General features: G+C 52.4%; 55 protein-coding genes and 1 riboswitch (2 of these 56 running past the window's edge). Of the genes, 34 read left to right on the top strand and 21 right to left on the bottom strand.

Annotation, left to right across the window (positions count from 1 at the left end):
* From yeiB to mglC, 5 genes are all read left to right on the top strand, one after another.
* Positions 1-1,104, top strand: the 3' portion of a protein-coding gene (gene yeiB / locus ABVN36_RS18130; RefSeq protein ID WP_001518079.1) for a DUF418 domain-containing protein YeiB. It extends 39 nt beyond the left edge of the window; the window shows 1,104 of its 1,143 coding nt (coding positions 40-1,143); the start codon falls outside the window, past its left edge; its stop codon occupies positions 1,102-1,104.
* Positions 1,105-1,253: 149 nt separating this feature from the next.
* On the top strand, positions 1,254-2,276 hold the full coding sequence (gene galS / locus ABVN36_RS18125) for an HTH-type transcriptional regulator GalS (RefSeq protein WP_000628631.1): 1,023 nt from the start codon (positions 1,254-1,256) through the stop codon (positions 2,274-2,276).
* Between the two features lie 498 nt (positions 2,277-2,774).
* Positions 2,775-3,773: a galactose/glucose ABC transporter substrate-binding protein MglB gene (gene mglB / locus ABVN36_RS18120; RefSeq protein WP_001036943.1), complete on the top strand. Its 999-nt coding sequence runs from the start codon at positions 2,775-2,777 to the stop codon at positions 3,771-3,773.
* 133 nt (positions 3,774-3,906) lie between these two features.
* The gene (gene mglA, locus ABVN36_RS18115) at positions 3,907-5,427 is read left to right on the top strand and encodes a galactose/methyl galactoside ABC transporter ATP-binding protein MglA (protein ID WP_000535913.1); all 1,521 of its coding nucleotides are present in this window, start codon (positions 3,907-3,909) and stop codon (positions 5,425-5,427) included.
* Between the two features lie 15 nt (positions 5,428-5,442).
* Positions 5,443-6,453 carry a galactose/methyl galactoside ABC transporter permease MglC gene (gene mglC / locus ABVN36_RS18110; protein ID WP_001275101.1) on the top strand — a complete coding sequence of 337 codons (1,011 nt, stop codon included), beginning with the start codon at positions 5,443-5,445 and terminating at the stop codon, positions 6,451-6,453.
* A 74-nt stretch (positions 6,454-6,527) separates the two neighbouring features.
* On the opposite strand, the gene preA is transcribed toward mglC, so the two are convergent.
* The 8 genes from preA to ABVN36_RS18070 all read right to left on the bottom strand — a co-directional run bounded on the left by preA (position 6,528) and on the right by ABVN36_RS18070 (position 13,509).
* On the bottom strand, positions 6,528-7,763 hold the full coding sequence (gene preA / locus ABVN36_RS18105) for an NAD-dependent dihydropyrimidine dehydrogenase subunit PreA (RefSeq protein WP_023138364.1): 1,236 nt from the start codon (positions 7,761-7,763) through the stop codon (positions 6,528-6,530).
* A complete protein-coding gene (locus ABVN36_RS18100; RefSeq protein WP_023138365.1) occupies positions 7,757-8,998 on the bottom strand; it encodes an NAD(P)-dependent oxidoreductase in 1,242 nt (413 codons plus the stop codon). The genes preA and ABVN36_RS18100 overlap by 7 nt, the downstream gene beginning before the upstream one ends.
* 204 nt (positions 8,999-9,202) lie before the next feature.
* On the bottom strand, positions 9,203-9,448 hold the full coding sequence (locus ABVN36_RS18095; protein ID WP_000605187.1) for a DUF2542 family protein: 246 nt from the start codon (positions 9,446-9,448) through the stop codon (positions 9,203-9,205).
* Positions 9,445-10,164 carry an outer membrane permeability protein SanA gene (gene sanA / locus ABVN36_RS18090; protein WP_000920081.1) on the bottom strand — a complete coding sequence of 240 codons (720 nt, stop codon included), beginning with the start codon at positions 10,162-10,164 and terminating at the stop codon, positions 9,445-9,447. Before sanA ends, ABVN36_RS18095 begins: the two co-directional genes overlap by 4 nt.
* A gap of 176 nt (positions 10,165-10,340) precedes the next feature.
* Positions 10,341-11,225 (bottom strand): cytidine deaminase, encoded by an 885-nt coding sequence (gene cdd, locus ABVN36_RS18085; protein WP_000553526.1) that lies wholly within the window; start codon positions 11,223-11,225, stop codon positions 10,341-10,343.
* A 153-nt stretch (positions 11,226-11,378) separates the two neighbouring features.
* Positions 11,379-12,074 (bottom strand): CidB/LrgB family autolysis modulator, encoded by a 696-nt coding sequence (locus ABVN36_RS18080; protein ID WP_000989296.1) that lies wholly within the window; start codon positions 12,072-12,074, stop codon positions 11,379-11,381.
* Entirely contained in the window at positions 12,071-12,469 is a 399-nt protein-coding gene (locus ABVN36_RS18075) for a CidA/LrgA family protein (RefSeq protein WP_000045719.1), read from the bottom strand. Before ABVN36_RS18075 ends, ABVN36_RS18080 begins: the two co-directional genes overlap by 4 nt.
* 131 nt (positions 12,470-12,600) lie before the next feature.
* Positions 12,601-13,509 (bottom strand): LysR substrate-binding domain-containing protein, encoded by a 909-nt coding sequence (locus ABVN36_RS18070; RefSeq protein ID WP_000024658.1) that lies wholly within the window; start codon positions 13,507-13,509, stop codon positions 12,601-12,603.
* 125 nt (positions 13,510-13,634) lie between these two features.
* On the opposite strand from ABVN36_RS18070, the gene ABVN36_RS18065 reads away from it, so the two are divergent.
* The 6 genes from ABVN36_RS18065 (at position 13,635) to dusC (ending at position 19,667) form a co-directional block, all read left to right on the top strand.
* Positions 13,635-14,993, top strand: a complete 1,359-nt coding sequence (locus tag ABVN36_RS18065) for an aromatic acid/H+ symport family MFS transporter (RefSeq protein WP_000194218.1) — start codon at positions 13,635-13,637, stop codon at positions 14,991-14,993.
* Between the two features lie 11 nt (positions 14,994-15,004).
* Positions 15,005-16,042, top strand: a complete 1,038-nt coding sequence (gene gtdA / locus ABVN36_RS18060) for a gentisate 1,2-dioxygenase (RefSeq protein WP_001289857.1) — start codon at positions 15,005-15,007, stop codon at positions 16,040-16,042.
* Positions 16,043-16,057: 15 nt separating this feature from the next.
* A complete protein-coding gene (locus tag ABVN36_RS18055; protein ID WP_000170621.1) occupies positions 16,058-16,759 on the top strand; it encodes a fumarylacetoacetate hydrolase family protein in 702 nt (233 codons plus the stop codon).
* Between the two features lie 8 nt (positions 16,760-16,767).
* Positions 16,768-17,412: a maleylacetoacetate isomerase gene (gene maiA, locus ABVN36_RS18050; RefSeq protein WP_023138366.1), complete on the top strand. Its 645-nt coding sequence runs from the start codon at positions 16,768-16,770 to the stop codon at positions 17,410-17,412.
* A gap of 14 nt (positions 17,413-17,426) precedes the next feature.
* Positions 17,427-18,620 carry a 3-hydroxybenzoate 6-monooxygenase gene (locus ABVN36_RS18045; RefSeq protein ID WP_000150103.1) on the top strand — a complete coding sequence of 398 codons (1,194 nt, stop codon included), beginning with the start codon at positions 17,427-17,429 and terminating at the stop codon, positions 18,618-18,620.
* Between the two features lie 108 nt (positions 18,621-18,728).
* Complete coding sequence (gene dusC, locus ABVN36_RS18040) at positions 18,729-19,667, top strand: tRNA dihydrouridine(16) synthase DusC (protein ID WP_023138367.1); 939 nt, start codon at positions 18,729-18,731, stop codon at positions 19,665-19,667.
* 57 nt (positions 19,668-19,724) lie between these two features.
* Here dusC and yohP read toward each other — a convergent pair whose 3' ends face one another.
* Positions 19,725-19,808, bottom strand: a complete 84-nt coding sequence (gene yohP, locus ABVN36_RS18035) for a small membrane protein YohP (protein ID WP_000698460.1) — start codon at positions 19,806-19,808, stop codon at positions 19,725-19,727.
* A gap of 317 nt (positions 19,809-20,125) precedes the next feature.
* On the opposite strand from yohP, the gene mdtQ reads away from it, so the two are divergent.
* Positions 20,126-21,562 carry a multidrug resistance outer membrane protein MdtQ gene (gene mdtQ, locus ABVN36_RS18030; protein WP_001081457.1) on the top strand — a complete coding sequence of 479 codons (1,437 nt, stop codon included), beginning with the start codon at positions 20,126-20,128 and terminating at the stop codon, positions 21,560-21,562.
* Positions 21,563-21,627: 65 nt separating this feature from the next.
* On the top strand, positions 21,628-22,389 hold the full coding sequence (locus ABVN36_RS18025) for an SDR family oxidoreductase (protein WP_000169608.1): 762 nt from the start codon (positions 21,628-21,630) through the stop codon (positions 22,387-22,389).
* A gap of 48 nt (positions 22,390-22,437) precedes the next feature.
* Here the strand turns inward: ABVN36_RS18025 and ABVN36_RS18020 are convergent, their stop codons facing one another.
* A complete protein-coding gene (locus ABVN36_RS18020) occupies positions 22,438-23,007 on the bottom strand; it encodes a DedA family protein (protein WP_001523476.1) in 570 nt (189 codons plus the stop codon).
* Positions 23,008-23,165: 158 nt separating this feature from the next.
* Between ABVN36_RS18020 and ABVN36_RS18015 the strand changes: the two genes are divergently transcribed.
* Entirely contained in the window at positions 23,166-23,753 is a 588-nt protein-coding gene (locus tag ABVN36_RS18015) for a Yip1 family protein (protein WP_001017057.1), read from the top strand.
* A 165-nt stretch (positions 23,754-23,918) separates the two neighbouring features.
* A complete protein-coding gene (gene pbpG / locus ABVN36_RS18010; RefSeq protein ID WP_000911555.1) occupies positions 23,919-24,866 on the top strand; it encodes a D-alanyl-D-alanine endopeptidase in 948 nt (315 codons plus the stop codon).
* A 57-nt stretch (positions 24,867-24,923) separates the two neighbouring features.
* Here pbpG and dld read toward each other — a convergent pair whose 3' ends face one another.
* Positions 24,924-26,654: a D-lactate dehydrogenase gene (gene dld, locus ABVN36_RS18005; RefSeq protein ID WP_000095234.1), complete on the bottom strand. Its 1,731-nt coding sequence runs from the start codon at positions 26,652-26,654 to the stop codon at positions 24,924-24,926.
* A 266-nt stretch (positions 26,655-26,920) separates the two neighbouring features.
* On the opposite strand from dld, the gene bglX reads away from it, so the two are divergent.
* The 5 genes from bglX to ABVN36_RS17980 all read left to right on the top strand — a co-directional run bounded on the left by bglX (position 26,921) and on the right by ABVN36_RS17980 (position 33,144).
* The gene (gene bglX, locus ABVN36_RS18000; RefSeq protein WP_000871555.1) at positions 26,921-29,218 is read left to right on the top strand and encodes a beta-glucosidase BglX; all 2,298 of its coding nucleotides are present in this window, start codon (positions 26,921-26,923) and stop codon (positions 29,216-29,218) included.
* Between the two features lie 180 nt (positions 29,219-29,398).
* Positions 29,399-30,316 carry an ABC transporter substrate-binding protein gene (locus ABVN36_RS17995; RefSeq protein WP_000155876.1) on the top strand — a complete coding sequence of 306 codons (918 nt, stop codon included), beginning with the start codon at positions 29,399-29,401 and terminating at the stop codon, positions 30,314-30,316.
* A 3-nt stretch (positions 30,317-30,319) separates the two neighbouring features.
* Positions 30,320-31,489, top strand: a complete 1,170-nt coding sequence (locus ABVN36_RS17990; RefSeq protein ID WP_001278117.1) for an ABC transporter permease — start codon at positions 30,320-30,322, stop codon at positions 31,487-31,489.
* Complete coding sequence (locus tag ABVN36_RS17985) at positions 31,482-32,429, top strand: ABC transporter ATP-binding protein (RefSeq protein WP_000569166.1); 948 nt, start codon at positions 31,482-31,484, stop codon at positions 32,427-32,429. Before ABVN36_RS17990 ends, ABVN36_RS17985 begins: the two co-directional genes overlap by 8 nt.
* Positions 32,413-33,144, top strand: a complete 732-nt coding sequence (locus tag ABVN36_RS17980) for an ABC transporter permease (RefSeq protein ID WP_000824854.1) — start codon at positions 32,413-32,415, stop codon at positions 33,142-33,144. The genes ABVN36_RS17985 and ABVN36_RS17980 overlap by 17 nt, the downstream gene beginning before the upstream one ends.
* On the opposite strand, the gene ABVN36_RS17975 is transcribed toward ABVN36_RS17980, so the two are convergent.
* Both ABVN36_RS17975 and mlrA read right to left on the bottom strand, forming a co-directional pair.
* Positions 33,125-33,232 (bottom strand): protein YohO, encoded by a 108-nt coding sequence (locus tag ABVN36_RS17975; RefSeq protein ID WP_001261696.1) that lies wholly within the window; start codon positions 33,230-33,232, stop codon positions 33,125-33,127. The genes ABVN36_RS17980 and ABVN36_RS17975 overlap by 20 nt on opposite strands.
* Before the next feature lie 59 nt (positions 33,233-33,291).
* A complete protein-coding gene (mlrA, locus tag ABVN36_RS17970) occupies positions 33,292-34,023 on the bottom strand; it encodes an HTH-type transcriptional regulator MlrA (protein WP_001240418.1) in 732 nt (243 codons plus the stop codon).
* A gap of 222 nt (positions 34,024-34,245) precedes the next feature.
* On the opposite strand from mlrA, the gene ABVN36_RS17965 reads away from it, so the two are divergent.
* Genes ABVN36_RS17965 through ABVN36_RS17955 form a run of 3 tightly spaced genes read left to right on the top strand, consistent with a single transcriptional unit; the run spans position 34,246 to position 37,161 of the window.
* Positions 34,246-35,931 carry a sensor histidine kinase gene (locus ABVN36_RS17965; protein WP_000272850.1) on the top strand — a complete coding sequence of 562 codons (1,686 nt, stop codon included), beginning with the start codon at positions 34,246-34,248 and terminating at the stop codon, positions 35,929-35,931.
* On the top strand, positions 35,928-36,647 hold the full coding sequence (gene btsR / locus ABVN36_RS17960) for a two-component system response regulator BtsR (protein ID WP_000598637.1): 720 nt from the start codon (positions 35,928-35,930) through the stop codon (positions 36,645-36,647). The genes ABVN36_RS17965 and btsR overlap by 4 nt, the downstream gene beginning before the upstream one ends.
* A gap of 46 nt (positions 36,648-36,693) precedes the next feature.
* Positions 36,694-37,161 carry a DUF1456 family protein gene (locus ABVN36_RS17955; RefSeq protein ID WP_000950413.1) on the top strand — a complete coding sequence of 156 codons (468 nt, stop codon included), beginning with the start codon at positions 36,694-36,696 and terminating at the stop codon, positions 37,159-37,161.
* A 56-nt stretch (positions 37,162-37,217) separates the two neighbouring features.
* Here the strand turns inward: ABVN36_RS17955 and ABVN36_RS17950 are convergent, their stop codons facing one another.
* The 3 genes from ABVN36_RS17950 to metG form a co-directional block, all read right to left on the bottom strand.
* Complete coding sequence (locus ABVN36_RS17950) at positions 37,218-37,748, bottom strand: YehR family lipoprotein (protein ID WP_023138368.1); 531 nt, start codon at positions 37,746-37,748, stop codon at positions 37,218-37,220.
* Positions 37,749-37,919: 171 nt separating this feature from the next.
* The gene (locus tag ABVN36_RS17945) at positions 37,920-38,378 is read right to left on the bottom strand and encodes a YehR family lipoprotein (RefSeq protein WP_000703137.1); all 459 of its coding nucleotides are present in this window, start codon (positions 38,376-38,378) and stop codon (positions 37,920-37,922) included.
* 240 nt (positions 38,379-38,618) lie between these two features.
* Positions 38,619-40,652: a methionine--tRNA ligase gene (gene metG, locus ABVN36_RS17940; RefSeq protein WP_023138369.1), complete on the bottom strand. Its 2,034-nt coding sequence runs from the start codon at positions 40,650-40,652 to the stop codon at positions 38,619-38,621.
* A 164-nt stretch (positions 40,653-40,816) separates the two neighbouring features.
* On the opposite strand from metG, the gene apbC reads away from it, so the two are divergent.
* From apbC to ABVN36_RS17910, 6 genes are all read left to right on the top strand, one after another.
* On the top strand, positions 40,817-41,926 hold the full coding sequence (gene apbC / locus ABVN36_RS17935; RefSeq protein ID WP_023138370.1) for an iron-sulfur cluster carrier protein ApbC: 1,110 nt from the start codon (positions 40,817-40,819) through the stop codon (positions 41,924-41,926).
* 277 nt (positions 41,927-42,203) lie between these two features.
* Positions 42,204-42,485, top strand: coding sequence for a YehE family protein (locus ABVN36_RS17930; RefSeq protein ID WP_000760404.1), 282 nt, complete (start codon positions 42,204-42,206; stop codon positions 42,483-42,485).
* 278 nt (positions 42,486-42,763) lie between these two features.
* Positions 42,764-43,294 carry a fimbrial protein YehD gene (gene yehD, locus ABVN36_RS17925; protein WP_000830693.1) on the top strand — a complete coding sequence of 177 codons (531 nt, stop codon included), beginning with the start codon at positions 42,764-42,766 and terminating at the stop codon, positions 43,292-43,294.
* A 55-nt stretch (positions 43,295-43,349) separates the two neighbouring features.
* The gene (stcB, locus tag ABVN36_RS17920) at positions 43,350-44,033 is read left to right on the top strand and encodes a fimbrial biogenesis chaperone StcB (protein WP_000698775.1); all 684 of its coding nucleotides are present in this window, start codon (positions 43,350-43,352) and stop codon (positions 44,031-44,033) included.
* A gap of 13 nt (positions 44,034-44,046) precedes the next feature.
* The gene (locus ABVN36_RS17915) at positions 44,047-46,536 is read left to right on the top strand and encodes a fimbrial biogenesis outer membrane usher protein (RefSeq protein WP_023138371.1); all 2,490 of its coding nucleotides are present in this window, start codon (positions 44,047-44,049) and stop codon (positions 46,534-46,536) included.
* Positions 46,537-46,551: 15 nt separating this feature from the next.
* Complete coding sequence (locus tag ABVN36_RS17910) at positions 46,552-47,559, top strand: putative fimbrial-like adhesin protein (RefSeq protein ID WP_000765278.1); 1,008 nt, start codon at positions 46,552-46,554, stop codon at positions 47,557-47,559.
* A gap of 261 nt (positions 47,560-47,820) precedes the next feature.
* Here the strand turns inward: ABVN36_RS17910 and rcnB are convergent, their stop codons facing one another.
* Positions 47,821-48,135, bottom strand: a complete 315-nt coding sequence (gene rcnB, locus ABVN36_RS17905) for a Ni(II)/Co(II) efflux transporter accessory subunit RcnB (protein WP_000837534.1) — start codon at positions 48,133-48,135, stop codon at positions 47,821-47,823.
* A 281-nt stretch (positions 48,136-48,416) separates the two neighbouring features.
* Positions 48,417-48,513: riboswitch (TPP riboswitch) on the top strand.
* A 31-nt stretch (positions 48,514-48,544) separates the two neighbouring features.
* Between rcnB and thiM the strand changes: the two genes are divergently transcribed.
* The 3 genes from thiM to ABVN36_RS17890 are packed head-to-tail and all read left to right on the top strand — an operon-like array spanning position 48,545 to position 50,911.
* Complete coding sequence (gene thiM / locus ABVN36_RS17900) at positions 48,545-49,342, top strand: hydroxyethylthiazole kinase (RefSeq protein ID WP_023138372.1); 798 nt, start codon at positions 48,545-48,547, stop codon at positions 49,340-49,342.
* Positions 49,329-50,129, top strand: coding sequence for a bifunctional hydroxymethylpyrimidine kinase/phosphomethylpyrimidine kinase (thiD, locus tag ABVN36_RS17895; protein WP_001188955.1), 801 nt, complete (start codon positions 49,329-49,331; stop codon positions 50,127-50,129). The genes thiM and thiD overlap by 14 nt, the downstream gene beginning before the upstream one ends.
* Before the next feature lie 35 nt (positions 50,130-50,164).
* Entirely contained in the window at positions 50,165-50,911 is a 747-nt protein-coding gene (locus tag ABVN36_RS17890) for a GntR family transcriptional regulator (RefSeq protein WP_000434062.1), read from the top strand.
* On the opposite strand, the gene ABVN36_RS17885 is transcribed toward ABVN36_RS17890, so the two are convergent.
* Genes ABVN36_RS17885 through ABVN36_RS17875 form a run of 3 tightly spaced genes read right to left on the bottom strand, consistent with a single transcriptional unit; the run spans position 50,885 to position 54,119 of the window.
* Entirely contained in the window at positions 50,885-51,850 is a 966-nt protein-coding gene (locus ABVN36_RS17885) for a PfkB family carbohydrate kinase (RefSeq protein ID WP_023138373.1), read from the bottom strand. The genes ABVN36_RS17890 and ABVN36_RS17885 overlap by 27 nt on opposite strands.
* Complete coding sequence (locus ABVN36_RS17880; protein ID WP_000642787.1) at positions 51,847-52,851, bottom strand: ADP-ribosylglycohydrolase family protein; 1,005 nt, start codon at positions 52,849-52,851, stop codon at positions 51,847-51,849. The genes ABVN36_RS17885 and ABVN36_RS17880 overlap by 4 nt, the downstream gene beginning before the upstream one ends.
* Entirely contained in the window at positions 52,848-54,119 is a 1,272-nt protein-coding gene (locus ABVN36_RS17875; protein WP_000858692.1) for a nucleoside permease, read from the bottom strand. The genes ABVN36_RS17880 and ABVN36_RS17875 overlap by 4 nt, the downstream gene beginning before the upstream one ends.
* 253 nt (positions 54,120-54,372) lie before the next feature.
* Between ABVN36_RS17875 and fbaB the strand changes: the two genes are divergently transcribed.
* Positions 54,373-55,425, top strand: coding sequence for a class I fructose-bisphosphate aldolase (gene fbaB, locus ABVN36_RS17870; RefSeq protein ID WP_000129590.1), 1,053 nt, complete (start codon positions 54,373-54,375; stop codon positions 55,423-55,425).
* A gap of 52 nt (positions 55,426-55,477) precedes the next feature.
* On the opposite strand, the gene yegS is transcribed toward fbaB, so the two are convergent.
* A complete protein-coding gene (gene yegS, locus ABVN36_RS17865; RefSeq protein WP_001273393.1) occupies positions 55,478-56,377 on the bottom strand; it encodes a lipid kinase YegS in 900 nt (299 codons plus the stop codon).
* Between the two features lie 564 nt (positions 56,378-56,941).
* On the opposite strand from yegS, the gene steD reads away from it, so the two are divergent.
* Positions 56,942-56,994, top strand: the beginning of a protein-coding gene (gene steD, locus ABVN36_RS17860) for a type III secretion system effector SteD (RefSeq protein ID WP_033903599.1). It continues 283 nt past the right edge of the window; only the first 53 of its 336 coding nucleotides appear in the window; it begins with the start codon at positions 56,942-56,944; its stop codon lies off the right edge, out of view.

The following is a 56,994-nucleotide window of genomic DNA, read 5'->3' as shown; positions in this document are numbered from 1 at the left end:
GCTATCCTCGGTATCCTGCTTCTTAACATTAGCGCCTTTGGATTGCCGAAGGCGGCTTATCTCAATCCCGCCTGGTACGGCGCGATCGTTCCCGAAGACGCCTGGTCCTGGGCGATTCTCGATATTGTGGCGCAGGCTAAGTTTCTTACGCTGTTCGCGTTGTTGTTTGGCGCGGGGCTACAAATGCTGCTTCCGCGTGGTAAACAGTGGATTCAGTCGCGCTTAACGCTATTGGTACTGTTAGGTTTTATCCATGCGTTATTCTTTTGGGACGGCGACATTCTGCTGGCCTACGGTCTGGTCGGGTTAATTTGCTGGCGACTGGTACGCGACGCGCCTTCGGTAAAAAGCCTGTTCAATACCGGCATACTCCTTTATCTGGTCGGGATTGGCGTGCTACTGCTGCTGGGCGTGGTATCGAGTAGCGAAACCAGCCGCGCCTGGACGCCGGATGCGTCGGCAATATTGTATGAAAAATACTGGAAGCTGAACGGCGGCATGGAGGCTATCAGCAACCGGGCAGAGATGCTGTCGAATAGTTTACTGGCGCTCGGCGCGCAGTATGGCTGGCAACTGGCGGGTATGATGCTGCTGGGCGCCGCGCTAATGCGTAGCGGCTGGCTGAAAGGTCAGTACAGTCTGCGGCACTATCGCCGTACCGGGGTTCTGCTGGTGGCGTTAGGGCTAATGATCAACCTGCCTGCGGTCATTTTACAATGGCGGCTGGACTGGGCGTACCGCTGGTGCGCCTTCTTATTGCAGGCGCCGCGCGAACTGAGCGCGCCGTTGCAAACGCTGGGCTATGCCGCGCTGATGTTTGGCTTCTGGCCGCAGCTTAGCCGATGCAGACTGACGCTTGCCATTGCCTGCGTAGGGCGAATGGCGCTGACCAATTATCTGCTGCAGACGATCATCTGTACCACACTGTTTTATCAGTTTGGCTTATTTATGAAATTCAATCGACTGGAACTCTTGTTCTTTGTCGTTCCGGTATGGGCAATAAACCTTCTCTTTTCCGTCATCTGGCTACGTTTCTGGCGACAGGGACCGGTCGAGTGGTTATGGCGTCAACTCACGTTGCGCGCGTCAGGATCGCTCAGATAACGATCTGGATCACATTCATTAACAAAATGGCTGTAACCGTTTCCATCCCTGTGATGTTTCTCACGCAGCCCTGGGCAGGGTGCTGACAAAATAGCCGCCTGCTAACGGGGCATTTGTGAGCATTTTTGAACTCAAACAGGGCAGTGAATATGATCACCATTCGTGATGTAGCGCGCCAGGCTGGCGTGTCTGTAGCGACCGTTTCCCGCGTACTGAATAACAGCGCGTTGGTCAGTCCCGACACCCGTGACGCCGTTATGCAGGCCGTCACCCTGCTGGGATATCGACCAAATGCGAATGCGCAAGCGCTGGCCACCCAGGTGAGCGACACCATCGGCGTCGTGGTCATGGATGTTTCCGATGCCTTTTTCGGCGCTCTGGTGAAAGCCGTAGATCTGGTCGCGCAGCAGCACCAGAAATATGTTCTCATTGGCAACAGTTATCATGAGGCGGAAAAAGAGCGCCATGCGATTGAAGTCTTGATCCGTCAGCGTTGTAACGCATTGATTGTTCACTCAAAAGCCTTAACCGATCGCGAGCTGAGCGACTTTATGGATCAGATCCCCGGTATGGTGCTGATTAACCGTATCGTGCCGGGTTATGCGCATCGTTGTGTCTGTCTCGACAATGTGAGCGGCGCCAGAATGGCGACCCGAATGTTGCTGAATAATGGACATCAACGCATCGGCTACCTGGCCTCCAGCCACCGTATTGAAGATGACGCGATGCGCAGAGAAGGGTGGTTACACGCGCTGCAAGAGCAGGGGATTGCTGCGTCGGAGAGCTGGATAGGCACCGGCACGCCGGACATGCAAGGCGGCGAGTCGGCAATGGTTGAGTTGCTGGGACGCAATCTGCAACTGACGGCGGTATTTGCCTATAACGATAACATGGCGGCGGGCGCGCTGACGGCGTTAAAAGATAACGGCATCGCCATTCCCTTGCATCTGTCTGTCATCGGTTTCGACGATATCCCTATTGCTCGTTATACCGATCCTCAGTTGACTACCGTGCGCTATCCTATTGCTTCTATGGCGAAAATCGCGACCGAGCTGGCGTTACAGGGGGCTGCAGGCACGCTGGATATCACGGCGACGCACTGCTTCATGCCGACCCTGGTACGGCGCCATTCGGTGGCATGGCGACAGAATGCGGTACTGATCACTAACTGATTACGCCCCGCATGTAACCGTTTTCAATCTGTGAGTAAATTCACAGTTTATTAACATTGTGATAGCTATGATGACAACGTTTGTCGCACTGTAACTAACGTGTAACAGTTAGTTGTCAGTTTTGCTGGGGTATTTCGCTTATAAAAACCGTTATCACAATATCCCGCGACTACCGGACAAAAATAAAGAGTTGAATAAGAGCTTATCCCATTAGGGCTATTTTACTTGCCATTTTGGACCTGGGCAGTGCTCGCCAAAACGCGTTAGCGTTTTGAACGCCGCTTGCGGCGGCCCGAAGGGCGAGCGTAGCGAGTCAAACCTCACGTACTACGTGTACGCTCCGGTTTTTGCGCGCTGTCCGTGTCCAAACTGGCTGCGCCAATAACGCCTGGTGGGATAGGCTCTAAATACGCTTCGGCGTTCAGTAACACGCGTTAACGTGCTGAACAGCCGGGCATTTTTTTACGCTATACCCTACATAATAAAACCGGAGCTACCATGAATAAGAAGGTACTGACCCTTTCTGCCGTGATGGCAAGTCTGTTATTCGGCGCGCACGCGCACGCGGCTGATACTCGTATTGGCGTGACGATTTATAAATATGACGATAACTTTATGTCCGTGGTGCGTAAGGCTATTGAAAAAGATGGCAAATCCGCGCCGGATGTTCAGCTACTGATGAATGACTCGCAAAACGATCAATCTAAACAGAATGATCAAATTGACGTTTTATTGGCGAAAGGGGTTAAAGCTCTGGCGATTAACCTGGTCGACCCGGCAGCCGCCGGTACGGTGATTGAGAAAGCGCGCGGGCAAAATGTGCCGGTGGTGTTCTTTAACAAAGAGCCTTCCCGCAAAGCGCTGGACAGCTATGACAAGGCGTATTATGTCGGGACTGACTCTAAAGAATCCGGTGTGATTCAGGGCGACTTGATTGCCAAACACTGGCAGGCGAATCAGGGTTGGGATCTGAATAAAGACGGTAAAATTCAGTATGTTCTGCTGAAAGGCGAGCCGGGGCACCCGGATGCTGAAGCCCGTACGACGTATGTGGTGAAAGAGTTAAATGATAAAGGTATTCAGACCGAGCAACTGGCGTTAGACACCGCCATGTGGGATACCGCGCAGGCAAAAGATAAGATGGATGCCTGGCTGTCTGGCCCGAACGCTAACAAGATTGAAGTGGTTATCGCGAATAACGATGCGATGGCGATGGGCGCGGTAGAGGCGCTGAAAGCGCATAATAAATCGTCGATTCCGGTCTTTGGCGTCGATGCGTTACCGGAAGCTTTGGCGCTGGTGAAATCGGGCGCGATGGCCGGTACGGTACTGAATGACGCCAACAATCAGGCGAAAGCGACATTCGATCTGGCGAAAAACCTCGCCGAAGGCAAGGGCGCGGCTGACGGCACCAGCTGGAAGATTGAGAACAAAATCGTGCGCGTGCCTTATGTCGGCGTGGACAAAGACAATCTGAGCGAATTTACCCAAAAATAACTTTTCCGTCTGTGGGCGCAATTTTGTTGCGCCCTGAAACCGTGGAAGGATGACGTGCCGCAGACCGGATAACGTATTTCTTTTGCCATCCGGCGCGGATAGTCATAATTAAAAAGGCCGACAGGGTATCATTATGGGCAGCACGATTTCTCCGTCGTCGGGTGAATATTTGTTGGAAATGCGTGGCATTAACAAATCATTTCCCGGCGTGAAAGCGCTTGATAATGTCAACTTAAACGTTCGTCCGCACTCTATTCATGCATTAATGGGCGAAAACGGCGCAGGCAAATCAACATTATTAAAATGTCTTTTCGGTATTTACCAAAAAGATTCCGGCAGCATTGTATTTCAGGGAAAAGAAGTGGACTTCCATTCGGCGAAAGAAGCGCTGGAGAATGGGATTTCGATGGTACACCAGGAGTTAAACCTGGTATTACAACGTTCGGTCATGGATAACATGTGGCTGGGACGTTATCCCACCAAAGGTATGTTTGTCGACCAGGATAAAATGTACCAGGATACCAAAGCGATATTTGATGAACTGGATATCGATATTGACCCGCGCGCGCGCGTAGGAACGTTATCCGTTTCGCAAATGCAGATGATCGAAATTGCGAAGGCGTTTTCCTATAACGCTAAGATCGTTATTATGGATGAACCGACCTCATCGTTAACTGAGAAAGAGGTTAATCATCTGTTCACCATTATTCGCAAGCTGAAAGAACGCGGCTGCGGAATTGTTTATATCTCGCATAAAATGGAAGAAATTTTTCAATTGTGCGATGAAATTACTATTTTGCGCGACGGTCAGTGGATTGCCACCCAGCCGCTGGAAGGGCTGGATATGGATAAGATCATTGCGATGATGGTCGGGCGTTCCCTAAACCAGCGCTTCCCGGATAAAGAAAATAAGCCGGGCGACGTGATCCTGGAGGTTCGTCACCTGACCTCGCTACGCCAGCCTTCCATTCGCGATGTCTCCTTTGATTTGCACAAGGGCGAAATTCTGGGCATTGCCGGTCTGGTTGGGGCAAAGCGTACCGATATCGTCGAAACGCTGTTTGGCATTCGTGAGAAGTCGTCCGGGACAATCACTTTACATGGCAAGAAAATTAATAATCACACTGCGAACGAAGCGATTAACCACGGTTTTGCGCTGGTGACGGAAGAGCGTCGTTCCACCGGAATTTACGCCTATCTGGATATCGGATTTAACTCATTAATTTCGAATATCCGTAATTATAAAAATAAAGTGGGGTTACTGGATAATTCCCGGATGAAAAGCGACACCCAATGGGTCATTGATTCCATGCGGGTAAAAACGCCGGGGCATCGCACGCAAATTGGTTCACTTTCCGGCGGCAATCAGCAAAAGGTGATCATTGGTCGTTGGCTATTGACGCAGCCGGAAATATTAATGCTGGACGAACCGACCCGCGGCATTGATGTCGGCGCAAAATTTGAAATTTATCAGCTTATTGCGGAACTGGCGAAAAAAGGCAAGGGGATCATCATTATCTCTTCTGAAATGCCGGAGCTGTTAGGGATTACCGATCGTATCCTGGTGATGAGTAACGGTCTCGTTTCCGGCATTGTCGATACTAAAACAACAACGCAAAACGAAATTTTGCGTCTTGCTTCTTTGCACCTTTAAGATCAGGGGCTCCTTATGAGTGCGTTAAACAAGAAAAGCTTTTTGACCTGGCTGAAAGAGGGCGGAATTTACGTCGTTCTTTTAGTGTTGCTGGCGATTATTATTTTCCAGGACCCGACTTTTTTAAGTTTGCTGAATTTAAGTAATATTCTGACGCAATCTTCGGTACGTATTATTATCGCGCTGGGCGTGGCGGGACTCATCGTCACCCAGGGGACAGACCTGTCGGCGGGGCGTCAGGTAGGGCTGGCGGCGGTCGTGGCGGCAACATTACTGCAATCAATGGAAAACGCCAATAAAGTGTTTCCGGAAATGGCGACCATGCCGATTGCGCTGGTCATCCTGATTGTCTGCGCGATTGGCGCGGTGATTGGCCTGGTGAACGGCATCATCATTGCTTACCTGAACGTGACGCCGTTTATTACCACGCTTGGCACGATGATTATCGTTTATGGGATCAACTCCCTTTACTATGACTTTGTCGGCGCTTCGCCCATTTCCGGCTTTGACAGCGGCTTTTCCACCTTTGCACAGGGCTTTGTGGCGATGGGCAGTTTCCGGCTCTCATACATCACCTTTTACGCTCTGATTGCGGTAGCGTTTGTCTGGGTGCTGTGGAATAAGACCCGTTTTGGTAAAAACATTTTTGCTATTGGCGGCAACCCGGAGGCGGCGAAAGTTTCTGGCGTAAACGTGGCGCTGAACCTGCTGATGATTTATGCGCTCTCCGGCGTGTTTTATGCCTTCGGCGGCTTACTGGAAGCAGGGCGTATTGGTTCTGCCACCAACAACCTCGGCTTTATGTATGAACTGGATGCGATTGCCGCGTGCGTTGTCGGGGGAGTATCGTTTAGCGGCGGAGTGGGGACGGTCTTCGGCGTGGTGACCGGCGTCATTATCTTTACCGTCATCAACTATGGCCTGACCTATATCGGGGTAAACCCGTACTGGCAGTACATTATCAAAGGCGGCATTATCATTTTCGCCGTGGCGCTGGACTCGCTGAAATACGCGCGTAAGAAGTAGTTATCCAGACCTATTACTTTGCTTATCAGATAACCCGGCGCAGCGAAACTGCGCGCCGGGCTTCATACCGCGAGCTACAGCGTTAACGCGTGTTCTTTTTCGCCTTTTTTAAATTTGACCTCGCCTAAATCAATACAGGCGACCGGGCAGACATGACCGCACAGCAGACAACCGACGCATTTTTCCGTATTGCAATGCGGCGTGCGGCTGTGTTCATCCCACTCCATCGCCTGATGACCGCCGTCATAGCAGGAGATATAGCAACGTCCGCAGCCGACGCATTTCTCCTGATTAATCCGCGGATAGACGATATAGCTGCGATCCAGGTCTTCCGCCGGGATAATATTGCCATTCGCCAGCCCGATCATCTCCTGTAATGAGGCAAATCCCTGATCGACCAGATAGTGGCTGAGGCCGCTCGCCATATCTTCTACAATGCGATAACCGTATTGCATAATGCCTGTCGTCACCTGTAGGGTCGCCGCGCCCAGCAGCAGAAATTCGGTAGCGTCTTCCCAGGTTTCAATGCCGCCGATACCGCTAATCGGGAAATCGCGCAGTTCAGGGTGCATTCGCAACTGCTGGATAAAACGCAGCGCAATGGGTTTCACCGCTTTTCCTGAATAACCGGAGATACTGGATTTACCGTTAACCACCGGCATCCCGATTTTGCGGTTCAGGTCGATGTTAGTAATGGATTTCACGGTGTTGATGGTGGCGATACCGTCGGCTCCGCCGCGTTTAGCGGCCAGCGCGACTTCGCACATATCGCCAATATTCGGCGTCATTTTCGCCAGCATTGGCAAAGATGAACCGCGTTTTACGGCGCGGCAGTATTTTTCAACCAGCTCCGGGCTTTGCCCTACATCGCTTCCCATGGCGTGCGAGGTCATCTGCGGGCAAGAGAAGTTACACTCAATCATATCCGCGCCGGCTTCTTCAACCAGACGCGCCAGTTCCTGCCACTGCTGCTCATTTTCCCCCATGATGGAAGCAATCAGCACCTTATCCGGATAATCCTGTTTTAGCCGTCGAATGGCGGCCAGATTCTCTTCCAGCGGATGCTCAGCAATTTGCTCCATGTTTTTGAAACCAATAAAACCGGTATCTTCTTTCGTCAGGTGATCAAAACGTGGAGAGACTTCGTTGGCAATAAAAAAACCAATGGTTTTAAAAACGATCCCGCCCCAGCCGGTATCATAGGCTTTGGCGCACATCTCATAACAATTGCCTACCGGAGAAGAAGAAAGGCAAAACGGATTGGGAAACTTAACGCCGCAAAAGGTAACAGACAAATCTTTTGTTAACATGAGCAGGCCTCCTCTAAATAATGATGAATAGCCTGAGCGGCTTCTTTTCCGGTTTTTACCGCATAAACGACGGTCTTATCACCTTTAACAATATCGCCAGCGGCAAAGATCGCCGGGTCGTCGGTTTGATAATTGTGCGTGTCGATAATATTACGCTGCGCTTTTATCTCCGCAAAGGCATCCAGTCGCGCGTGCTGCCCCACGGCCAAAATAATATTTTCCGCTTCCAGCGTCAGTTCTCCTGAGTGGCGTACATGGTGGAAGGTCACTTTATTTCCACTGACGGCGACAGGCGTAAAGCCATCAATAATCGATACGCCTAATGCCTGCGTGCTGGTAAATTCTTTTTCGCTGGCGGGGAATTCGGCTAATTCTTCCCGCGCCACGCAGGTGACGGAAGGGCAGCCGAGAATTTTTAACGTACTGGCGACATCCATCGCTACGTCGCCGCCGCCAATAATTAATGCGCTACGCGGAACGCTAATATCGCCGTCGGCCTGACGGGCGCGCTGTAAAAAATCAACGGCAATCTCTACGTGACTGGCTTGCTCAAATAACGGTAAATCAGAGCCACAGGACATCCCGACGGTCATCAGCACGGCGCGATATTCGGCTTTGAGTTGCGCAAGCGATAGCGACCCGCCCACGTCACAATTACATTTAATATTGACGCCCATTTCTACAATGCGGGCAATTTCCTGATCGAGTACGCTTTGCGGCAGACGAAATGCCGGGATGCCGTGACGCAGCCATCCGCCGGGCTGCGGCTGTTTTTCGTAAATGGTGACGTCATAGCCTAAATGTGTGAGCGTCACGCTTGCCTGCAAACCTGCCGGACCCGCGCCAATAATCGCGACTTTCCCGCGTGTTTTACTCCCGGGCTGATAAATCTGCATGGCAGTCTGCTGTTCAAAATCGGTAATAAAACGTTGCAGGCGTGCAATATCAATAGGTTTATCTATTCCGGAACGTGTACATCCGCGCTGGCATAATTTTTCCGTCGGACAGACTCTGGCGCAGACGGCGCCAAGCGCATTATTTTCCCGGATAGTTTCCGCTGCGCCTTTAAAATTGCGAAAGTAAATAGAACGAATAAATTTCCCCGGATCGGTTTGCGCCGGGCAAGCCTGACTACAGGGCGCATCGTGACATAATAAACAACGGGAAGCCTCTTTTATTGCCAGTAATGGCGTAAAACCAGGCGTGAGTTCATCCAGATAATTTTGTTGCGGCATATAATCTTCCTTAATGCTTGAATAAATTAAGGCGAAACGCAAATAACGCGTTTTAATGATCCAAAATCTACCGCCAGCCTAAGCATTGAAAGAAGGGTATTCTGTGAAAGAATTCACAAAAAAATGAAACCAGAATGCAAAACAGCATTTGTTCCTTATATCATAATAATAACTATTCTCAATTTTAAAGGGATAATAAATAGATTAACGATAAAAAAGAAGATAAATAATCATTCCAGTAAATAAAAAACCGCAACCGGTATAAAGAAAAAGATAAGACCAATATTGTACGGGATCGGCATGGCGATAGACATAAACCGGTTTTCGCGCATTTTTGACAACTTTATCTACCGCGCCGGTTCGCCAGCCTTTCCAGGCCTCACGGAAGCAAAAAAGCGGGAGTAGCAGAAAGGCTAATATGACAAATATCGTCTGTACATCCATGATCATTTCCCTTTTTTCTTTTCCAGTTCAAGCAATTGTTCCGGCGTAACGGCCGGATACCCCTGGGCGTCATTCGGCACCTGATGCTGCGTGGGAATAGGTACCAGCGGGCCTAAAAAACGCGGTTCGCGTTTAAAAATATAGAGATCCGCCAGCGCGCTAAAGCGGGCGCCAAATTCGCGCAGGCGCACTGTCAGCATATTTTTGGGCGAAGGTACCGCGTAACACTGCGCCTGAATGCCCATATGCAGCGCAATAAACAAGGCGCGTTCGCAGTGGAAGCGCTGAGTGATGATAATAAAGTCGTTGGTATCAAACACTTTGCGGGTACGCACAATGGAGTCAAGCGTACGGAAGCCAGCGTAATCAAGCACAATGTCCGCAGGATCGACGCCCGCCGCGATAAGGTCTTTGCGCATGGTCATCGGTTCGTTATAGCTTTGCAGGGCATTGTCGCCGCTGAGCAGCAGGTAATTGACTTTACCGCTATTGTAAGCGTTTAACGCGCCCTGGATACGATAACGATAGTACTGATTAATGACACCCTTGCGATAGTATTTGGCTGTCCCTAACACGACGCCAACCTGGCGGTAGGGGAGATCCTGTAGCTCGTCATAGATATAGGGCGCTGTTTTCCAGCTCATCCACCGATCGAGGCCAAGCACCGTCAACAGCAGCAAGCCTACCAGGACCAACAGGCTGTAAAACACGCGCTTTAACATGCAGGAAACTCGATACCAGGATGAAAGTACGATCAGGCTACTGTACCCGAAGACGTAGCGCAAGAAACCGCCGTCTGATTGCGGAGATTTTCAGCATGATTTCCCTTGTATCGGGTCGCGGGAGAGGAGAGTCAGGCCGGATAAGACGCCAGTGCGTCGCTATCCGGCACATTTGCTTAGCCGAGAAGGACGCGGTCAATATTATGGCAACCTAACGCTTTCAGCGTTGCGGCGGTGGCATCCCATTGAATTAATGCCGCATCGCCTTTTTCCGCCAGAATCGCGCGCTGAATATCCGCATAGTCATAGCCATTGAGACTCAGCAGGTTTAGCGCGCCTTGCAGCGGGGGGAGCGTAGGGTTAAAGGCGGCGTTTTCCGCATAGCTGCCGGTGAAAATACGGCCATCTTTACATTCCAGCGCCACGCCGCTCGGTGAGTGGCTATAAGGCATATGGCTCTTATTGGCTGCCGTAATCGCCGCTTGCGTTAGCGTATCGCCCGTTAACGTAAAGCCATGATCCTGCTCGTCCATCAGCAGCGTTTTGATCTCCAGATCTTTTGGCCCGAAAGCGTCAGGCAGATAATCGCGTAACGTATGCGGCGCGCGGCCCGGCAGATGAATGCGCAGATCCAGACCGCTGTTCAGCTCGTTCATAAACTGGCGACAGTGGCCGCAAGGCGTGTAGTTAACGGTGACGGCGGCGAGCCCTTTTTCGCCGCGTAGCCAGGCGTGGCTAATCGCGCTTTGTTCAGCATGCACAGTTTGTTGCATGGTGGCGCCCAGGAACTCCATATTCGCGCCGAAATACCAGTTGCCGCTAACGCCGCGCGCAATCGCGCCGACGTTAAAATGGGACAAATCGGTACGGGCGCAGGCCGCCGCCAGAGGTAACAGTGCGAAAGCCAGCGCGTCTTCGTCCAGTCCCGCCGTATTTTTAAGCGTCGAGACCTGCTCTGCGGTCAGCATGGCGGGAAAATGGTGGTCCGCCAGGATAGGGGCCAGCGCTGATTGCAAATTATCCGCAAGCTGGGCAAAAGCAGTTTGAAAACGTGGATGCATGGCGTTGCCTCATAACAATGTAATGGAACCGTAGTTTACGGGCCTGCTATGTCTTAATATGTGATCTAAATCTCATTGCTTATGCAACTTGTGAAACTTAAATGAAAAATGCGCGACGTATCGCAAATTTTAACCCGGTCTTTTGTCCCGTCGTTAGCGCATTACCGCCAGAATGAGCGGAAACAAAAAGGGCGCTACCAGCGAGGTAATAATGCCGCAGATCACCAGCGCCAGGGAGCTAAACGCGCCTTCCTGGTAATCCAGCTCGGCGCAGCGCGCAGTACCGAGCGCATGTGAGGCGGTCCCCATTGCCAGCCCGCGTGCGGCTTTAGTACGGATGTGCATCGCGTTTAACAGCGTGTGGCCAAACACCGCGCCCAGAATACCGACAAAAATTACGCATACCGCGCTGATCGCGGGGATGCCGCCGATGCTGCCGCCCACCGCCATCGCGATAGGCGTAGTCACGGATTTAGGCAGTACCGATGCCGCGATTTCAGGCGTTGCGCCCATCAGCAAGGCAACGGATGTTCCGGTAATCATCGCTACCAGACTGCCGACAAAACAGATGCTAATAATGGATTTCCAACGCGCGCGAATCTGGTGCAACTGTTCATAAAGGGGATAGGCCAGCGCCACCACCGCCGGTTGCAGCAGATCGTTAAGTACTTCGCTGCCTTTGAAGTAGTGCTCGTAGGGAATACCGGTCAGCAACAGAAAAGGAATAATGACTACCATTGCCACCAGCAGCGGATTCAGCAACGGCATTTTAAAATGCGCCGCCAGTCTGCGGGCGGCGAAAAATACCGCCAGCGTCAGCGGTAACGACCACCAGATATATGTCATCATTTTTTCGTTCCCTTCTGCCCAACCACTTTACGCTCACCGTGTATCAGATGTGAACTCCAGCTTACGACCACAAAAACGACCAGCGTACTGATAGCGCAAGAGACCACCACCGGGCCGAATTGCGCGCGCAGTAAATCAAAATATTGCATGACCCCGACGCCAATCGGCACAAACAGCAACGCCATATAACGAATCAGCACATAGCAGCCGGGGTTAACCCACTTTGCCGGCAGAATTTGCAGCGCCAGCAACACAAACAGAATTAACATCCCGATAATGCTGCCGGGAATAGTGATAGGAAGCAGTGATGCAAGAAAAATGCCTGCGTACAAACAGGCATAAATCAATACAAAAGCGCGTATATATTGCCAGATAATATTCAGTGACTTACTCATGTTTAAAGCCCTTGATGAGATGGATTCATCATACAATTAAACGTTAAAACGTGCTACCGATCACATCATGAATTCTTAGCATAGTGGGTATAGACAGCAGGAACATCGGGCAATGCCCCTGGTCGGCGGCGTTAAACCTGGGCTAAAAAATACAAAAAGCGACTCAGGGCCAAAGACGGCGTCTCATTCTTACGCCAGAACATCCCTACGCTGCCTTTTTGCTCAATTTTTGGCAAGTTTAAAATCGCCAGTTGCCCCTGGCTGGCATAGCGTTGCGCCAGCCGTAAAGAAAGAATAGAGATCATATCGCTGCTTTGCAGCAAATTGGTGCTGACGTTCATTGACGCCGATTCAATGGTGTTTTCCGGGAGCATGACGCCATTATCGACGAGGGCGTTATCAATACTGATGCGAATAGGGGTGCCGGTTGGCCAGACTATCCACCGCCAGTGCGCCAGATCGCTCCAGGCGATCTGCGCTCGCGCGGCCAGCGGATGGTGCGGACGCGCCACAAAGCAGACCGGCTCGGTATAAAGTACCTGATAATTAAGCGGCAGTTGCAGGGCGCGGCCGCCGACACGCCCTACCACCACATCCACCTGACCGGCAAGCAAATCGTGCAGCAGCGGCGTCATTACCTTTTCTTCAATATTCAGATGCAGCGTCGGCATTTCGTTAAGCAGGCTCAGAATCGCCTGTGATACGCAGTCAGTCGCCACGGGCGAACAGCCGATCTTCAGGCTACCAACCAGGCCGCCCTGCTTGAAACGGGCGATTTCATACTGTGAACGCTCCAGATCGTTAATTAGGCGCTGGGCGTGCTGGAGCAGTAATTTACCGCCTTCCGAGGGCCGTAGCCCTTTACTGTGGCGCTCAAAAAGCGTGATGCCTATCTCATCTTCGAGTTGAGATAACCACTTCGATAGCGCCGGCTGGGAGATATTCATCATCCGGGCGACGTGCGTCAGGTTGCCCTGTTCGCCCAGCGCAACCAGCGTTTGCAGGTGATGTAATTTCAATTTCTGCGCCCAGTTCGCCATTCGCTATAACCTCCAGGTTATGTCTCTGCCTGAAAAGCCATTGTACATTTTATCGCTCACTCTACAAACTCGTAACATAGCAAACATAAAAACAACATCTATCTCCCTGCACTGAGGCATTAGCTATGACTCAACGACGTGATCTACAAGCCCTTATTGATGCCGCGCCCGTCGGCAAAATGCAGTGGCGCGTTATCATCTGCTGTTTTCTGGTAGTTATGCTCGACGGTTTCGACACCGCCGCGATTGGCTTCATCGCCCCGGATATTCGTACTCACTGGCAGCTAAGCGCCAGCGAACTTGCGCCGCTGTTTGGCGCAGGGCTGCTGGGGCTTACGGCCGGCGCGCTGCTATGCGGGCCGCTGGCGGATCGTTTTGGCCGCAAGCGGGTCATTGAGCTTTGCGTGGCGCTATTCGGCGCATTGAGCCTGCTTTCCGCTTTCTCGCCGGATATAGAAACCCTGGTGTTGCTGCGCTTCTTAACCGGTCTGGGACTGGGCGGAGCGATGCCGAATACCATCACCATGACGTCGGAATACCTTCCCGCTCGTCGACGCGGAGCGCTGGTCACGCTGATGTTCTGCGGTTTTACCCTGGGGTCGGCGATGGGCGGGATTGTGAGCGCGCAACTGGTGCCGCTGATTGGCTGGCACGGAATTCTGGCGTTAGGCGGCATCTTGCCTTTGATGCTGTTTTTCGGCTTGCTGTTCGCGCTGCCGGAATCTCCCCGCTGGCAGGTACGTCGCCAACTACCGCAAGCCGTTGTCGCCCGGACGGTCAGCGCCATTACCGGCGAGCGCTATCACGATACGCAATTCTTTCTGCATGAGACGGCAGCCATCGCCAAAGGCAGTATTCGCCAGCTTTTTGCCGGGCGACAGCTTGTCATTACCCTGATGTTATGGGTGGTGTTCTTTATGAGCCTGCTCATTATCTATCTGCTTTCCAGCTGGATGCCGACGTTACTTAACCATCGAGGTATTGATCTGCAACAGGCGTCGTGGGTGACTGCCGCATTCCAGGTTGGCGGCACGCTTGGCGCGCTGTTACTCGGCGTGTTGATGGACCGGCTTAACCCGTTCCGGGTACTGGCGGTGAGCTATGCGCTGGGCGCGGTTTGCATTGTCATGATAGGCCTGAGCGAAAACGGCCTTTGGCTGATGGCGCTGGCGATTTTTGGTACCGGCATCGGTATTAGCGGTTCCCAGGTCGGGCTTAATGCTCTGACGGCGACGCTGTACCCCACCCAAAGCCGGGCGACGGGCGTGAGCTGGTCGAACGCCATTGGACGCTGCGGGGCGATTGTCGGTTCGCTCTCCGGCGGCATGATGATGGCCCTCAATTTCTCTTTCGATACGTTGTTTTTTGTCATTGCTATTCCGGCGGCTATCAGCGCGGTAATGCTTACCCTGCTGACGGTGGTTGTCCGCCTTTCGATTTCTGTACCTGACGACCTGCCGCGTGCCAGCGTCGTAAACGAATAAGGAGAATCTCCATGTCTGAAATAAATCAGAACGTAAAAGATAGCCGTCAGCAGTATTACCAGCATATTTCCGGGCAGAATCTGACGCCGCTGTGGGAATCGTTACATCACCTGGTACCGCAGACGCCAAACGCCAACTGCGCGCCGGCCTACTGGAATTATCAGGAAATTCGTCCGCTACTGATGGAAAGCGGCAATGTCATTGGCGCGAAAGAGGCGATCCGCCGGGTGCTGGTGCTGGAAAATCCGGCATTGCGCGGTCAGTCGTCGATCACGGCGACCTTATATGCTGGTTTACAGCTGATCCTGCCCGGCGAAGTCGCGCCGAGTCATCGCCATAACCAGTCGGCGCTGCGTTTTATCGTCGAAGGTAAAGGCGCATTTACCGCGGTGGACGGCGAGCGCACGCCAATGCATACCGGCGATTTTATCCTGACGCCGCAGTGGCGCTGGCACGATCATGGTAATCCGGGGTCAGAGCCGGTGGTATGGCTGGATGGTCTGGATCTGCCGTTAGTCAACCTCCTGGGCTGTGGTTTTGCGGAAGACTATCCCGAAGATCAGCAGCCGGTGACGCGAAAAGAGGGCGATTATCTGCCGCGCTATGCAGCGAATATGCTGCCGCTACGCCACCAGCGCGGGAACTCGTCGCCGATTTTCAACTACCGTTACGACCGCAGCCGCGAGGCGCTGCACGATCTGACCCGTATGGGCGATCCGGATGAGTGGGAAGGCTACAAGCTGCGTTACGTTAATCCCGTCACCGGCGGTTATCCGATGCCGTCAATGGGCGCGTTCCTGCAATTGCTGCCAAAAGGCTTTGCCTCGCGTGTGGCGCGGAGCACCGACAGCACTATCTACCACGTCGTTGAAGGGGCAGGGCAGGTCACTATCGGCAACGAAACTTTTCATTTTTCCGCAAAAGACATTTTTGTGGCGCCGACCTGGCATGAGGTGTCGTTTCGCAGCAGCGAAGACACGGTGTTATTCAGCTTTTCGGACAAGCCGGTTCAGGAAGCCCTGGGGCTGTTCCGCGAAGCACGTTATTAATTAGGGAGAGAGAACATGACCAAATATGTATTCCAGCCGCAGGCCCCGGTAACAGTACCCGTGGCGGGCAGTGATGAGCAGTTTCCGGTACGTCGCGTTTACTGCGTGGGTCGCAACTATGCCGCCCATGCCCGTGAAATGGGCTTTGATCCCGATCGCGAACCGCCGTTCTTCTTTTGTAAACCAGCGGACGCTGTCGTCCCGGTAGCGGCGGGGGATACCCTGGAACTGCCGTATCCGGCGCAGACCGATAACTACCATTATGAAATTGAGCTGGTGGTGGCGATTGGTAAAAAGGGGAGCGATATCCCGCTGGAAAAAGCCCATGAATATGTCTGGGGATACGCCACCGGTCTGGACATGACGCGTCGCGATCGTCAGATGGAAATGCGTCAGATGGGACGCCCGTGGGAAATTGGCAAAGCGTTCGATCTCTCCGCGCCCATTGCGCCATTACACAAAGCCGCTGAAACGCATAATGTGGATAACGCCCCTATTTGGCTACAGGTTAACGGCGAAGACCATCAGCGCAGCGATATTCGTCATCTGATTTGGTCGGTGAATGAAACCATCAGCTATTTGTCCGGCTTCTTTGAATTGCAGCCAGGCGATTTGATTTTCACCGGTACGCCAGAGGGGGTGGGCGCAGTGGTGAAAGGGGATGTTATCACCGGGAACGTAGAAGGTCTGACGCCGATTGCTGTGAAAATTGTCTGAGGTGAACGATGAAGCTGTACAGTTTCTTTAATAGTTCGGCGTCTTATCGTGTACGTATTGCGCTGGCGTTAAAGGGGATTGATTACCAGACGGTGGGCGTCAATATTCGTATCGGCCAGCAGAATGCGCTGGCCTACCGACGGATGAATCCGGTAGGCCTGGTGCCGACGCTGGTCACTGATGACGGCGAATCGTTGGGGCAATCGCTGGCCATCGTCGACTGGCTGGACCGACATTTTCCGCAAACGCCGCTGCTGCCGACGAGCGACCCGGCGCGCAGCCAGGCGCTGGAAATTGTCTACGCTATCGCCTGCGATATACACCCAATCAATAACATGCGCGTGTTGCGCTACCTGACCGATGAGCTGAAGGTTAGCGAAGAGGATAAAAAACGCTGGTACGCCCACTGGATACAGCAAGGGTTAAGCGCGGTAGAGCAGCTATTGCGTAAAAGTCAGTCCGGACGATTCTGCGTGGGCGACGCGCCAGGCCTTGCGGACTGCTGCCTGATTCCTCAGTGGGCGAATGCGCTCAGGATGGGCTGCGATTTATCAGGCTATTCGCGCTGTAAAGCCGTTTATGACGCCTGCGTACAGCTACCGGCGTTTATTGCCGCCGCGCCGGAAAATCAACAAGATAAAATCCCGGCCTGAAAAGGAGAATGACCATGACTCACGTGACAAGCGCAATTATTGTAGGTGGCGGAATCGGCGGCGCGGCGACCGCGCTGTCGCTGGCGCGCCAGGGAATAAAAGTCATGCTGTTGGAAAAAGCGCACGAAATTGGCGAGATTGGCGCGGGTATTCAGCTTGGGCCGAACGCTTTTTCGGCGCTGGATAGTCTCGGTGTGGGCGATGTTGCCCGCCAGCGTGCGGTGTTTACCGATCACATTACCATGATGGATGCCGTGAATGCCGAAGAAGTGGTATGCATTGAAACCGGGCAGGCGTTCCGCGACCATTTTGGCGGGCCGTATGCGGTAATTCACCGGGTAGATATTCATGCAACGGTATGGGAAGCGGTGCTGACGCACCCTGGCGTGGAGTATCGTACCTCGACCCATATTGTCGATATCCGCCAGACGCCGGATGACGTTACGGTGTTTGATGAGCAGGGAAATAGCTGGACGGCGGATATTCTCGTGGGCTGCGACGGCGTTAAATCGGTCGTGCGGCAAAGTTTACTCGGCGACGCGCCGCGCGTAACGGGGCATGTAGTCTATCGGGCGGTGATTGATTGCGACGATATGCCGGACGATTTACGTATTAACGCACCGGTGCTGTGGGCAGGCCCGCATTGTCACCTGGTTCATTATCCGCTGCGCGGAGGCCAACAGTACAATCTGGTGGTGACATTCCACAGCCGCCAGCAAGAAGAGTGGGGCGTGAAAGACGGCAGTAAAGAAGAGGTGCTCTCTTATTTTGCCGGCATTCATCCCCGCCCGCGCCAGATGCTGGATAAGCCGACCTCCTGGCGCCGCTGGTCGACCGCCGATCGCGAGCCGGTCGCAAAATGGGGAACCGAGCGTATCACTCTGGTGGGCGACGCCGCGCATCCGGTGGCGCAATATATGGCCCAGGGCGCCTGTATGGCGCTGGAAGACGCCGTCACGCTGGGCAAAGCGCTGGAACGCTGCGACGGCGACGCGCAGCAGGCATTTGCGCTGTATGAGTCGGTGCGTATTCCCCGCACGGCGCGTATCGTCTGGTCTACCCGCGAGATGGGACGTCTCTATCACGCCGCCGGGGTGGAGCGTCAGGTGCGTAATCTGTTGTGGAAAGGGAAATCGCAGGAGGCGTTTTATCGCGGTATCGAATGGCTGTACGGCTGGAAAGAAGATAACTGTCTTGAGCCGCGTTGAGCGCCTTACGTGACGTAGCGTAGCGTTTGCGCCGCCACCCGGCAAAAAGTTTTGCTCATCGCAGAGAGGCGTTATGATAGCGCCTCTTTTTTTGCTGTGGATACCGATATGCGTGTTTTACTGGCGCCGATGGAAGGCGTGCTCGACGCGTTAGTGCGCGAGCTGCTGACCGAAGTGAATGATTACGATCTCTGCATCACCGAATTTGTGCGCGTGGTGGATCAGCTGCTGCCGGTAAAAGTGTTTCATCGCATCTGCCCGGAGTTGCATCACGCCAGCCGCACGCCGTCCGGCACGCCGGTGCGTATTCAGCTTCTGGGCCAGCATCCGCAGTGGCTGGCGGAAAACGCCGCGCGGGCGACGGCGTTGGGATCGTATGGCGTGGACCTGAACTGCGGCTGTCCGTCAAAAGTGGTGAACGGCAGCGGCGGCGGCGCGACATTGCTCAAAGATCCCGAACTCATCTATCAGGGCGCGAAAGCGATGCGGGCCGCGGTACCGTCGCATCTGCCGGTGACGGTAAAAGTGCGTCTCGGCTGGGATAGCGGCGATAGAAAATTTGAAATCGCCGATGCGGTGCAGCAGGCCGGCGCCAGTGAACTGGTGGTGCATGGTCGTACCAAAGCGCAGGGCTACCGCGCCGAGCATATCGACTGGCAGGCGATCGGCGAAATACGCCAGCGTCTGACTATTCCGGTTATCGCGAATGGCGAAATCTGGGACTGGCAGAGCGCGCAGGCATGTATGGCGACCAGCGGCTGCGATGCGGTGATGATCGGCCGTGGGGCGTTAAATATTCCTAACCTGAGTCGGGTGGTGAAGTATAACGAGCCGCGTATGTCGTGGCCGGAAGTAGTGACGTTATTACAAAAATATACCCGACTGGAAAAGCAGGGCGATACCGGTTTATATCATGTCGCGCGTATTAAACAGTGGTTAGGATATTTACGTAAGGAATATATTGAGGCGACGGAACTCTTTCAGTCGATTCGGGCGTTAAATCGTTCGTCCGAGATTGCGCGGGCGATTCAGGATATTAAAATCTAATCTCTACAGCGTCCAGAACGTGTGCCGGGCAGATACTATCGCTGCCCGGCGCAGGAATCAGAAAATCATCTTAAACACGCCCGTTACCACCAACAGCCCAATCAGAAAAATAATTAAGATTGCCCATAGAAGAATTTTCATTGTTTGTCCCTTTATTGGTAAATACAAACAAAGTATAGGAAAGTATTAAGCCATCTGCTGCTTTGTTGGGCGCGGCGACGTTTAACTCATGAAGGCTGCTGGCGCGTATTGCAGCAAAATCGTTCATTTATTAACGGGTTAATGGGGCTTTACATTGAATCATTACATCAAAAAATGTATCAGATGAAATTATTTGCTAATCATATAAATTTCAAAATATGTCTTTTGTTGTCTGATGATGTATTGCCACGCGTAACTAAAAAATAGATCGCCGTAAGACGTACTCTCTGCGCACCTTTTTTTATCAGAACACCTCCATGAATCGTAATTCTTTCCTTGCCGCGACAGCGAGCTTACCGCTTTTTATTTTGCTGGCGGGCTGCGCCCCCATGCACGATACCCGCCAGTCGCTGACCCAGCAGACGCCCTCTTCTCATGTTGATTCCAGCCTGCCGGCGGCATTGAAAAACGGTTGGCCGGATAGCCAGTGGTGGAAGGCGTATCACGATGCGCAGCTTGACGCGCTGATTGATAATGCCATACAGCATTCGCCGGATATGCAGGTGGCTGAACAGCGTATTCAACTGGCGGAAGCGCAGGCGAAAGCGGTTGAGGCGCAGGACGGCCCGCAGCTCGACTTTTCTGCCGACATTGAGCGCCAGCGAATGTCCGCGGAAGGGCTGATGGGGCCATTCGCGATTACCGACCCCGCGGCGGGAACGACCGGGCCGTGGTATACCAACGGTACATTCGGCCTGACGGCGGGCTGGGATCTGGATTTATGGGGGAAAAACCGCGCTGAAGTTACCGCGCGGATCGGGGCGGTCAAAGCGCGCGAAGCGGAGCAGGAGCAGACCCGACAACTGCTGGCAAGCGGCGTGGCGCGACTCTACTGGGAGTGGCAGACGCAGGCGGCGCTGAAAAATGTGCTGATGCAAATCGAGCATGAGCAGCAAAATGTGGTGACGGTAAACCGGGAGCTGTATCAACACGGCATTACTTCTTCTGTTGAAGGGGTCGAGACCGATATCGACGCCAGCAAAACCCAGCAGCAGCTGAATGACGTTAACGGTAAAATGAAGGTGATTGAAGCGCGGCTCAGCGCGTTAACCAATACGCAATCGGCGGCGCTCAAGCTGCGTCAGGTGAGTCTCCCCGCCGTTGAAAGCCAGTTACCGTCGCAACTGGGCTATTCTTTGCTGGCGCGCCGGGCGGATCTACAGGCCGCGCACTGGTACATTGAATCCTCGTTGAGCAGCATTGACGCCGCGAAGGCCGCGTTTTATCCCGATATCAATCTGATGGCTTTTTTACAGCAGGATGCGTTACATCTTAGCGATCTGTTCCGCCATTCCGCACAGCAATATGGCATTACCGGCGGGCTGACGCTGCCGATTTTCGACAGCGGCAGGCTGAATGCCAACCTCGATATCGCCAAAGCGCAAAGCAACCTTTCTATCGCCAACTACAACAAAGCGGTGGTAGATGCGGTTAATGATGTGGCGCGCGCCGCCAGTCAGGTAGAGACGCTGGCGCAGAAAAATCAGCATCAGCAGCAGATTGAGCATGACGCGCAGCGTGTGGTCGGTCTGGCGCAAGCGCGCTTTAATGCCGGTATTATTGCGGGTTCCCGCGTGAGCGAGGCCAAAATCCCGGCACTGCGCGAGCAGTGTAACGGCTTGCTGTTGCAGGGCCAGTGGCTGGATGCCTCTATTCAGCTTACCAGCGCGCTGGGCGGCGGTTATCATTCCTGATTTTTCCGGATGATTCAGACAGGGTTCCTATACTTAGGCTGTGTATGATTCATCCGGAGAGGAATATGACCAAAGTCGCAATTGTAACGGCATCAGATTCGGGAATTGGCAAAGCGTGTGCGTTGTTATTAGCACAAAACGGTTTTGATATTGGTATCACCTGGCATTCCGATGAACGCGGCGCGCAGGAGACGGCGAAAAAAGCAGCGCAGTTTGGTGTGCGGGCAGAGACCATTCATCTTGACCTGAGCCAGTTACCCGAGGGCGCGCAGGCCATTGAACATCTTATCCAGCGCCTGGGGCGCGTTGACGTGCTGGTCAATAATGCCGGGGCGATGACCAAATCCGCGTTTATTGATATGCCGTTTACGCAGTGGCGGCAAATTTTTACCGTGGATGTCGATGGCGCGTTTCTCTGCGCGCAGATCGCCGCCCGGCATATGATTAAACAAGGAGAGGGAGGGCGTATTATCAACATCACCTCCGTCCATGAGCATACGCCGCTTCCGCAAGCCAGCGCCTATACCGCGGCGAAACATGCGCTGGGGGGATTGACTAAATCCATGGCGCTGGAACTGATTGAACATCATATTTTGGTCAACGCCGTCGCGCCAGGCGCTATCGCCACGCCGATGAATGATATGGATGACAGCGACATTGAGCCGGGATCGGAACCCTCGATCCCTATTGCCCGACCGGGTTCTACGCATGAAATAGCCAGCCTCGTCGCCTGGCTGTGTTCGGAAGGAGCAAGCTATACCACCGGTCAGTCGCTGATTGTCGACGGCGGATTTATGCTGGCGAATCCGCAATTCAACGCCAAATAAACGCCGGGTGCCGGATGGCGGCGTTATGCCATCCGGATACCATCGGGTTTAACGGGCCTCCGCTTTGCCGCGTCTTTTCAGCCACCAGCGCACGCCCACTACCAGGACGATGGCCAGAATCAGCCAGACCCCGTGCCTGAGATGCTGATCGAGGTCGTGCAGCCATGGCGCGATCACCTCGCCGCCAAGATATCCCAGCGTGGTAAACAGCAGCGCCCAGATCAGCGCGCCTACAATATTCAGCGGCAGAAAAATTTTAGGCGGCAGGCGGCTGGCGCCAATCAGCAGCGGGCCAACCACCCGGAAGCCGTACATAAAACGCGTGCCGATCACAAACAGATACGGATGGCGTTGGATCATTTTCTGTGCGCGACGAATCTTCGTATGATAACGCGGGAAACGACGCAGGATCTTCCCGCCATAGCATCGTCCTAACAGGTAAAGTAGCTGATCGCCCATCATCCCTCCCAGCGCGACGGCCGCCGCCACCAGCGGAAACTTGAGCAATCCCTGATGCGCCGCGACGCCCCCCAACAGGGTAACGGTTTCACCTTCGGCCATACTGCCGATAACCAGCGCCGCATATCCATAATGCGTAATAAGCGTGTTGATATCCATGCGTAAACCACCTCCGGCATTAAGCATACACCCTGGCAAGAGGCGTGCGCGGCAAAGCCGACGTTTTGCCGGAGACTATTTTGCCATTGCTCATAAAATAACCAGAAACTGAATTATACTTGAACATACTGGCATCTGAGGCAGCAGAAGGGGGCAGTATGAACCATGTATGGGGGCTTTTTTCCCATCCCGATCGGGAAATGCAGGTGATCAAAAGCGAAAACGAAACCGTTTCGCATCATTATACGCACCATGTTTTGCTGATGGCGGCGATTCCCGTCGTCTGCGCCTTTATCGGCACGACGCAAATCGGCTGGAATTTTGGCGACGGCAACGTGTTACAACTCTCGCTGTTTACCGCTTTTGCGCTGGCGGTCTTGTTCTACGGCGTGATGCTGGCGGGCGTCGCGGTGATGGGACGCGTCATCTGGTGGATGGCGCGAAACTATCCGCAACGGCCATCGCTTGCGCGCTGTATGGTTTTTGCCGGCTATGTCGCGACGCCGCTGTTTTTAAGTGGTCTGGTGGCGCTCTATCCCCTGGTATGGCTATGCGCTTTGGTCGGCGCTGTCGCGCTTTTTTACACCGGCTATTTGCTGTATTTGGGTATTCCGACTTTCCTTAACATTAATAGAGAGGAGGGATTAAGCTTCTCCAGTTCGACGCTCGCTATCGGCGTACTGGTCCTGGAGGTGCTGCTGGCGATCACCGTGATCCTGTGGGGATATGGCTACCGCCTGTTCTGATGCGAAAAAGGGCTGGCGCAAAAGCCAGCAATGCAGCATTTGCTGACGATTCTTCTGTAGCGGCAACGCTGGCGTGCCGCTATGATGCCACTGCTAGCTTGAGTATAATCTTAGCTCAGGCGGTGTGCGTTACGACGCGCGTGAATCATTATCAGAAATCTCATCATGCTGAAATTCCGAGCTTCATTCCTGAGCCTTGCTCTGATGTTGGCCGTTCCTTTTGCCCCGCAGGCTGTGGCGAAAACGGCAGCGACAACCGCGGCGTCTCAACCTGAGATTGCCTCCGGTAGCGCAATGATTGTTGATCTCAACACCAATAAAGTGATCTATTCGAACCACCCGGATCTGGTGCGTCCGATTGCCTCGATAACCAAATTAATGACGGCGATGGTCGTGCTCGACGCGCGATTGCCGCTGGATGAAATACTGAAGGTCGATATCAGCCAGACGCCGGAAATGAAAGGGGTTTACTCCCGCGTGCGCCTGAACAGCGAAATTAGCCGCAAAAATATGTTGCTGCTGGCGTTGATGTCATCCGAAAACCGTGCGGCGGCAAGCCTGGCGCACTATTATCCCGGCGGTTATAACGCGTTTATTAAAGCGATGAATGCGAAGGCGAAAGCGTTGGGCATGACGCATACCCGCTTCGTTGAGCCGACGGGGCTGTCGATTCATAACGTCTCGACCGCGCGGGATTTAACAAAATTGCTGATTGCCACGAAGCAATACCCGCTGATTGGCCAGCTAAGCACCACGCGCGAAGATATGGCGACATTCTCGCATCCGGCGTATACGCTGCCATTTCGCAATACCAACCATTTGGTCTACCGTGATAACTGGAATATCCAGTTAACGAAAACCGGCTTTACCAATGCGGCGGGGCATTGCCTGGTGATGCGTACCGTGATCAATAACAAACCGGTCGCGCTGGTGGTCATGGACGCGTTCGGCAAATATACCCACTTTGCGGACGCCAGCCGCCTGCGTACATGGATTGAAACCGGTAAAGTCATGCCCGTTCCGGCTGCCGCGCTGAGCTATAAAAAGCAAAAAGCCGCGCAAATGGCGGCAGCCAGCGCCAGTGCCGGAGCGCAAACCGCACAGAACGATTAAGTCGCCGCAGGCCCGGCAGGCATCGCGCCGCCGGGCTTCACGGTAAACCGCACGGTGTTAATGCGTTTCGTCGGGCGTATTTTCCTGCCAGAATTTCCGCTTACTCGTTTTGCCGATACCGGGGTTCATACTGTTGGTTGGGTCATTTTGCCGATAAAAACGCGTCAGCGTTTCCGGCGCTTTATACAGATGTCCAACGTTGTGCTCCGCCGGGTATTGTGCCCCGCGCGCCTGCAACAGCTCCAGCATTTGCGCTTTCAGCGCATGGACGTCGACGCCTTTCTTCACGATATAGTCCTGATGAAAAACGTGGCACATAAAGTGGCCGTAATAGAGTTTATGTACCAGTTGGCTGTCGATTTCCGGCGGCAGATGCTCGAACCAGTCGGTATCGTTGCGGCGCAGGGCGATATCCAGCGCCAGGATATCTTCCACTTCATCAGCGTGTACGGCCTGATAACGAATCGCCGCGCCAGCAGCGGCGAAGCGGTGCAGGAAGGCTTTGCTGCCTTCTTCCGGCGTACAGGTAAAGAAACCGCCCTCAGCGGATTTAAAAAATTCATTCAGCCAGCGTTGCGCTTCTGCGACGCCGTCTCCCGCCATTTTTAACAGCAGATGATGCTCATATTTATCGCGCCAGTTTTTCATTCGCGGCGGCAGATGGCTGGGAAACAGATGGCCGAATTTCTGCATCGCGCGGTCGGTGAAATGCGGACGGAAAAATTTTACTTTTTCCAGCATCGCATCGGTTCGGCCTTTTAGCGTGAAAAAGAATGGCATCTTGTCGGTGCCGAGTTTATCGATCATCAGAAAGGTATCTTTACCGTACTGCTCCGCAATATCGTAGATATCGCGATGCATATATTCTCCCGCCACTGGCAGATTGTCGAAGTTCGCCAGAATATGCCGACGGATTTCAGTCAGTACTGCGGGCTGATTGGTGCCGATATAAAAAACCTGCTGATTTTTTTCCGCTGCAAAGGTATCAAGGCGAACGGCAAAAACCGCCAGTTTTCCGGCGCAGCCGGAAGATTCAAACAAACGGTCCGGGTCGGCGTTATAGCGGGCGGGCGTATCGGCGTTGATATCTCGTACCCGTGTCACATAGTCGTGATCGTGCGCATGACGACCATCGTGACGCACATCCTCATCTTTAATCCGTTCATCATCCAGCTTGCTCAGGATCTGCTCCGGGGTATGCCCAAGATCGATACCCAGATGATTGACCAGTTGCAGTTTGCCTTGCTCGTCAATACGGGCAAAGAGCGACATCTCGGTATAGGCCGGGCCGCGCTGCACCAGCGAGCCGCCGGAGTTATTACAGATGCCGCCGATGACCGACGCGCCGATACACGACGAACCAATCACCGAGTGCGGTTCACGGCCCAGCGGTTTAAGCGCTTTTTCCAGCGCATAGAGCGTCGTACCGGGCCAGGCCAGAACCTGTTGGCCGTTATCCAGTAAGTGCAGCTTATCCAGCCGCTGGGTGCTGATAATCACAATATCGCGATCGTAGTCGTTGCCGTTCGGCGTGGAGCCTTCCGTCAGACCGGTGTTGGCGGCCTGCATCAGAATAATTTTGTCAGCGTTAACGCAGGCGTTGAGCACACGCCACAGTTCCAGTAATGAACCCGGGAAAACAACGGCCAGCGCGTCGCCCTGACCGGAACGGAAACCCTTGCGATAGCGGGCGGTTTTGGCGGGGTCTGTCAGCAGGTGAGAATGGCCTACCAGGCGGGCCAGCTCATTCAGGAACGTTTTATTATCAGTCATTGTTATGGAAGACATTCTCCACTCCTTGTGGTGGGACAAAATATCAGCGTTAAGCATAGCGCTTGGTATGACAATACGCTTTCTCATTCAAATTGTCTCTGTGTTGGTGGTATTCATTTGCCGCCTTGATACCATTTGCTGGCGGTTGCGTATTCGACTGTGCGGAAAATTAGGAGAATAACCTTCGCTTTCTTCTCCTCTCGCGTTTAGGCTTATGGCAAACTGCGGTTTTTATTCTGTTTTTACCGCCTCGTCGGGATAAAGATAAAGAGAGACTCAACATGAAATGGTTATGTTCAGTAGGTGTTGCTGTGAGTCTGGCGATGCAGCCAGCATTGGCGGAAAACCTGTTTGGCAATCACCCGCTGACGCCCGAAGCGCGCGACGCGTTCGTCACGGATTTACTCAAGAAAATGACTGTCGATGAAAAAATTGGTCAGTTACGTCTGATTAGCGTCGGCCCTGATAACCCGAAAGAAGCGATTCGCGAGATGATCAAAGACGGGCAGGTAGGGGCGATTTTCAATACCGTCACCCGCCAGGATATCCGTCAAATGCAGGATCAGGTGATGGCGTTGAGCCGCCTGAAAATTCCTCTTTTTTTTGCCTATGACGTGGTACACGGCCAGCGAACCGTCTTCCCGATAAGCCTCGGTCTGGCTTCTTCTTTTAATCTGGATGCGGTAAGAACCGTAGGACGCGTATCGGCGTATGAAGCGGCGGACGACGGTCTGAATATGACCTGGGCGCCGATGGTGGATGTCTCCCGCGATCCGCGTTGGGGACGCGCCTCCGAAGGCTTTGGCGAAGATACATATTTAACCTCCATCATGGGCGAAACCATGGTGAAAGCGATGCAGGGCAAAAGCCCGGCGGACCGCTATTCGGTGATGACCAGCGTGAAACATTTTGCCGCCTATGGCGCCGTTGAAGGCGGTAAAGAATACAACACCGTGGATATGAGTTCCCAGCGTCTGTTTAATGACTATATGCCGCCATACAAAGCGGGGCTGGATGCGGGGAGCGGCGCGGTGATGGTGGCGCTGAACTCGCTGAACGGCACGCCTGCGACGTCAGATTCCTGGCTATTGAAAGATGTCCTGCGCGATGAGTGGGGCTTTAAGGGAATTACCGTTTCCGACCACGGCGCTATTAAAGAACTGATTAAACACGGCACCGCGGCCGACCCGGAAGATGCGGTGCGCGTGGCGCTAAAGGCAGGGGTGGATATGAGCATGGCGGATGAGTATTACAGCAAATATCTGCCGGGCCTGATTAAGTCGGGCAAAGTGACGATGGCGGAACTGGACGACGCGACGCGCCATGTGCTCAACGTAAAATATGACATGGGATTGTTTAACGACCCCTATAGCCATCTGGGGCCGAAAGAGAGCGACCCGGTGGACACCAATGCCGAAAGCCGCCTGCATCGTAAAGAGGCGCGGGAAGTGGCGCGGGAAAGTGTGGTACTGCTGAAAAACCGGCTGGAAACGCTGCCGTTGAAAAAATCGGGCACCATTGCCGTTGTTGGGCCACTGGCCGACAGTCAACGTGATGTAATGGGAAGCTGGTCTGCTGCTGGGGTCGCGAATCAGTCGGTGACGGTGCTGGCGGGTATTCAAAATGCCGTCGGCGACGGGGCGAAGATCCTCTATGCCAAAGGGGCGAATATCACTAACGATAAAGATATCGTCGATTTCTTAAACCTGTATGAAGAGGCAGTGAAAATCGATCCGCGCTCACCGCAGGCGATGATTGATGAGGCGGTGCAGGCGGCGAAACAGGCCGATGTGGTGGTCGCGGTGGTAGGCGAGTCGCAGGGGATGGCGCATGAAGCCTCCAGCCGTACCAATATCACCATTCCGCAGAGTCAGCGCGACTTAATCACCGCTCTGAAAGCCACCGGTAAGCCGCTGGTACTGGTATTAATGAACGGCAGACCGCTGGCGCTGGTAAAAGAAGATCAACAGGCCGATGCGATTCTGGAGACCTGGTTTGCCGGGACGGAAGGCGGCAACGCCATTGCCGATGTGCTGTTTGGCGATTACAACCCGTCAGGCAAACTGCCGATCTCCTTCCCGCGTTCGGTGGGACAAATTCCGGTCTATTACAGCCATCTCAATACGGGACGCCCGTATAATCCTGAAAAGCCAAACAAATACACCTCACGTTATTTTGACGAAGCGAATGGCCCGCTCTATCCGTTTGGTTACGGTCTGAGCTACACCACATTTACGGTGTCTGACGTCACGCTCTCCTCACCGACAATGCAACGCGACGGCAAAGTCACGGCCAGCGTAGAGGTCACGAACACCGGTAAACGCGAAGGGGCAACGGTCATCCAGATGTACTTACAGGATGTCACGGCGTCAATGAGCCGCCCGGTGAAGCAATTAAAAGGCTTTGAAAAAATCACCCTCAAGCCCGGCGAAAGTAAAACCGTGAGTTTCCCGATTGATATCGAGGCGTTGAAGTTCTGGAATCAGCAGATGAAATATGACGCGGAACCCGGCAAGTTCAACGTCTTTATCGGCGTGGATTCCGCTCGCGTTAAACAAGGATCGTTCGAGCTACTGTAAGCCTGCCGTCAACAGGGCGCGATAGCAGCGCCCTGTCTGGCAATGACTTTTCCTGTCCCCCCTTTTATTGCCTGCCACGTCACTTAAACTGCCGGAAAATCCCAGGTTAAACGCAGACTTTTCAACTATGCTTTTTTCTCAAGTCTCTGAAAAAGGCCGTAAAAGGATGAGGAAAGCATCATGACGATCTCAAAGCTATGGGTAAGTTCGCTGGCGTTGCTGGCGACGGTGAGTTTACCTCTACAGGCGGCATCACCCGTGACGGTCGGGTCAAAGATTGATACCGAAGGCGCGCTGCTCGGCAACATGATTTTGCAGGTACTGGAAAGCCACGGCGTTAAAACGGTCAATAAAATTCAGCTCGGGACGACGCCAGTCGTTCGTGGCGCGATTACCGCCGGAGAGCTGGATATCTATCCGGAATACACCGGTAACGGGGCGTTCTTTTTTAAAGATGAAAACGATCCGGCATGGAAAAATGCAAAGCAAGGCTTTGAGAAAGTCAAAAAACTGGATGCGGAGCAGAATAAGCTGGTCTGGTTGACGCCTGCGCCGGCCAACAACACCTGGACCATCGCGGTACGCCAGGACATCGCGGAAAAAAATAAACTCTCCTCGCTTGCCGATCTCAGCCGTTATCTGAAAGAGGGCGGCACTTTTAAACTGGCGGCGTCTGCGGAATTTATCGAACGGGCGGATGCGCTGCCGGCATTTGAAAAAGCCTATGATTTTACCTTGAATCAGAACCAGCTCTTGTCGCTGGCGGGCGGCGATACGGCGGTCACGATCAAAGCCGCCGCGCAACAAACATCCGGCGTTAACGCCGCGATGGCGTATGGCACCGACGGCCCGGTCGCCGCGCTGGGTCTGCAAACCCTGAGCGACCCGAAAGGCGTCCAGCCTATCTATGCGCCCGCGCCGGTAGTACGTGAATCGGTGTTACAGGCCTATCCGCAGATAGCCGACTGGCTGCAGCCCGTTTTCGCCAGCCTTGATGAGAAAACGCTGCAACAGTTGAACGCCAGAATCGCCGTAGAAGGGCTGGATGCGAAAAAAGTCGCCGCAGATTACCTCCGACAAAAAGGGTGGGTGAAGTAATCTGTGAGTGATGCTGCCAAAAAAATCACGGTTAATCGTGTGCTGTTGCTGTTGGTTGTTCTGACCCTGCTTGCTGTCGCGCTGCCTTTCATTAATTACGCCCCGAATCGTCTGGTGAGCGGCGAGGGGCGCCAGTTATGGGAGATCTGGCCGGCGACCATCTGGATGCTGACTGGCGCGGGATGCGCGCTGTTTACGTTGTGCTTTGTACCCGGTAAACGCGGTAGCGTACTGACGCTGATGATGGCGCAGACGCTTTTTATTGTCATGCTGTGGGGAGTCGGCAGGGCGGCGACCCAGTTGGCGCAGGAGGGCAGTCCGCTGGCGCGTACCAGTCTGGGAAGTGGATTGTGGCTGGGCCTCGGTCTGATGTTGCTGGCCTGTAGCGATGCGATCCGCCGTATTACCACTGGGCCGCTGTGGCGCTGGTTGCTGCACGCGCAAATTGTCATTGTCCCGCTGGTGCTGCTGTTTTCAGGCACGTTCGACAACCTCTCGCTTCTGAAAGAGTATACCAACCGCCAGGATGTTTTCGATGCCGCGCTGGTGCAACATTTGATGTTACTGGCGGGCACGGTGCTGCCGGCGCTGGCGATCGGACTACCGTTGGGCGTCTGGTGTTATTTTTCCGCCTCACGCCAGGGGCCGGTATTTACCGTGCTGAATGTGATCCAGACTATTCCTTCCGTCGCGCTGTTTGGCCTGCTGATTGCGCCGTTGGCCGGGCTGGTGAAACAGTTTCCGTGGCTTGCCGAATTCGGCGTCGCGGGAACCGGCATGACGCCTGCGCTGATAGCGCTGGTGCTCTATGCGTTATTGCCGCTGGTGCGCGGCGTGGTCGCCGGGCTCAATCAGGTGCCGCGCGATGTGCTGGAGAGCGCAAGAGCAATGGGAATGAGTAGCGGCCAGCGCTTCAGGCATGTGCAACTGCCGCTGGCGCTGCCGGTCTTTTTACGTAGCCTGCGGGTAGTCATGGTCCAGACAGTGGGAATGGCCGTCGTCGCCGCGCTGATTGGCGCGGGAGGTTTCGGCGCGCTGGTGTTTCAGGGGCTATTGAGCAGCGCCATTGATTTAGTCCTGTTGGGCGTCATTCCGGTGATTGCGCTGGCGGTAGTGATCGACGCGCTGTTTGATTTATGGATCGCGTTTTTGAAGGGAGCAACCGATGATTGAATTTAACCATGTCAGTAAAACCTTCGGCGATCAACAGGCTGTTAGCGACCTCAATTTGCACTTTAGCGAAGGCAGCTTTTCGGTGTTAATTGGCACCTCCGGCTCGGGAAAATCGACCACTCTGAAGATGATTAACCGGCTGGTAGAGCATGATAGCGGAACGATCCGTTTTGCCGGGGAAGAGATCCGCAGCCTGCCGGTGCTTGAACTGCGCCGTCGCATGGGCTATGCCATTCAGTCTATCGGTCTTTTTCCCCACTGGACGGTGGCGCAAAATATCGCCACCGTACCGCAACTACAAAAGTGGTCGCGTGCGCGGATTAACGATCGTATTGATGAACTGATGGCATTATTGGGTCTGGAAAGCGCGCTGCGCGATCGCTATCCGCATCAGCTTTCCGGCGGGCAACAGCAGCGGGTCGGCGTTGCGCGGGCGCTGGCTGCCGATCCGCAGGTATTGCTGATGGACGAGCCTTTCGGCGCGCTTGATCCGGTAACGCGCGGCGCATTGCAGCAGGAGATGACCCGCATTCATCAGCTACTGGGACGCACTATCGTACTGGTGACGCACGACATCGACGAGGCGCTACGCCTCGCCGACCATCTGGTGCTGATGGACGGGGGCCACGTTATCCAACAGGGATCGCCGCTTTCTATGCTGACCTCGCCGGAAAATGATTTCGTGCAGGCGTTTTTTGGCCGCAGCGAGCTGGGCGTAAGGCTGCTTTCGTTACGTAGCGTAGGCGATTATGTACGCCGGCATGAACAGCTCAGCGGCGATGCGCTGGTGGAAGAGATGACGCTACGCGATGCGCTATCGATGTTTGTCGCCCGTCGGTGCGACGTCCTGCCGGTGGCGAATCAGCAGGGCGAGCCCTGCGGTACGCTCCATTTCCGCGATCTGCTTTCGGAGACGTCCCCCCGTGAAACGACTGTGTGATCCGCTTCTCTGGCTTATTGTTCTGTTCTTGCTTCTGCTGTTTGGATTGCCTTATAGCCAGCCGTTCTTCGCCGCGCTGTTTCCCGATTTACCGCGCCCGGTCTACCAACAGGAGAGTTTTGCCGCCCTCGCGCTCGCCCATTTCTGGTTGGTGGGCATCTCAAGTTTGTTTGCCGTCGTGGTGGGCGTCGGCGCAGGGATTGCGGTCACGCGAGAAAGTGGGAAAGAGTTTCGTCCCCTGGTGGAGACTATCGCCGCCGTCGGGCAGACCTTTCCGCCGGTCGCGGTACTGGCGATCGCGGTACCCGTCATGGGTTTTGGTCAGCAACCGGCCATTATCGCCTTGATCCTGTATGGGGTGTTGCCCATCCTGCAGGCGACCCTGGCCGGGCTGGGCGCGGTGCCTGCCAGCGTGATGAGCGTTGCCAGCGGTATGGGAATGAGCCGTCGCCAACAGTTGTATCAGGTTGAGCTGCCGCTGGCCGCGCCGGTGATTCTGGCGGGCATCCGAACCTCGGTGATTATCAATATTGGTACGGCGACCATCGCTTCAACGGTGGGGGCCAGTACGTTAGGCACGCCGATCATTATCGGGCTTAGCGGCTTTAATACGGCCTATGTTATCCAGGGGGCGCTGCTGGTGGCGCTGGCGGCGATCATTATCGATCGCCTGTTTGAAAGGCTGACGCGCGCGCTTACCCGGCACGCAAAATAAAACTGTAACCTGCCAGCATCACGCCGCCGATACCGCCAATAGCCATCAGCAGGAAAAGGGCGATCACCCCGATTTTCGCTACGCGCATTATGTACTCCTTATGTTAATAAAAGGAGTATACATTAAAGCGAATTTGTTAGCTGCTGTTTAAACGCCAAGGGGATGAATGTCGCGTCCCTGGGCGCGCCATGCCAGGAGTTGCTGCTGCTGCGCCAGCGTCTGGTTTTCTCCGCACCATACCAGTAACGTCTTGCCGTCAAACAGTTCCGGGCGGAACTGGCTAAGCGAATGCGCCAACACGTCGATTCGCCATCCCTGTTGGCTGGCGACCCAACCTTCCAGCCACAGGCGGGTGGTATCATGGATATTCCAGCCGATCACCAACGCATCTTTTCCCTGTTTCTTACGCGCAGACGCCAGGCAGAGCGCAATATAGTTGATCAGGATACCGTCAAGAATGCCGAGCAGCGCCTGAAGGGCGGGTTGTTGGCACTGTAATCGTCGCCGCAGCGGGACGAACAGGTTAGTGGTCAATGTTTGGGCTGGATAATCCTGACCGCGTTCTTTGACCCATAACCGTAAACTGTGCAGATTACTGCTTTGCAGATAGTGCAGCAGGATCTCCTGCTGTTCGCGCCAGCCGTTAGGTTGTTCGCTACTGTCGCTACTGAGCAGCACTTTGACTTTGCTGACCTGGACGCCGTTATCTATCCAGCGCTTGATTTCGCGGATTCTGTCGATATCGGCATCGTTAAACAGACGATGACCGCCATCCGTTCGCTGTGGTTTTAAAAGTCCATAACGTCTCTGCCACGCGCGCAACGTGACAGGATTGATATCACAAAGCAAAGCCACTTCACCAATTGTGTAAAGCGCCATCGTTTCACCCTTGCTCGCGAGGTCCCGGTTTAACTTTAGACGCTCTTTTAGGAACCAGGAAGTTTTGCCTGTTTTTTATGCATTAAAACGCGAAGTAGCGGGTTGCGGCGCGGCGTTTAAGTGATCGTATTCACGAATTCATATTTTTATGCAACAGTTCAAAGAAAGTTAATCGTACTCAATGTATGTTACGCGCTTTTAATTGAAGTGTGGTTTGCGGGTATGTACGAGTTTAATCTGGTGTTGCTGCTGCTTCAGCAGATGTGCGTGTTTCTGGTCATTGCGTGGCTAATGAGTAAAACGCGCCTGTTCATCCCGCTTATGCAGGTCACGGTTCGTCTGCCGCACAAGCTTCTGTGTTACGTCACGTTTTCTATCTTCTGCATTATGGGCACTTATTTTGGGCTGCATATCGAAGATTCGATTGCCAATACCCGTGCGATTGGCGCGGTGATGGGCGGCCTACTCGGCGGGCCGGTCGTCGGCGGGCTGGTCGGTCTGACCGGTGGGTTACATCGGTATTCTATGGGCGGCATGACGGCGCTGAGCTGTATGATTTCCACCATCGTCGAAGGGCTGCTGGGCGGGTTGGTACACAGCGTTCTCATACGTCGCGGACGCCCGGACAAAGTGTTTAGCCCGCTGACGGCGGGAGCAATTACGTGTGTTGCCGAACTGGTGCAGATGCTGATCATTTTACTGATAGCCAGGCCGTTTGACGATGCCCTGCATCTGGTCAGTAATATTGCCGCGCCGATGATGGTGACGAATACCGTTGGCGCCGCGCTGTTCATGCGTATTTTGCTCGATAAGCGCGCCATGTTCGAAAAATATACTTCGGCATTTTCTGCTACCGCGCTGAAGGTCGCCGCGTCAACGGAGGGGATTCTGCGTCAGGGATTTAACGAAGTGAACAGTATGAAGGTGGCGCAGGTGTTATATCAGGAGCTGGATATCGGCGCCGTCGCCATCACCGATCGCGAAAAACTGCTGGCTTTTACTGGTATTGGCGACGATCACCATCTACCGGGCAAACCCATTTCATCAGGTTATACGCTGAAAGCAATTGAAACCGGAGAGGTGGTTTATGCCGATGGCAACGAAGTGCCGTACCGCTGTTCGCTACACCCGCAGTGTAAACTCGGCTCGACGCTGGTGATCCCGCTGCGTGGCGAAAATCAGCGAGTCATGGGCACCATTAAATTGTACGAAGCGAAAAACCGGCTGTTCAGCTCAATTAACCGCACTCTGGGAGAGGGTATTGCGCAGCTTTTATCCGCGCAGATCCTGGCCGGGCAGTATGAACGGCAGAAGGCGTTGCTGACGCAGTCAGAGATCAAGCTGTTGCACGCGCAGGTGAATCCGCATTTTCTGTTTAACGCGCTCAATACCATTAAAGCGGTGATTCGTCGTGACAGCGAACAGGCCAGCCAACTGGTGCAGTACTTGTCGACCTTTTTTCGCAAAAATTTAAAACGCCCGTCGGAAATCGTCACGCTGGCGGATGAAATTGAACACGTGAACGCTTATCTGCAAATTGAAAAAGCGCGTTTTCAGTCGCGTCTGCAGGTACAGCTTGATGTTCCATCGACGCTTTCACGTCAGAAATTGCCTGCGTTTACATTACAGCCGATTGTTGAGAACGCCATTAAACATGGCACGTCGCAATTGCTTGATACCGGCAACGTCGCTATTCGCGCCCGGCGCGAAGGGCAGCATTTGATGTTAGATATTGAGGATAATGCGGGACTGTATCAGCCTTCCGCCGGCAGTAGCGGGCTGGGGATGAGTCTGGTTGATAAACGTCTGCGCGAACACTTTGGCGATGATTATGGTATTAGCGTGGCCTGCGAGCCGGACTGTTTTACCCGAATTACATTACGACTTCCACTGGAGGAGGACGCATGATTAAAGTGCTGATTGTGGATGATGAGCCGTTAGCGCGGGAAAATCTGCGGATTTTGCTCCAGGGGCAGGATGACATTGAGATTGTGGGGGAGTGCGCGAACGCGGTAGAAGCGATTGGCGCGGTACATAAGCTGCGACCTGATGTGCTGTTTCTGGATATTCAGATGCCGCGTATCAGTGGACTGGAGATGGTAGGAATGCTTGACCCGGAACACCGCCCGTATATCGTTTTTTTGACCGCGTTTGACGAATACGCCATCAAAGCCTTTGAAGAACACGCTTTTGATTATCTGCTCAAGCCGATAGAGGAGAAACGGCTGGAAAAAACGTTACATCGTCTGCGTCAGGAGCGCAGTAAACAGGATGTTTCGTTGCTGCCGGAAAACCAGCAGGCGCTTAAATTCATTCCCTGTACCGGACACAGCCGGATCTATTTGTTGCAAATGGATGATGTCGCCTTTGTCAGTAGCCGTATGAGCGGCGTTTATGTGACCAGCAGTGAAGGTAAAGAGGGGTTTACCGAGCTGACGCTGCGCACGCTGGAAAGCCGGACGCCGCTACTGCGTTGTCATCGTCAGTTTCTGGTGAATATGGCCCATTTGCAGGAAATTCGGCTGGAGGATAATGGGCAGGCAGAGCTGATTTTACGCAACGGCCTGACGGTGCCGGTAAGCCGTCGCTATCTGAAAAGTTTAAAAGAGGCGATTGGCCTGTAAAAGACTGTTAGAATATCGTTTTGCCATAGAAACGACCGAAGGCCTCATGCTGAGTAACGATATTCTGCGTAGCGTGCGCTACATTTTAAAAGCTAATAATACCGATCTGGCGCGTATCCTGGCGCTGGGTAACGTTGATGCTACGCCGGAGCAGATTGCAATCTGGTTGCGCAAAGAAGAGGAAGAGGGGTTTCAGCGTTGCCCGGATATCGTGTTGTCCTCATTTCTCAATGGCCTCATTTATGAAAAACGCGGCAAAGATGAGGCGGCGCCTGCATTGACGGCGGAACGTCGTATCAACAACAATATTGTGCTGAAAAAGCTGCGTATTGCCTTTTCGCTAAAAACAGATGATATCCTGGCGATACTTACCGGTCAGTTGTTTCGTGTCTCAATGCCAGAGATCACCGCGATGATGCGCGCGCCGGATCATAAGAACTTCCGCGAATGCGGCGATCAGTTTATGCGTTATTTTCTGCGCGGTCTGGCGGCCCGTGAACACGCGGCGAAGTAATTCTGCGGTATTGTTCCCGGCAGCGTCCTGTCTGACCGGGAAAACGCATTATTATACTAATTGATTCTATGATACCCGCTCTCTTCCAACAGTTTCTGCGAGCGAATCATTGACAGATAGTACGCGGAACAGTTGTCAATTGATGATCCTGGCAATTTACAGAGGTCGCTTATTTTTGCCTGGGTAAAATCAATATCCACATATTCCGTAGCATAGCTATCATAATAGTCGATTCGTTCAGTCAAACCCGGCATACCCTGATAAGCTTCGCCGACTTGACTCAGCATTTTTTGTGCCTCTTCTTTATTATTGGCTTTCAGGGTTTTATAAAGTATTTTATGTTCAGATATTTGACGTAAAACGATATCCCCTTTGTAGTAATAGGTTAACTTGATTTCAATACCGTTGAGATTACCTGCATAGCGTTGTGTTTCCTCTGACTCTTTGCTAGCGGCTATCTTCTTGATAAACGCTGTCATGTTATTTTGCTTTCCCTGGAGAGTATCGTTTTTCTGATCGCAGCCAGTTATGCTAACCGATAGAGAGAGCGCGAATAGTGGCAGTGCCATAAGGCGTAGAACCTGCATAACAATTCCTTGTCGTTAAGTATTGGTGTGGCCAGGAATTCAGGGATTATAGGCTTTGGCGAGGGGACTTACAGCGAGGCTGTCTTTTTTCGGAATTCATAAAGAAAAGACGCTGCCGAAGCAGCGCCCTGAGCGACTTTACCAGTCGATGCAATACATTATGCCTGCCAGTTATTTCGCTTCTTTAAAACCAGCAGCTTCCAGCAGCGTCTGGGTTTGTTTCATGCTGATACCTTTGCTGGTATCGCCGGACACCATCGTCCCTGAGATTTGCTGTAACGCTTTAAAGTCCACTTTTTCCATATCCACAGAGACGTTTTCCTGGGCATAGGTATCTTCATAGGTTAATTTTTCTTCCACTCCGGCGATATTTTTATATTTCGCGCTCAGCGGATCGAGAATTTTGGCGGCATCTTCTTTCGTTTTAGCGCCTACAGTGGCATAGCTGATTTTACTTTCAGACGTCTGCTTAATGATTTTGTCACCTTTATAGGTGTAAGTAATTGAAATTTCTGTCCCCGCCAGGTTTGCGTTAAAGGTCTTTGATTCTTCTTTATCGCCACAGCCAGCAAGAGAGAACACCAGTACGGAAGCCAAAGCCGCGGACAATAACTTGCCAGAAATTTTCATCTAAAACTCCATTTTATATAATGATTGGGTTTTTAAAATAATTTCAATGAATTAATTTAACCCAGTAATAGCAATGTATCAGGGAGAGATAGAATATGACTTTTAGCCGTTATTTAGCAGTCCGGATATGGAGTCTTAACGCTATTGCTTATTAAGGAAAAAGTTAAAACACGCGGATGGGGTGATATGCCAGTCAGGATTAAGCGGTTAAAAAAGCCGGAGCATGCTCCGGCTTGTTGCTTATTTCACCTGTTGGCCAGGCTTCGCGCCGTCATCAGGGCTTAACAGGAAGATATCTTTCCCGCCAGGTCCTGCAGCCATCACCATTCCCTCGGAGACGCCAAAGCGCATTTTGCGCGGCGCGAGGTTGGCGACCATTACTGTCTGGCGGCCAATCAGCGCCTGCGGGTCCGGGTAGGCGGAACGAATGCCGGAGAAGACGTTACGCTTCTCGCCGCCCAGATCCAGCGTCAGACGCAGCAATTTGTCAGAACCGTCTACGAACTCAGCATTTTCAATCAATGCTACGCGCAGGTCAATTTTGGCGAAATCGTCAAAGGTGATGGTATCCTGAATCGGGAAGTCGGCTAACGGGCCGGTAACCGGCGCGGCTGCGGCTTTCACCTCTTCTTTAGACGATTCAACCAGCGCTTCAACTTGCTTCATGTCGATGCGATTGTAGAGCGCCTTAAAGGTGTTGACCTTGTGACCGAGCAGCGGCTGTTCGATGGCATCCCAGTTCAGTTCGCTGTTCAGGAAGGCTTCAACGCGTTCAGAAAGCGTCGGCAGTACCGGTTTCAGATACGTCATCAGCACGCGGAACAGGTTGATGCCCATTGAGCAAATGGCCTGCAGGTCCGCGTCGCGGCCTTCTTGTTTAGCCACCACCCACGGCGCTTGCTCGTCAACATAACGGTTAGCGATGTCGGCCAGCGCCATAATCTCACGGATAGCTTTACCGAATTCACGGCTTTCCCATGCTTCGCCAATCACCGCAGCGGCGTCAGTAAAGGTTTTATACAATTGCGGATCGGCCAGTTCAGCCGCCAGCACGCCGTCGAAACGCTTATTGATAAAACCGGCGTTACGCGAGGCCAGGTTGACTACTTTATTGACGATATCGGCATTGACGCGCTGGACAAAGTCTTCCAGGTTCAGGTCGATGTCATCAATGCGTGAAGAAAGCTTCGCGGTGTAGTAGTAGCGCAGGCTGTCGGCGTCAAAGTGTTTCAGCCAGGTGCTGGCCTTAATAAAGGTGCCGCGAGACTTAGACATCTTCGCGCCGTTCACCGTCACGTAACCGTGAACGAACAGGTTGGTCGGCTTACGGAAGTGGCTGCCTTCCAGCATGGCAGGCCAGAACAGGCTGTGGAAATAGACGATGTCTTTGCCGATAAAGTGGTACAGCTCGGCATCGGAGTCTTTTTTCCAGTACTCATCAAAACTGGTCGTGTCACCGCGCTTATCGCACAGATTTTTGAAGGAGCCCATATAGCCAATCGGCGCGTCCAGCCAGACGTAGAAATATTTGCCCGGCGCGTTCGGGATTTCGAAACCAAAATACGGCGCGTCGCGGGAAATGTCCCACTGCTGGAGGCCGGATTCAAACCACTCCTGCATTTTGTTCGCCACCTGCTCCTGCAGCGCGCCGCTGCGGGTCCACGCCTGCAGCATTTCGCTGAATGATGGCAGGTCAAAGAAAAAGTGCTCGGAGTCACGCATTACCGGCGTCGCGCCGGACACCACGGATTTTGGTTCGATAAGTTCGGTCGGGCTGTAAGTTGCGCCGCAGACTTCGCAGTTATCGCCGTACTGGTCTGCGGATTTACATTTCGGGCAGGTGCCTTTCACAAATCGGTCCGGCAGGAACATGCCTTTTTCCGGATCGTAGAGTTGAGAGATGGTGCGGTTCTTAATAAAACCGTTCTCTTTCAGGCGCGTATAAATCAGCTCGGACAGCTCGCGATTCTCGTCGCTGTGCGTTGAGTGGTAGTTGTCGTAGCTAATATTAAAACCGGCGAAATCGGTCTGGTGCTCCTGGCTCATTTCACCGATCATTTGCTCCGGCGTAATACCAAGCTGCTGCGCTTTCAGCATGATCGGCGTGCCATGAGCGTCATCGGCACAGATGAAGTTAACCTCATGGCCGCGCATTCGCTGGTAACGGACCCAGACATCAGCCTGGATGTGCTCCAGCATATGGCCGAGGTGGATAGAGCCGTTGGCGTACGGCAGCGCGCACGTTACCAGAATTTTCTTCGCGACTTGAGTCATAGTGGGTATTACTTCTTCTGTTGTAAAAAAGGGCTTTGATAGTACCAAAATGGTAATTACTGCGCCAAGCGATAAGGGCATTTATCCGTAAATGAATAATTGTTACCGCTGGAGTAAACTACAAAGTTACAATCGTACTTTTCAGAACTACAAAAGGAGTCGGGATGAACGAACAATCCCAGGCCAAATCACCAGATACCCTGCGAGCGATGGTCGCCGGGACGCTGGCGAATTTTCAGCACCCAACCCTGAAGCATAACCTCACCACGCTTAAGGCGTTGCACCACGTCGCCTGGATGGATGATACGCTGCACGTTGAGCTGGTCATGCCGTTCGTCTGGAACAGCGCGTTTGAGGTATTAAAAGAGCAATGCAGCGCCGATCTGTTACGTATTACAGGCGCAAAAGCGATCGACTGGAAACTGTCGTACAACATTGCGACGCTGAAACGCGTCAAAAATCAGCCTGGCATTAATGGCGTGAAAAACATCATTGCCGTGAGCTCCGGTAAAGGCGGGGTGGGTAAATCGTCCACGGCGGTAAACCTGGCGCTGGCGTTAGCGGCTGAAGGTGCAAAGGTCGGGGTTCTCGATGCCGATATTTACGGTCCGTCGATCCCAACCATGCTTGGCGCAGAAGATCAGCGCCCGACATCGCCAGACGGTACGCATATGGCGCCGATTATGTCTCACGGCCTGGCGACCAACTCGATCGGCTATCTGGTGACTGACGATAACGCGATGGTATGGCGCGGCCCAATGGCCAGTAAGGCGCTGATGCAGATGTTACAGGAGACGCTGTGGCCGGATCTGGATTATCTGGTACTGGATATGCCGCCGGGAACCGGGGATATTCAGCTAACGCTGGCGCAGAACATTCCTGTTACCGGCGCGGTGGTGGTGACTACGCCGCAGGATATCGCGCTAATCGACGCCAAAAAAGGTATCGTGATGTTCGAGAAGGTGGAAGTGCCGGTGCTCGGCATTGTGGAAAATATGAGTATGCATATTTGTAGCAACTGCGGCCATCACGAACCGATCTTCGGCACGGGCGGCGCGCAGAAGCTGGCGGAAAAATACCATACTCAGCTTCTGGGTCAGATGCCGCTGCATATTAGTCTGCGCGAAGATCTTGATCGCGGTACGCCGACGGTGGTTAGCCGTCCGGAGAGCGAATTTACCGTGATCTATCGCGAACTGGCCGATCGCGTTGCGGCACAGCTTTACTGGCAGGGTGAAGTGATTCCGGGAGAAATCGCCTTCCGCGCGGTGTAATCCTCCTGACGTATTCCAAAGAGAATATGACATTCACTGCATTAATATATATTGATGCAGTGAATGTATTAATAAAATAATAGCCCCCGCATTGTTAATTCCTGCTTAAACAGACAGGTGTTTATCTGAAATAATCGGCAAAAACATTATTTGAATTGATCATACCTATCCTACTGATTTATTTTTTCAATTGGTTTTAAGGTATCGATACGTTCATACTGCTCATCAGGACGGCCTGCATACTGTTTGACGTTCACCAGAGGAACAATTACTCACTATGAAAAAATATTTGCTGATGGGAATTATAGTTTCGGCTTATGGGATAAGCGTACCCGTTTTTGCCTCCGACACCGCAACATTAACCATCAGTGGAAAAGTGACCGCGCCAACGTGCAGTACAGAAGTGGTAAACGCACAGTTGCAGCAGCGTTGCGGCAACACTATCCACGTTTCAACTCTGCAAACACCCGCCGCTACGCCGATGAGAGGTGTGACAACGCAGCTATACACGGTGCCTGGTGATAGCACCCGACAGATTGTTGTTAATCATTACGACTAATTCTTATTAATTCCGCAGGCCCATATCATTGATATCAATGATATGGGCTTTTTTATTTGCTGTGTTTATGTTTAAGGGCAGTAAATTTCGGAAATTAATAAGTTTACAAAATAATGATAAGCAATGATTATTTGTTGCAATTATATTGCAATCTGTAAATTGTTTTAAATCAACAAAACATCGTGTTTACATTGCGATAACTTCCTGTCTATGAGAATTTTCGTTGCAAGGGTTAATAACTCTTAACAAATAGAAATTACTTTATTAAGGAAGAGATTATGAAACGTTCACTTATTGCTGCTTCTGTATTGTCTGCTGTATTTATGAGCGCTGGGGTTTTTGCTGCTGATGAGTATGATTCAGGCGTTCTGAATATTAACGGAAAGGTGGTTGGTACTACCTGTCAATTTTTGGGTACGAACACCGCTGAAATTAGACTGAATGAAATTGGTGCGGATAAAATAATTAATTTAACCCCGGGTCAGATTTATGACGCAGTAACTAATCAAACTCAGATGCCGTTGAAAATAAAATGTCAACAGGGTGTAGCGCCGCGTATTACCTTCTCTTCAACGCAATTTGACAGCCACGATATCACATTTAATAACGGCTCTGCCAAAGGTGTCGGTTTTGCGGTTTACTACGGAAGTACGGATAATCAGATTGATCCAGAGACGGGGGTGACACTAGCTCCAAATAGCAGCGGTGAATACGACCTGACTTTTTTAGCACGCTATGCGCGTTTAGACGGTGATGTTGCTTCTGGTGATGTTAGCTCAACACTAACTTTAACGGTTGTTACTGACTAATTTATTCAACCGGCGGCGTTCGTCGCCGGTTTTTTATAAGCAAGGCCGTGTAAATATGAAAATATTATCTGCAGTATTATTATCTGCCATAATTTTGCCTGCGCATGCTGGTATTGTTATTTATGGTACGCGTGTGATTTACCCGGCAGAGAAGAAAGAAGTCGTTGTACAATTGGTGAATCAGGGCGAGCAAGCTTCGCTGGTACAGTCCTGGATTGATGACGGTAACACTTCATTACCGCCAGAAAAAATTCAGGTGCCATTTATGCTGACGCCGCCAGTGGCGCGCGTTGCCGCTGAGTCTGGTCAGCAGATCAAAATCAAGAAAATGCCTAATAGCTTACCGGACAACAAAGAAAGTCTGTTTTATCTGAATGTGCTTGATATTCCACCAAACAGCCAGGAAAACGCCGGTAAAAATGTGCTTAAATTCGCAATGCAGAATCGAATAAAATTAATATGGCGCCCCAGTCGAATTGCCGCCGTAACCAAAGACAGTTTTCAGCGGATTGGTTTATTTCGCAGTAATAAAACTGTCATCATGAAAAATGATACTGCAAACTGGATTACCGTGACGGATGTAAAAGCAGGAAATACTAAGATTAATGATCAAACTATCATGCTGCCACCGCTATCGACGCAAAATATTAACATGAAATATGCGTCAACAAGCCAGTATGAAGTAACGATTATTGATGATAATGGTAACTATATTAGTAGCAAAATTAATGTAAAATAAACAGGAGTTCATCATGCTAAGGATGACGCCCATCGCTTCGCTTGTTTTATTGACTCTGTTTACCTGGCAAACGCAGGCTATCGCGACGGAAACGTTTGATACCCATTTTATGGTAGGGGGAATGAGAGATCAAAAAACAACAAATTTCCATCTGGATGAGAATAAGCCAATTCCGGGACAGTACGAACTGGATATTTATGTCAACAATCAATGGCGAGGTAAATACGATATCATTGTTGCCGATGATCCCGGTAGCACGTGTATTTCAACTGAGTTGTTGAAAAATATTGGTGTGATAAGCGATGGTCTGCAACCGCAGGGAGCAACGGATTGTATTGCGTTAAAAGATGTCGTGAGAAGCGGTGGCTATACTTTTAATATTGGCGTTTTTCGGCTGGATTTGAGCGTTCCCCAGGCCTATGTAAATGAGGTCGAGGCGGGTTATGTATTGCCTGAAAACTGGGATCGCGGCATCAATGCATTTTATACTTCTTACTATGCCAGCCAGTATTACAGTGACTATAAGAATTCTGGCAGTAGTGAAAGTACTTACGTTCGGTTCAATAGCGGTTTCAATCTGTTGGGCTGGCAAGCGCATGCGGATACCACATTTAATAAAACCGATGGCAGCAGCGGTGAGTGGAAAAGCAACACATTGTATCTGGAGCGCGGTATCGCTGAGCTCCTCGGCACATTACGCGCCGGGGATCAGTATACCTCGTCAGAGATTTTTGATTCTGTGAGATTTACCGGCGTTCGCCTGTTCCGCGATATGCAAATGTTGCCAAACTCGAAACAGAATTTTACGCCGTTGGTGCAGGGGATTGCACAGACTAACGCTTTGGTAACCATCGAACAGAACGGATTCGTTGTTTATCAGAAAGAGGTTCCTCCTGGCCCCTTTTCCATTGCGGATCTGCAACTCGCGGGCGGTGGCGCGGATCTTGATGTCACCGTGCGTGAGGCGGATGGCTCGATAAATACCTGGCTGGTGCCTTACGCTTCCGTACCGAACATGTTGCAGCCTGGCGTCTCTAAGTATGATTTTTCCGCCGGCCGTAGTCATATTGAAGGCGCCGATAATCAGGCCGATTTTACACAAATCAGTTATCAGTATGGCCTTAATAACCTGTTGACGCTTTATGGCGGTACGATGCTATCGAACCATTATAATGCGTTTACCCTCGGCACGGGGTGGAATACCCGGATTGGCGCCATTTCGCTTGACGCTACGCGAGCGCACAGTAAACAGGATAATGGCGATGTATTTGATGGTCAGAGTTATCAGATTGCTTATAATAAATACCTGACCCAAACATTAACCCGGTTTGGTCTGGCTGCGTATCGGTATTCATCACAGGATTACCGCACATTTAACGATCATGTCTGGGCCAATAATAAAAATAACTATCGTCGCGATAAGAATGATGTATACGATATTGCTGATTATTATCAAAACGATTTTGGGCGTAAAAATACGTTTTCAGCTAATGTGAGCCAATCCTTGCCAGAAGGATGGGGCGCAGTATCACTGAGTGCATTATGGCGTGATTACTGGGGACGTAGCGGCACCAGTAAAGATTATCAAATAAGCTATTCCAATACGTTCCAGAAAATTAATTATACGTTATCCGCCAGTCAGACTTACGACGAGGATCATAATGAAGATAAACGTTTTAACCTGTTTATTTCAATTCCCTTTGACTGGGGGGACGGTATTACTACCCCGCGCCGTCATCTGAATGTGTCGAACTCGACGACCTTTGATGATGATGGATTTACCTCAAACAATATTGGTTTAACCGGTACGGCAGGCAGTCGCGATCAATTTAATTACGGCGTGAATGTTAGTCATCAGCGACAGGATAGTGAGACCACAGCGGGGACGAATTTAACCTGGAATACGCCCGTTGCAACGCTTAATGGTAGTTACAGCCAGTCGTCTAATTATACTCAGACCGGCGGAAGTATTTCCGGTGGGGTTGTAGCCTGGAGTGGCGGGTTGAATTTATCCAGCCGGCTTTCAGATACCTTTGCGATTATGCAGGCTCCGGGACTTGAAGGAGCCTACGTTAACGGCCAAAAATATCGGACCACCAATAAAAAAGGAACGGTGGTTTATGACAACCTTACGCCATATCGCGAAAACCATCTTATGCTTGATGTGTCGCAAAGTAGCAGTGAAACGGAATTACGCGGTAACCGTAAAGTTGCCGCCCCGTACCGAGGGGCCGTCGTGCTAGTGAATTTTGATACCGACCAGCGTAAACCATGGTTTATTAAAGCGCAGCGTCCTGATGGCTCGCCTCTTATTTTTGGTTATGATGTAGTAGATCATCATGGTCATAATGTGGGCATTGTTGGACAAGGTAGTCAGCTATTTATTCGAACGAATGATATTCCGCCCGAAGTCAGTGTACCAGTAGATAAAGAGCAGGGGCTTTCATGTTCAATCACCTTTGGTAAAACGGTTGATGAAAGTAAAGTTTATATTTGTCGGTAGTGGTGAGGTGGTGAAATGAAACTCTTTCTTTTTATCGTGATGTTATTGATTTTACCTGAAACATACGCAGCCTGTACGGGAGAAATTACTTATCAGGATAATTTAATTATTCGTGAGGATTTTACGATTAACCCTAATCAGTCCGCAACTTATAGCCATAATTTTAACGATACAACTTGTTCAGGGACTTATAAGATAACGCGTATGGATCCTTCCGATATCATCGTGGGATTATACAATGATACAGTAAAACTGAAGTTAAAAATCGCCTGGGCAGATAATAATACTCTCACAATGCCGTTTACAACGGGCTATACGGTAACGGTTGAACCCGCTTCCTCTGGGGCGAATGTAAATATTTCTGCCGGTAGTGGGAACAGTGTCCTAATCAACGGGGTGGTATCAATAACAAGCGCTTCTTCTGCAACTCAGTTTACGGCCGGTTTGCGGTTTTTAGGGTGCCTGCTAGCAGGAAGAGGCTGGAATGCCTGTGCCGCAGATTATAATAGTTATCTTAGAGGTGCAGGGTTATATTCATTTGATCTGTTTGTGTCCTACGATCGCAAGCAGACAACCTGCAAACCTGAAGATCTGACGATCACGCTACCGAATATTGCGCTTTCTGAATTATATAACACAGGCAAGGTCAGTAATAAAAATGCCGCGGATAATATTCGACTCCAGTGTGATAATCTTTTTGGTAATGCTAAACAAGCATCGCGTAAAATGACGGTTTATCTCTCCAGCAGTGATTTAATACCAGATAGCTATTCTGTGTTGCGTGGTGCTGTGAATAATGGCGTCGGATTTATACTGGAGAGCGGTGGAAAAACGGTGAATATTTCAAATACAGCAGAGCAGGGTAATGCTTCAACGTTATGGAAAGTGGATCAAGTAGGCACGCCGCTCAACAGTGATATGATAACAATCCCTATTATCGCCAGTTATTATGTTTATGACCGAGACAATATAAAGCCAGGCGATCTAAAAGCGACTGCGCTGATCTATGTGAAATACGATTAATATATATGAAAAATATTTAAGATATATGGCGCGATAGGTGAATGAACTTCCGGTCACTTACAATAATAAGTGACCGGGATGACAATTTTTCTGCAATAAATTTTAATGTGGTATGCGGTAGTTTCAAAAGGGCGAGATCCAGAGCGAATCGGGTAGTGAAGGCAGTCAACAAAAAGGCAGTTTGAAGGGGATAGAGTGATTAAGGGCTAATAAAAAAGTAACATGGGGCTGTATTTCCCCCTCTGGATGAGGGGGCTTTTTTTATCGATGATAAAAAATCTCGCCATCATAGGCTTTGATGATTTTTCCATCGGTATCGTTAATCAGTACATACGCGCCGCCCATATAGGTCCAGTGAGTACCGGCATCTGGCGCGGGCAGATTACGTAATTTCCACTGTTTAATATTGTACTCATCGGTGCGGTACATCTGCGGAACGGTATCGCCGGGCTTGAAGTGGGTGAAGTCGGCGATAAAGCTTTTTAACTCATATTGATCAATGCCCGTTGTCGCGGGGGCGGCCCATGCAAAACTGGTTGCAAGCAACAGCGCGCAAGGCAGCAACTTACTTTTCATACTTTTACCCTCCACATATGCGGGTCAGTTAACATCGTGTGTATCATTTCTGCTGGTGGCGTATCTGACAAGCGCTATTTTGTTATCTCACGCCCCTTTTCGTAAAAAGTGTAAACGAAAGCGTCGTGCAGCAACATATCCGCCAGCAAGTTTGCCAGAACCGAATAGGTTTTGAGAACTATCTGATAACGCTGAAATTATCGTCCGCCGCTGGCTGTAAATTTACATTGTCTGGCGCAGACAGTATGCTTAATAGCGAAACCCCGCTTAACACGGTGGGGCTTGACGACTCGGGGTGCCCTTCGTTGTGAAGGCTGAGAAATACCCGTACCACCTGATCTGGATAATGCCAGCGTAGGGAAGTCTGACACTGCTCGTGTCCCTTCTTCACGCGGGCAGGAGCTGAACTATGCAGCCTGACCTGCACTGCCGCACGCTTGCGGCGCATACGTTAAAACACTTTCGCGCGCTCTCCCCGCTTACGCACTGTATGACGAATGACGTCGTACAAACGTTTACCGCCAATACGCTGCTGGCGCTGGGCGCTTCACCCGCCATGGTGATTGATCCCGTCGAGGCCAGACCGTTTGCCGCCTTCGCCAACGCCTTGCTGGTTAATGTCGGAACCTTAACCGCCTCACGCGCTGACGCGATGCGTGCGGCGGTAGAAAGCGCTTATGATGCCAAAACGCCGTGGACGCTTGATCCTGTCGCGGTGGGCGCGCTGGAATTTCGTCGGCGATTTTGCCTGGATCTCTTGTCCCTGCGCCCGGCGGCAATACGCGGCAACGCCTCGGAAATCCTGGCGTTATCCGGCATGGCGCTGGGCGGACGCGGCGTAGATACCACCGAGGCGGCGTTGGCCGCACTGCCTGCGGCGCAGGCGCTGGCGCGTCAGATAGACTGCATCGTTGTGGTTACCGGAGAGGTAGATTACGTCACTAACGGTCAGCGCACGCTGAGCATTCCTGGCGGCGATCCGTTAATGACTCGCATTGTAGGCACCGGCTGCGCGTTGTCGGCGGTCGTCGCCGCCAGTTGCGCGTTACCGGGCGCCGCGCTGGACAATGTCGCTTCGGCCTGCTGCTGGATGAAACTGGCTGGACAGGCCGCGGCAGAGCGTAGCGAAGGACCGGGCAGCTTCATCCCTGCTTTTCTTGATGCGCTCTATCATCTGGATGTGGAGGCGGCCAATGCAACGAATTAACGCGCTGACGATTGCCGGTACCGATCCCAGCGGCGGGGCCGGTATCCAGGCGGATCTTAAGACTTTTTCCGCGCTGGGCGCATATGGCTGTTCGGTCATCACCGCGCTGGTGGCGCAAAATACCTGTGGCGTACAGTCGGTGTACCGGATAGAGCCGGACTTTGTCGCCGCTCAACTTGATTCCGTGTTCAGCGATGTGCGCATTGATACCACGAAAATCGGGATGCTGGCGGAAACCGATATTGTCGAGGCCGTGGCGGAACGACTACAGCGCCATCATGTACGTAATGTGGTGCTGGATACGGTGATGCTGGCGAAAAGCGGCGATCCGTTGCTCTCGCCCTCTGCGATAGAAACATTACGCGTCCGGCTGTTGCCGCAGGTATCGCTGATTACGCCTAATTTGCCGGAAGCCGCAGCGTTGCTGGATGCGCCCCATGCGCGTACGGAACAGGAGATGCTGGCGCAGGGGCGGGCGTTACTGGCGATGGGGTGTGAAGCGGTATTAATGAAAGGCGGGCATTTAGAGGATGCGCAAAGCCCGGACTGGCTCTTTACCCGTGAGGGCGAGCAACGTTTTAGCGCGCCGCGTGTGAACACCAAAAATACGCATGGGACGGGCTGTACGCTGTCGGCGGCGTTGGCGGCGTTACGGCCCCGGCATCGCTGTTGGGGAGAGACGGTAAACGAGGCGAAGGCATGGCTTTCGGCGGCGCTGGCGCAGGCGGACACGCTGGAAGTGGGGAAGGGCATTGGTCCGGTACATCATTTCCACGCGTGGTGGTAGTATACTGCCTACAGACCCGTCGTCAGGAAAGATAAATGGAACAAGCGCATACCCGGCTCATCGCGCAACTGAATGAACGAATTTCAGCGGCGGATAATACGCCGCTATACATGAAATTCGCCCAGACGGTAAAGGATGCCGTGCGCAGCGGTATTCTTGAGCACGGTAATATTTTGCCTGGCGAACGCGATCTCAGCCAGCTTACCGGCGTCTCGCGCATCACGGTACGAAAAGCGATGCAGGCGCTGGAAGAAGAGGGTGTCGTCACGCGCGCCCGCGGCTACGGTACGCAAATCAATAATATCTTTGAATATTCCCTGAAAGAGGCGCGGGGATTTTCTCAGCAGGTTGTCTTGCGCGGCAAAAAACCGGATACGCTATGGGTTAACAAACGTGTGGTAAGTTGTCCGGATGAGGTCGCGCAGCATCTGGCGATCCCCGCAGGCAGCGACGTCTTTTTACTCAAACGCATTCGTTATGTTGATGAGGACGCGGTATCGATTGAAGAGTCCTGGGTGCCCGCGCATCTGATTCATGATGTCGACGCGATTGGCATTTCGTTGTATGACTATTTTCGTCGCCAGCACATTTACCCTCAGCGTACCCGATCTCGCGTCAGCGCCCGGATGCCGGATGATGAGTTTCAGTCGCATATTCAAATGGATGGTAAAGTGCCGGTGCTGGTGATTAAGCAGGTGGCGCTCGATCAGCAGCAGCGGCCTATTGAATACAGCATCAGTTATTGTCGTAGCGACCTATACGTTTTTGTGTGCGAGGAGTAGCGCCTCGCGTGTGGGCGCGCAGTCGCCGCCGCGATGCCCGACCACCCAGCTCGCCACCGCATTTCCCAGCAGTACGGCATCCGCGAGCGACCAGCCTGACGCCAGTCCTGCCAGCACGCCGCCAGCATGGCTGTCGCCCGCGCCGATGGTATCCACCACGGTTGCCGGAAACGCTGGCACAACGCCGGAAGATTGCGCGCTAAAATACCACGCTCCGTCTTTATCGTGGCGCACCACCAGCGGCGCGGAAAAGCGGTTTACCCATGCTTCGCCGAAAGTGCGCGTATCGGTCGCAAGTCCGGCGCGTTCCGCGGCGATGATGGCTTCCTGGCGATTGAGGGAGACGATGGGTCGGCAGGCCATAATGCGCGCCATTGCATCGTCTGTAATGTCACCGATTCGTGGGCCAAAATCGATAAAAGGCGTGACATCGTCGACGGTTTCCAGCCACTGGATCAGTGGTTCGCCACAGGACGAGGCCAGTTGATAGCCGGACAGGTAGACAAGACTGCCCCGCGGTGTCCTGAGCTGCGACAGCCAGTCCGCATTCCACTGGTTTTCCACGCCGCTAAAAGACATAAACGTGCGTTCGCCATCCGGTTCGACTAACGCCAGACACCAGCCGTTATCTCCTTCAACCGCGTCAATCACGCTGGATAATCCCTCTTTTGCCAGACGGCGGCAAATCCTCTCCGCCCACACGCCCTGGCCCAGCGGTAGCGCATTGCTGGCGTCAATCCCCAGTCGTTTCAACGCCACGGCAATATTCAGCGCACAGCCGCCGACATTGACGCTCTGTTGTTGCAGTTCAATATCGCCTCCGCGACGCGGCAACGTCCAGGCGTCGGCAATGATATCGATCACTGCCGCGCCGATAACGGTGAGCGGACGCCGGGTATGCAGGGTCGGTAATAATGTCAGCAACCGTGCGCCGTTCATAGTGCCTCCCGCCGTTGACGATAACTCGCCAGCGCAACGGCATAGCGCGCAAAATCCAGCTGATTAACCTCGTCCAGCGTTTGCTTTAACTGGGGGTTAATGGCGCTTACCCCGTGCAACGCGCCGCAAATGGCGGTAGCCATCGCGCCGATAGTGTCGGTATCGCCGCCGAGGTTAGCGCACAGCACGGCACAGCGGTTAGGATCGGTATTCGCCAGTTCCACCATGGCGATAGCACAGGGAACCGATTCAATGGTGCTGGTTCCCGCGCCGATGATCTGATAGAGCTGTTCGCTGGCAGATTCGACGCCGTCGGCGTGGCGGACAATGTTTAGCGCCAGTTCCAGACGTGCCGATAGCGAGGCGCTAAACGTGGTAATACGCGCTGTCTGCGCCTGATGGGCGATGGCGGGGAGCGAGTCGGCAATACTTTGCCACGTGTCGCCGTTAACCGCTCGCGAGACGGCCCAGGCGACAACCACGGCGCCAGCCACCGCCAGATCGGATTTATGCGTCGGGCTGGAGGCTAACGCTACTTCTGCTATAAAGGCTGTCAGGTTAGTTGGCGGCAACAGGCAGCCCAACGGCGAAACGCGCATGGCCGCGCCGTTAGTCACGCCGTTGTTTTCCAGCGCCGCGATGGGTTTGCCGTCGCGAATCGCGTTCAGCGCAATTTTTGACGTCGGGCCGAGTACATTTTTATTGAACGCATCAAAGCGTTCCGCCCAGGCGAGGATGTTACGCCCAATAATCTCGGGATCAATGTTGCCTTCGCATTCGAGTAGCGCGTCGGCCAGGCAGAGCGCCATTGCGGTATCGTCCGTAAACTCCGCGCGGTTAAAATAGCAGGCGGCATTATTCTCTTTTGGGCCGGGCAGAAAGCGGTCAATCCAGCCGAAATGCGCTTTGACGCGCGTTCTCGGCCACAGCTCAGAGGGCATTCCCATCGCATCCCCTAACGCTTGCCCGTAAAGAGCACCGAGAATACGTTCTGCTTTCATTTTACTTCCCCTTGTGTCAACGCAATATCGCGATCGTCAATAGCAGTGATCTCTTTGTCCGATTCGCGAAAGAAAATCATAAACAGTAGCGCGATGACGGCAATCATCACTGCGCCAAACGTCCACATGCCCGCCCAGTTGAATGTCAGACCGTTAACCGGTTGCGGATAAGCAAACATTTTTTCCATCATCACGCCGCCGAGACGATAGCCCAGCAGGCTGCCGAATCCCTGACAGCAGAGGGTGATAAGCCCTTGCGCAGCGGTACGCATATGAACCGGCGCTTTTTTATCGACATAAATGTAGGCGGTGACGTAGTAGAAATCGTAACTTACGCCGTGCAGCAAAATACCGAGGAACAGCAGGGCGTAAGTGAAGTACGTTTCCGCGCCGCCATAGACAAAAAAGCCGTAGCGGATCGCAGCGGTAATAAGACCAAGTAATAATACCTTTTTAATACCAAAGCGTTTAGTGAAAAAGGGCAGGGCCAGCATAAAGAAGATTTCAGAGAACTGGCCGAGCGTCATCCAGCCGGTGGCGTTTTTCATTCCCACTTCCGTCAGATAGCCGTTAGCGAAGATGTAGTAGAAGGCCAGCGGCATCGCAAACAGAAAGGAACAGAAGAAGAAAACGAGAAAGTTTTTATCGCGCAGCAGGACCAGCGCATCCAGCCCCAGCATCACTTTAATATCCATCTTGCCGGTGCTTTTTGGCGGCGTGTCTGGCAGACAGAACGCAAATACGCCCAGCAACGCTGAACTTGCGGCGGTTATGAGCAGTGGAATGTTGGTGGGGGAAATATCGTTATAGCCTAACATTTGCGGCAGGAATCCACAGGCGAGGCCGGAGGCTATCCACCCAATGGTTCCCATAACGCGAATGCGTGGAAAATCGCGTTCAACGTCCGGTACGTTAGCGAAGGCAATGCTGTTTGTCAGCGCGATGGTCGGCATATAGGTCAATGAATAGGCCAGAAGCAGCGGAAAGAATCCGGCGAAGGTGGTTTGCTGCGCCGCGAAATACATCAGCACGGCGCCTGCAAACATCAGTACCGCCAGGACTTTTTGCGCTGAGAAAAAACGGTCGGTAACGGAGCCGACCAGAATCGGCGACAGGATCGCCGCAATGGCGGTACAGGCATAAGACCAGCCTATTTCACCGGCGGAAAACCCGCTTTTATTTAGCCATAGCCACAGGGGGACGAACCAGGCGCCCCAGATAAACCACTCCACGAACATCATGAACGACAGTTTAAAGGTCGTTTTCATTTTTGAATCCTTCATGACAGGTAAGGTACGCCATGACAATACCATTTAATAATACCTTTTAAATACCATTGAGCATTAATTTTGACCGATCTAACACTTTTTCGGACGTGAATCGAGTCAGCAGATAGCGCCGAAAAAATGCGCTAAAGTTGGCAAAAATGGTCGGTCAGTACCAGGCTTATTGCGACCCGCAATCTGCGGGGCAGGACTATTCACCTTCCGATACCCTATCGGAACTTACGGGAGCATAGCTATGACTGATATTGCGCAGTTGCTTGGCAAAGACGCCGACAGCCTTTTACAGCATCGTTGTATGACCATTCCTTCCGATCAGCTTTATCTACCCGGCAAGGATTACGTTGACCGGGTGATGATTGACAATAATCGTCCACCAGCCGTTCTGCGTAATATGCAGACGCTCTATAATACTGGTCGCCTGGCGGGAACAGGATACCTTTCGATACTGCCCGTCGATCAGGGGGTGGAGCACTCCGCCGGCGCCTCTTTTGCGGCCAACCCGCGCTACTTTGACCCAAAAAATATTGTTGAATTGGCGATTGAGGCCGGCTGTAACTGCGTGGCCTCTACCTACGGCGTACTGGCCTCGGTTTCACGGCGCTATGCGCACCGTATTCCGTTTTTGGTCAAACTGAATCACAACGAAACATTGAGCTATCCGACAGAGTACGATCAGACCCTGTACGCCAGCGTTGAGCAGGCGTTCAATATGGGCGCCGTGGCGGTAGGCGCGACGATCTATTTCGGTTCGGAACAGTCCCGTCGCCAGATTGAAGAGATCTCCGCCGCTTTTGAGCGTGCGCATGAGCTGGGTATGGTGACCGTATTGTGGGCTTACCTGCGTAATTCTTCCTTTAAAAAAGACGGCGTTGATTACCATGTATCCGCTGACCTGACGGGGCAAGCCAACCATCTGGCCGCTACGATTGGTGCGGATATTGTGAAACAGAAAATGGCCGAGAATAATGGCGGTTATAAAGCGGTCAACTTCGGCTATACCGACGATCGCGTGTACAGCAAACTGACCAGCGATAACCCGATTGATTTGGTACGTTACCAGTTGGCGAACTGCTATATGGGACGCGCCGGGCTTATCAACTCCGGCGGCGCGGACGGCGGCGACACTGACCTCGGCGACGCGGTTCGTACCGCGGTGATCAACAAACGAGCCGGTGGAATGGGGCTAATTCTGGGACGTAAAGCCTTTAAGAAATCGATGGCTGATGGCGTGAAGTTGATTAATGCCGTACAGGATGTCTATCTGGATAGCAAAGTCACCATCGCCTGAGTTCAACGAAGAAAAGCCGGATGTGAACGCATCCGGCCAGCGACAGGCGTTATTAACGTAGTAACGGGCAGTCTGGTGGCAGCCGACAGCGTAATGCGCCAGGCAGCACCTCAATATGAAATTCTTGCCCGCTGAGTGGTTCGCCATCCAGATTAAACGTGATTTCATGCGGCGCATGAATATCAAACCACGCCGAGGCGCCGTCAATAATATTCGGATTGTCATCTGACTGCGTGAGCGTGGAAAACAGCGCCGGCAGCAGCTCTTCGCCGGTAAAAATCCGTAGCTGTAACAGCCCGTCGTTAATTAGCGCGGTGGGACATAATTGCTGCCCGCCGCCGGCCTGACGACCGTTGCCGATGCCGATCACCAGCGCATCTCCCTGCCAGTGAAAGTTTTCGCCACGTATTTCGCAGCGGTCAGGGGTCAGCGTATCCATTCTCATCAGACCGTGAATAAGATAGGAGACGCCGCCCAACGCGGCTTTAAGTTTTTCCGGCGTTTCGGTAGTAATGCGGGTGCCAAAACCGCCCGTCGCCATATTGATAAAACAGGTTTTATCATTGACCCTGGCCATATCAATTTCCATCGCGTTTCCGGCAATCGCCAGTTTCAGCGCTTTGTCCAGCGCTTCAGGAATACCGGCGCTGGTGGCAAAATCGTTGGCAGTGCCGAGCGGCAAAAGGCCCAGTGCAGGGGCTACGCCGTCGCGGATCTGGATGAGCGCGGTCGACACTTCATTAATGGTACCGTCTCCGCCGCCGGCAATCACCGTTTCAACGCCCAGTCTACGGGCTTCATCAACGTAACGCTGCGCGTCGCCTTTTTCCCAGGTTACCCGAACGTGAATCTGTATACCTTCGTCGCGAAGTAGAGTAATGGCCTCACGTAGCGGCTGGTTATCAGCGCTTTTGCCATTGAGGATCAGTAAGCTGGCGGGAAAGTTAGCCATCCGTTATGCCTTAATAGGTTGAACAACAATCTCCAGAAAGTGTATAGCAGAAATGAAAAAGCGAGGTCAGAACAGGATGAAAATTGAAATGTTGCGCACTTATTGCTTTACCGTTTTTCTTCCTGCTGTACGCAGCGGTAAGTGAAGCATGGTTTAAGGCAAATGGCGACAAGAGAGATGCCGGTATGCGCATTGAGTAGCGCTTGTGAGAGTGCAAGGAAATCACAAGGGGTAGTCAGACGCTTTCCGATATAGCGACTTTGATAACGAAACGGAGAATTAACAAGACGAACATACGTCAGTTATCAGTATTAATTTCAAACTTCATAATATCAGATAAAAACCTGATATTTATTACCAAACATACTTTTTAATAGCATAAAATCGAAATGTTCTTTAGACTGCTTTGGCAGGAACAAGGCGCACTATTAGCAGTACACTATTCTTGTTATCAAATAAAACCTATTTAGATGATGACTTGGCGCGGTGTCTTATAGTCGTACCGTTGCCTGAGGTATCGCTTTTCTCATAAACATAAACAGGCATGTGCATGAAGAGGTTTATATGAATGTTACTTCAGGCGTGAATGCGCAAACGCCATTGCTCTCCCCTTCTGA

This window comes from Salmonella sp. SJTUF15581, assembly GCF_043356775.1.
GTDB lineage: Bacteria > Pseudomonadota > Gammaproteobacteria > Enterobacterales > Enterobacteriaceae > Salmonella > Salmonella enterica.
Note: the sequence above shows the minus strand (reverse complement) of the source record. Positions and strands in the feature narration are given on the sequence as shown.

Bases quoted from the DNA above. Each gene is read 5' to 3' on its own strand.
- rcnB (WP_000837534.1), bottom strand. From the start codon at position 48,135: ATGAAAAGTAAGTTGCTGCCTTGCGCGCTGTTGCTTGCAACCAGTTTT.
- ABVN36_RS18065 (WP_000194218.1), top strand. From the start codon at position 13,635: ATGACTCAACGACGTGATCTACAAGCCCTTATTGATGCCGCGCCCGTC.
- ABVN36_RS17880 (WP_000642787.1), bottom strand. From the start codon at position 52,851: ATGAAAGCAGAACGTATTCTCGGTGCTCTTTACGGGCAAGCGTTAGGG.
- ABVN36_RS17915 (WP_023138371.1), top strand. From the start codon at position 44,047: ATGCTAAGGATGACGCCCATCGCTTCGCTTGTTTTATTGACTCTGTTT.
- stcB (WP_000698775.1), top strand. From the start codon at position 43,350: ATGAAAATATTATCTGCAGTATTATTATCTGCCATAATTTTGCCTGCG.
- ABVN36_RS17975 (WP_001261696.1), bottom strand. From the start codon at position 33,232: ATGCGCGTAGCGAAAATCGGGGTGATCGCCCTTTTCCTGCTGATGGCT.
- ABVN36_RS17890 (WP_000434062.1), top strand. From the start codon at position 50,165: ATGGAACAAGCGCATACCCGGCTCATCGCGCAACTGAATGAACGAATT.
- ABVN36_RS17930 (WP_000760404.1), top strand. From the start codon at position 42,204: ATGAAAAAATATTTGCTGATGGGAATTATAGTTTCGGCTTATGGGATA.
- yehD (WP_000830693.1), top strand. From the start codon at position 42,764: ATGAAACGTTCACTTATTGCTGCTTCTGTATTGTCTGCTGTATTTATG.
- cdd (WP_000553526.1), bottom strand. From the start codon at position 11,225: ATGCATCCACGTTTTCAAACTGCTTTTGCCCAGCTTGCGGATAATTTG.
- ABVN36_RS18055 (WP_000170621.1), top strand. From the start codon at position 16,058: ATGACCAAATATGTATTCCAGCCGCAGGCCCCGGTAACAGTACCCGTG.
- galS (WP_000628631.1), top strand. From the start codon at position 1,254: ATGATCACCATTCGTGATGTAGCGCGCCAGGCTGGCGTGTCTGTAGCG.
- sanA (WP_000920081.1), bottom strand. From the start codon at position 10,164: ATGTTAAAGCGCGTGTTTTACAGCCTGTTGGTCCTGGTAGGCTTGCTG.
- ABVN36_RS17995 (WP_000155876.1), top strand. From the start codon at position 29,399: ATGACGATCTCAAAGCTATGGGTAAGTTCGCTGGCGTTGCTGGCGACG.
- pbpG (WP_000911555.1), top strand. From the start codon at position 23,919: ATGCTGAAATTCCGAGCTTCATTCCTGAGCCTTGCTCTGATGTTGGCC.
- thiD (WP_001188955.1), top strand. From the start codon at position 49,329: ATGCAACGAATTAACGCGCTGACGATTGCCGGTACCGATCCCAGCGGC.
- gtdA (WP_001289857.1), top strand. From the start codon at position 15,005: ATGTCTGAAATAAATCAGAACGTAAAAGATAGCCGTCAGCAGTATTAC.
- ABVN36_RS17985 (WP_000569166.1), top strand. From the start codon at position 31,482: ATGATTGAATTTAACCATGTCAGTAAAACCTTCGGCGATCAACAGGCT.
- ABVN36_RS17965 (WP_000272850.1), top strand. From the start codon at position 34,246: ATGTACGAGTTTAATCTGGTGTTGCTGCTGCTTCAGCAGATGTGCGTG.
- ABVN36_RS18075 (WP_000045719.1), bottom strand. From the start codon at position 12,469: ATGAGTAAGTCACTGAATATTATCTGGCAATATATACGCGCTTTTGTA.
- maiA (WP_023138366.1), top strand. From the start codon at position 16,768: ATGAAGCTGTACAGTTTCTTTAATAGTTCGGCGTCTTATCGTGTACGT.
- ABVN36_RS17955 (WP_000950413.1), top strand. From the start codon at position 36,694: ATGCTGAGTAACGATATTCTGCGTAGCGTGCGCTACATTTTAAAAGCT.
- apbC (WP_023138370.1), top strand. From the start codon at position 40,817: ATGAACGAACAATCCCAGGCCAAATCACCAGATACCCTGCGAGCGATG.
- yohP (WP_000698460.1), bottom strand. From the start codon at position 19,808: ATGAAAATTCTTCTATGGGCAATCTTAATTATTTTTCTGATTGGGCTG.
- ABVN36_RS18025 (WP_000169608.1), top strand. From the start codon at position 21,628: ATGACCAAAGTCGCAATTGTAACGGCATCAGATTCGGGAATTGGCAAA.
- ABVN36_RS18020 (WP_001523476.1), bottom strand. From the start codon at position 23,007: ATGGATATCAACACGCTTATTACGCATTATGGATATGCGGCGCTGGTT.
- metG (WP_023138369.1), bottom strand. From the start codon at position 40,652: ATGACTCAAGTCGCGAAGAAAATTCTGGTAACGTGCGCGCTGCCGTAC.
- dusC (WP_023138367.1), top strand. From the start codon at position 18,729: ATGCGTGTTTTACTGGCGCCGATGGAAGGCGTGCTCGACGCGTTAGTG.
- ABVN36_RS17945 (WP_000703137.1), bottom strand. From the start codon at position 38,378: ATGAAAATTTCTGGCAAGTTATTGTCCGCGGCTTTGGCTTCCGTACTG.
- ABVN36_RS18100 (WP_023138365.1), bottom strand. From the start codon at position 8,998: ATGCCGCAACAAAATTATCTGGATGAACTCACGCCTGGTTTTACGCCA.
- mlrA (WP_001240418.1), bottom strand. From the start codon at position 34,023: ATGGCGCTTTACACAATTGGTGAAGTGGCTTTGCTTTGTGATATCAAT.
- ABVN36_RS17910 (WP_000765278.1), top strand. From the start codon at position 46,552: ATGAAACTCTTTCTTTTTATCGTGATGTTATTGATTTTACCTGAAACA.
- btsR (WP_000598637.1), top strand. From the start codon at position 35,928: ATGATTAAAGTGCTGATTGTGGATGATGAGCCGTTAGCGCGGGAAAAT.
- ABVN36_RS17950 (WP_023138368.1), bottom strand. From the start codon at position 37,748: ATGCAGGTTCTACGCCTTATGGCACTGCCACTATTCGCGCTCTCTCTA.
- ABVN36_RS18015 (WP_001017057.1), top strand. From the start codon at position 23,166: ATGAACCATGTATGGGGGCTTTTTTCCCATCCCGATCGGGAAATGCAG.
- mglB (WP_001036943.1), top strand. From the start codon at position 2,775: ATGAATAAGAAGGTACTGACCCTTTCTGCCGTGATGGCAAGTCTGTTA.
- ABVN36_RS18095 (WP_000605187.1), bottom strand. From the start codon at position 9,448: ATGATCATGGATGTACAGACGATATTTGTCATATTAGCCTTTCTGCTA.
- ABVN36_RS18070 (WP_000024658.1), bottom strand. From the start codon at position 13,509: ATGGCGAACTGGGCGCAGAAATTGAAATTACATCACCTGCAAACGCTG.
- bglX (WP_000871555.1), top strand. From the start codon at position 26,921: ATGAAATGGTTATGTTCAGTAGGTGTTGCTGTGAGTCTGGCGATGCAG.
- mdtQ (WP_001081457.1), top strand. From the start codon at position 20,126: ATGAATCGTAATTCTTTCCTTGCCGCGACAGCGAGCTTACCGCTTTTT.
- mglC (WP_001275101.1), top strand. From the start codon at position 5,443: ATGAGTGCGTTAAACAAGAAAAGCTTTTTGACCTGGCTGAAAGAGGGC.
- mglA (WP_000535913.1), top strand. From the start codon at position 3,907: ATGGGCAGCACGATTTCTCCGTCGTCGGGTGAATATTTGTTGGAAATG.
- thiM (WP_023138372.1), top strand. From the start codon at position 48,545: ATGCAGCCTGACCTGCACTGCCGCACGCTTGCGGCGCATACGTTAAAA.
- ABVN36_RS18045 (WP_000150103.1), top strand. From the start codon at position 17,427: ATGACTCACGTGACAAGCGCAATTATTGTAGGTGGCGGAATCGGCGGC.
- dld (WP_000095234.1), bottom strand. From the start codon at position 26,654: ATGTCTTCCATAACAATGACTGATAATAAAACGTTCCTGAATGAGCTG.
- ABVN36_RS17875 (WP_000858692.1), bottom strand. From the start codon at position 54,119: ATGAAAACGACCTTTAAACTGTCGTTCATGATGTTCGTGGAGTGGTTT.
- yegS (WP_001273393.1), bottom strand. From the start codon at position 56,377: ATGGCTAACTTTCCCGCCAGCTTACTGATCCTCAATGGCAAAAGCGCT.
- preA (WP_023138364.1), bottom strand. From the start codon at position 7,763: ATGTTAACAAAAGATTTGTCTGTTACCTTTTGCGGCGTTAAGTTTCCC.
- fbaB (WP_000129590.1), top strand. From the start codon at position 54,373: ATGACTGATATTGCGCAGTTGCTTGGCAAAGACGCCGACAGCCTTTTA.
- ABVN36_RS18080 (WP_000989296.1), bottom strand. From the start codon at position 12,074: ATGATGACATATATCTGGTGGTCGTTACCGCTGACGCTGGCGGTATTT.
- ABVN36_RS17885 (WP_023138373.1), bottom strand. From the start codon at position 51,850: ATGAACGGCGCACGGTTGCTGACATTATTACCGACCCTGCATACCCGG.